This window comes from Pseudomonas floridensis, from assembly GCF_002087235.1.
In the GTDB taxonomy this organism is placed as follows: Bacteria; Pseudomonadota; Gammaproteobacteria; order Pseudomonadales; family Pseudomonadaceae; genus Aquipseudomonas; species Aquipseudomonas floridensis.
In genome coordinates this window covers 1-57,193 of sequence record NZ_MUIO01000130.1, presented here as the reverse complement: position 1 = coordinate 57,193, position 57,193 = coordinate 1, and the positions used below count along the sequence as shown (strand labels likewise).

Here is a 57,193-nt window from a genome sequence, read left to right as displayed (position 1 = left end):
AAGAAACCGGCTTCGGCCATACCGGTCAGGAATCGCAGCACGTAGAACTCGACGGGCGTAGTGACGAATAGCAGGCAGGTGGAGAACGTCCCCCAGGTGATCATCATCAGACCGATCCAGCGCCGCGGGCCAAAGCGGTTGAGCGCCAGGTTGCTGGGCAGTCCGCACAGCACGTAGCCGATGAAGAAGATACCGGCACCCAGGCCGTAGACCGTCTCGCTGAAGCTCAACGCGTCGAGCATTTGCAGCTTGGCAAAACCGACGTTGACGCGGTCCAGGTAGTTGAACAGGTAGCAGATGAAAATGAACGGGATAAGGCGCAGGGTGATGCGACGATAGACATGATTGCCGTCAGCGTCGCCGGCCTCGCGAGCAGGAGCGTTGGACATGCGTCAGTTCCTCAGAGCTTGTTATTTTTATGCAGCTTGCCGGGGGCACTCCCGATCATAGGGGGCAGGCATGCAAAACGCTTTGGGGCTTTGCACGGCTACGAGAGAGGCGCGTTGTGTCATTGCACAAAAATATTCCGGTGCTGCATCCGTGACGGCAGCACCGGCCCTTCGTGAGCAGACTCACGCCCGCTGTGTGATGCGTACATAAGCTGTAAAGCGGCCCATACATACGGCCAGTCGTCACCTCACTCGATGGCCTCGTAAGGCAGGCCGACGTAGTTTTCGGCAATGGTTTTGCGTCCTGCCTCGGAGCCGACGTAGTAGTCCAGTTCGGTCTGCTGGATGCGCTGGCTGAAGGCGTCGGTGTCGGGAAAGTTGTGCAAAATAGAGGTCATCCACCAGGAAAATCGCTCGGCTTTCCAGACTCTGCGTAAACAGATCTGCGAGTATTTTTCCAGCAGTTCGGTGCGGCCTTCCTGATAGACCTTCAGCAGGATGCGATACAGCGTGCTGACGTCGCTGGCAGCCAGGTTCAGGCCCTTGGCACCCGTGGGCGGGACGATGTGCGCGGCGTCGCCGAGCAGGAGCAGGCGCCCGTATTGCATCGGTTCAACCACAAAGCTGCGCAGTGGCGCGATACTTTTCTCGATGGAAGGCCCCGTGACCAGGCGTTCAGCCAGATGCGTCGGCAGGCGCGACTTGAGTTCATCCCAGAAGCGCTCGTCTGACCAGTTTTCGACACGCTCGTCAGAGCTGACCTGTACGTAATAGCGGGTCCGGATGGCCGAGCGCATGCTGCACAGGGCAAAGCCTCGTGGGTGATTGGCGTAGACCAGTTCCTCGTTGACCGGCGGGGTATCGGCCAGCACGCCCAGCCAGCCGAACGGATAGGCGCGTTCGAAAACCTTCAACGCCTCGGCCGGGATTGCCTGGCGGGAAACACCATGAAAGCCGTCGCACCCGGCAATGTAGTCACAGTCCAGACGCACGGTTTCGCCGTTCTTCACAAACGTCAGGTACGGACTGTCGGTCTTGAGGTCATGAGGCTGGACGTCATCGGCGTCGTAGACCGTCATCGCGCCGCAGGCCGCACGGGCGTTCATCAGGTCGCGAGTCACTTCGGTCTGGCCGTACACCATCACCGTCCGGCCGTCGGTCAGGGTCTTCAGATCGATGCGTTCACAGCGCCCGTCAAAGGCCAGTTCGAAGCCATCATGGATCAAGCCTTCGGCATCCATGCGCTCGCTGACCCCGGCCTCGCGCAGCAGATCGACCATGCCTTGCTCCAGCACGCCCGCGCGGATGCGTGAAAGGATGTAGTCAGGGTCTTTGCGCTCGATGATGACGTTATCGATACCGGCACGTTGCAGCAATTGACCCAGCAACAGCCCGGATGGGCCTGAGCCGATGATTGCGACTTGGGTTTTCATGAGAATGGTCCTTTCTGTGATCCCGGCAGGTCGAAACCCGGAGATGCCTTTGTTTTTGTCTCCTGCATTTTTAATGGATGCCATCGGGATAAGAAGGCACTATCCAGCACATTATCTGGACTTTTCGTGGGTTGGACGAGGAGAGAGCGATGCCCAGAACAGCGCCTGTTTCCATCCCGGTCTTCAAGCTTTATGGCGAAACCACCGCCTGGCCGACGCCGGACCTGATCCACTGCGAGTCGATTCCCGAGCGCAGCAAAGTGCATGAGTGGGAGATCAAGCCGCACCGCCACGCTGATCTGGTCCAGCTGCTGTACGTGCAGTCAGGCCGAGCGGTCCTGAAAGTCGAGGACAGGGTCAACGAGGTCGAAACTCCATCGCTGCAGGTGGTTCCGGCGTTGAGTGTGCACACCTTCAAGTTTGCCGAAGATATTCAGGGGCACATCCTCAGCCTGGCGCGGCCGCTGGTGGAGCAACTGGAAGCGGCGCTGGGTATTTCGGCCATTGGCACGGCGCGTTGCCATGCGTTGGGCGACGACAGTCTCTACGTGGACACCCTGTTCGGCGCGATTGCCAGTGAGTATCGCCAACGCAAGCCGGGTCGTGATCTGATGTTGCAGTCGTTGATCAATGTGCTGATGGTCTGGCTCAGCCGACAGGGCGGCGAGCGGCCGGGCGAAGATGCTCACGTGCAGGATCGCGGGCGCGAGCATTTACACGAGTTCATGCATCAACTGGAAGCCGGTTTCCGTGAACACTGGTCCATCGAACAGCATGCGCAGCGCATGGGCCTCAGTGCCGCGCACTTGAATGCGCTGTGTCGGCGGTTGTGCAACCAGTCGGCGTTGCAGATCATCAATCAGCGGCTGCTGTTGGAAGCAAAGCGCAATCTTGTCTACACGACCATGACCGTGAATCAGGTGTCCGACAGCCTGGGGTTTTCCGAGCCTGCGTATTTTTCACGTTTCTTCAAACGCGCCACCGGACAGTCGCCCAGCCAGTTTCGCCAGCAGAAATGAAAACGGGGCGCTGTCTGGCGCCCCGTTCGGTCGGCTTCTAATCTGTCAGGTCACGACTTGATAGCACGGCACATACGCCGCGCCGCCTGGCAGTTTCATACGGTGCTGATCGACGAACGCCTGCAACAGCTTGTCCAGCGGCTGCATGATCGACGGGTCGCCGTGGATTTGATACGGGCCGTGTTCTTCGATCAGGCGGATACCCTTGTCCTTGACGTTGCCCGCCACAATGCCGGAGAACGCCCGACGCAGGTTGGCTGCCAGTTCGTGAGACGGTATGTCATGGTTGAGCTGCAGCTTGGCCATGTTTTCGTGGGTCGGATCGAACGGGTGCTGGAAGCTTTCTTCGATCTTCAGCAGCCAGTTGAAGTGGAATGCGTCGTTGCGCTCGCGGCGGAACTGCTTCACCTCCTTCAGGCCCTTGCTCATCTGCCGCGCGACTTCCGCCGGGTTGTCGATGATGATCTGATAATGGCGCTGGGCCTCTTCACCCAGCGTGGCGCCGACGAACGCATGCAACTGTTGCAGATACGGTTCGGTGTTTTTCGGGCCGGTCAGGACCACCGGGAACGGTACATCTTTGTTGTCCGGGTGCATCAGGATGCCCAGCAGGTACAGGAACTCTTCAGCCGTGCCCGCGCCACCCGGAAAGATGATGATGCCGTGGCCCACGCGCACGAAGGCTTCCAGACGTTTCTCGATGTCGGGCAGGATCACCAGTTCGTTGACGATCGGGTTTGGCGCTTCGGCAGCAATGATGCCCGGTTCGGTCAGGCCCAGGTAGCGACCTCCGACGATGCGCTGCTTGGCGTGAGCAATAGTCGCGCCTTTCATCGGGCCTTTCATGACGCCTGGGCCGCAACCGGTGCAGATGTCCAGGCTGCGCAGGCCCAGTTCATGGCCGACCTTCTTGGTGTACTTGTATTCCTCGGTGTTGATCGAGTGGCCACCCCAGCACACCACCATCTTCGGTTCGACACCGGCGCGCAGGGTGCGGGCGTTGCGCAGCAGGTGAAACACGTAGTCGGTGATGCCCTGTGAGTTGCTCAGGTCGATGCGCTGGCTGTCCAGCTCGCTTTCGGTGTAGACGATATCGCGCAGAGCGCTGAACAGCATTTCGCGGGTGCTGGCGATCATTTCGCCATCGACGAAAGCATCCGCCGGAGCGTTGAGCAGCTCCAGACGCACGCCACGGTCCTGCTGATGAATGCGGACTTCGAAATTCTCGTAAGCCTCAAGAATGGTCTTGGCGTTATCGACATGGGCGCCGGTGTTGAGAATGGCCAGGGCGCACTGGCGGAAAAGGGTATAGGTGCTGCCTGAGCCGGCAGCGCTGAGCTGCTGGACTTCACGTTGGGACAGGGTTTCAAGGCTGCCTTTTGGGCTTACCGTGGCGTTAATCACTTGTCTTGGGATCATTCTATTTTCCATTAGAGCGATGCAGTCGAGCCGGCAGGGCCTGCGCATCAGGATGGTGAGCATCGAAGACGTTCACGCCTGGCGGGTATTTTCTACAGCACTTGGGCGTGATTGCAAACGTCAGGCCTCATCGGGTGCGGGTGTGGAGTCGCGGGATCGACCGACCGGCTGAAAGTCATGTAAAGCAGGCACTTGCCGGAAGGTGCCATGCGGCTGAATTTTGACGCGCGCGCAGGCCAATAATGAACCTGACCCATTTCACAGGGTCTGTTAGCTGATGGACTCTCTGGACGGCCTGCAGATGTCTCTCAGGCACCTGATGCGTCAGGCGTTTTTTCAACTCGCCTGATAGGCAGACAGCCCGTCCGGGCAGGAGTTGCAAAACCTTTGCCGCCTGCCATTGCCATCGTTAGCCGGCCCGCACACCGGGGCTTTATTCTCATTCCAGACAAAGATAATCATTGCCATGTCTCGTCATCTTTCAGCACTGCTTTCTCGTGCCCCTGGCCTGTTCTCCGTTTCGCGTCACCTGATTGGCACCGGTCTGCTGGGCGCGGTGCTTGCGGTCATCACCCCTCTCAATGCTCAGGCTGCGGACAACGACCGCTGGGTGAGTGACAGCCTGACGACGTACGTACGCAGCGGCCCGACTGACGGGCACCGCATCGTCGGCACACTGAAATCCGGACAGAAAGTCGAGTTGCTCACCACCTCCGGCAATTTCAGCCAGGTGCGCGGTGAAGGTGGCAGCACCGTGTGGATTCCCTCCAGCGACCTGCAGGAAGTCCCGGGCCAGGCCGAGCGTGTGCCGCAACTGACTCAACAGGTCGCCGAACTGACCGAGCAACTGGCCGGTATCGACAACACCTGGAAAACCCGTGTGCAAGGCATGCAGGAAACGCTGGACGCGCGCAAGAAGCTGGTCGACGAACTGGAAGCACGCACCAAGACCCTGAACGACCAACTGGCGGACTCTCAGGCCGAACTGCGCTCCACCCAGGCGCGGTTGGGCGACGAGAACAAGCAGGTGATGATGCGTTACATGGTCTACGGCGGCAGCATTGCCGGTGCCGGCCTGCTGGTTGGCCTGATCCTTCCGGCCCTGACCCGTGGACGCAAGAAGAACGACGGCTGGGTATAAACCCGACTGAACGCTGCAGCGCCAGGGACAGGGCGCTACAGCGTGCAGCCCGCACCGCTGATACGCCTTCCATGTCCGTCAACCGCTTCCTTGGCGGTTCGATTCAGCTCTCGAAATTCCTTGAAAATCCGCACACCGATGGCGCGTGATCACTCGCGAAGTTGATCTTCGCTCTATAGTTTCTGCCTGTGTGGTCGAAAAACTGACTGCTGCCCTGAATTTACCGGCGTCACAGAGCGCTCGGGGTCGGCAAAACAGTTTTATGGCATGTTGCCATTAGTTACCATGAGCGTCCTGAAATAGGGGCTGCAGTGCTGGACCTGAAAAGTCGTTCAGGCCATCGGTCTCATGTTTTCACCCTCTCCTGTGTAGGAATCCGGATGCTGGCGTACAACCAAAAAAGCTTTCTTATCGTTGATGACTTCTCCGACTTCCGCAGTTCGGTGCGGTCGATGCTGCGTGAGCTGGGCGTCAAGGAAGTGGACACCGCCGACACCGGCGAGCAGGCCCTGCGCATGTGCTCGCAAAAACGTTACGACTTCGTGCTGCATGATTTCAATCTGGGCGATGGCCGCAAGAACGGCCAGCAAGTGTTGGAAGACCTGATGGTCGAGCGCCTGCTGAGTCATGAAAGCGTGTTCATCATGGTCACCGCCGAGAACAGTCAGGCCATGGTCATGAGTGCGCTGGAGTGGGAGCCCGACGGCTACCTGACCAAGCCGTTCAACCGTGCCGGTCTGGCCCAGCGTCTGGAAAAGCTGGTGCAGCGCAAAAACCTGCTCAAGCCGATCCTGCAGGCGCTGGACCGTCGCAAGCCGGCCGAGGTGCTGGCGGCCTGCAACAAGCTGATCGAGCAGGATCCGCGCTTCGCCCCGTTGTGCCTGCGCTACAAGGCTGACGCGTTGCGTGATCTGAAGCAGAACGAGCCTCTGGAGGCATTCCTCAAGACCCTTCTGGCCGACCGCGCCACGCCTTGGGCTTACGCCGCCCTGGGCAGCCTGCTGCTCAAGCGCGGCAAGGTGACTGAAGCAGAGGTTGTGTACGAACAGGCGATCAAAGCCTTTCCCACCATGCCGGCGTTGTTCGATGGCCTTGCCGATGTGCTGGTAGCCCGCGGCGATGCCAAGCGTGCGCAGCATGCGCTGGAAAACGCCGTGCGGCTGTCGCCTCTGGCGGTGCGCCGACAGAAATTGCTGGGCAAGCTGGCAATGGATAACGAAGACTACGAAAGCGCCTCCAAAGCCTATCGCCAGGCGGTCTCGCAAGGCGCGCATTCGCGTTTCAAGGACCCTGAAACCAACCTTGGCCTGGCCCATGCTCTGATCAGCAAAGGTGGCGATCAGGGGCTGGATGCCCGCACGCGCGTCGAAATCAACAACGCGCTGGGCGATGTGGCCAAAGAGCACACCAACGATGAAGGGCTGCAGGTGCGCACGCGGCTGATGAAGGCCGCCAGCCTGCAGCACTCGGATCCGGAAACCGCCGCCAAGCTCACCGAGCAGGCCATGGCCCGGCTGGAAGGCATGGAACAGTTTCTCAGCGCCGACGCCGCCTTGATGGTGGCCTCGCAGCTCAAGCAACTGGGCCAGGAAGAAGCCGGCGCGGGCGTGCTGAAAAACTGTGCCGAAGTGTATGGCGACGACCCGGTGGTCATGAAGAGCGTGGCCAGCATGACCGACGATCCGGCGATTCTCGGCGCCAACAAGATTGCCATCGATTTCAACCTGCAGGGTGTACGCAGCTACAAGGCGGGCAACCTGCCCGAGGCGCAGGAACATTTCCGTCGTGCGCTGGCATTGCAACCCAAGAACATCAGTATCGCGCTGAACATGGCGCAGTCGTTGCTGCATCCAGGGCAGAACCTGGGGCAGGCCGGTCTTGAAGAGTGCCGCGCCAGCCTGAAGATGGTCGGTATGATTCCGGACAGCGATCCGCGTTACGAGCGTTATCAGAAACTCAGGGAAAGGGCGTTTGGCGCATGAGCGAAGAGCAACAGGGACTCGATTTCTCCATGGTGATCGCGTCTACCGTGCACGACATGAAAAACTCGCTGGCGACGCTGACCCAGGCGCACAGCGAATGGCTGGCCAGATTGCCCTCGCAGCAGCGCGAAACCCCGGAACATGGGGTGATCGAGTACGAATTTGCCAACCTCAACGGCATGCTCGTGCAGTTGCTGGGGCTGTACAAGCTCGGCGTCAACCAGATGCCCTTGCGGCCGGACTACCACGAACTGGACGATTTCATCGAAGCGCAACTGGCCCATCATCAGGAAGTGCTGGCCAGTCGCAGCATTACTGCGCGTGTGGATATCAACGATGTGAACCCGCTGGGCTTTTTTGATCGGGAGCTGGTCGGATCGGTGGTGGGCAACATCATTGTCAACGCCATCGGTTTTGCCCGCGAGCAATTGGTGATCAGTATCGGTGAGGACGACGGGCAGTTGAAGATCACCATCAACGACGACGGGCCCGGTTACCCGGATTACCTGATCGAGCGCCAGACCGAGTACGTGCAGGGTATCAATCAAGGCAGCGGCAGTACCGGCCTGGGCTTGTACTTTGCCGCGCACATAGCCCGGCTGCATGTGCGCAACGGCATTCAGGGGCGAATCGAAATCGCCAACGGCGGCGTGCTGGGCGGAGCGATGTTCAGCATCTATTTGCCGTAAAGAATGACTGATACCCGGGCAGTATATTGACGCGACGCGTCGCCGCGCTGCCGGGTTGTACGTCGATGGAACGTCAGGTTTTTGGCTTTCGCACCTTCGATCAGTTTCCGTTTTCCTTATCCGGCCCCGTATCTGCGGGGTCTGCGTCTGTTCAATGGCTTGGTTCGATTATTGCTAACTGGCTATCAGATGCAGGCGATCGTCTGCGCGCAATCAAATCCAAAAAGCGGGCTGTCCGGGAGCATAGAGATGGAAGACAAAGTACTCAGGCTGATCGAAGAAGCGATGGAAGCGGATGAAGGCAGTCTGAGCAGGGGGCAGCCTCTTGACTGGGATTCCATCGCGGTCCTGACATTCATGTCGCTTGCGGACGAACATCTGGGCAAAAACCTGCCGGCCAACCGCCTCAACGCGTGCAAGAGCGTCGACGACGTCATCAGTCTCGCCACTGAAAACTAATCAGTCAGGGGCGTTCAAGGCCCCAGGCATCAGCCCTCAAGAGAGGAACGTTGGGTGGTGAGTAGTCCTTTTTCATTGAGCGGCAAAGTAGTCATGGTCACCGGGGCCTCTTCGGGTATCGGCAGCCAGGTCGCAATCTGGTTGAGTCAGCAGGGTGCCCGGGTGGTGCTTGTGGCCAGGAACACCGAGCGGCTCGAAGCGACGAGGCGTCAGCTCAAGGGGGAGGAGCACGGCGTCGAGCCTTTCGATTTACTCGATGGCCGGGCTGTTCCGGGCTGGATGCGTAACCTTGTCCAGACTTACGGACCTTTTGATGGGCTGGTGCATGCCGCCGGCGTGCAGATGCCGTTGCCGATCCGGGCGCTGGGGGTCGAGCAATGGGAAACCGTGTTTGCCACGAACGTGACCTCTGGCTTTTCGTTGATCAAGGCCTTTCGACAGAAGGGCGTGTTCGCTCAGGGTGCCAGCATCGTGATGCTTTCATCGGTGATGGCCCAGGCGGCCCAGCCATCGCTGATGGCCTACTGCGCCAGCAAAGGTGCGGTTGAGTCGATGGTTCGCGCCGCAGCGCTCGAGCTGGCCAGAGACGGCATACGGGTCAACGCCATTGCGCCGGGTGTGGTGAGAACCGAGATGACCCGCACGCTTGAAGAGCGGGTGGGCGGTGACGCCATGAAGGACGTCGAGCAGAAGCACCCGCTGGGGTTCGGTGAACCGATGGACATCGCCTATGCGGTCAATTATCTGCTGTCCCCGGCTGCGCGCTGGGTGACCGGCACGTCGATGGTCATTGACGGAGGTTACCTGGCGCAATGAATACCCGCAGCTTGCTGATTGTCGGCGCTGGCGCTTTCGGGCGTGAAGTGCATGCCTGGCTGACAGACTGGGTGCAGCAGAACCCGGGCTGGGTCATCGCTGGATTCATCAACGACGGTCCCGGTTCGACCGAGCGCTTCGAACACTATCCGCCGGTGGTTTCGACGGTGGACGGCTACGAGCCCAAGCCCGAAGACTATCTGGTGTGCGCCATCGGCCAGCCGGAAGGCAAACGGCTGGTCGTGGAAAAACTGCTGGCCAGGGGCTCCAGGTTTTTCACCCTGATCCACCCCTCGGTGATCATGGGCGAAAACGTCGTCATCGGGCAGGGCACGGTGATCTGCCCATCGACGGTGCTCACGGTCGATCTGCGCGTAGGTGCCTTCGTGACCCTCAACATCGGTTGTCTGATCGGTCACGACGCTGACATCGGTGACTTCACGACCCTGAGCGGACATTGCGACATCACCGGCGGCGTCGTGCTGGAGGAGGGCGTGTTCATGGGCACGCATGCCAGCGTCCTGCCAAAAGTCAGAGTCGGCAAACACGCTGTAGTCGGAGCCGGCAGCGTTGCGATACGCAATGTGGCCGCAGGCACTACAGTATTCGGCGTACCTGCCAAACGCATATCGGGGTAATGCTCATGAAGTCTTATGCCAGGATCGTGGACATAGAATATGAACTGCCAGCTCATTCGCTGGACAACGAAACGCTGGCGCGGGAATTTCCCGAGTGGGATGTCGAGAAAATCTTTTCCAAGACCGGCATCGGCGAGCGGCACATCATCGACCAGGATGAAACGGCGTCCGACCTGGCCTACCGGGCCTGCGAGAAATTGTTTCTCAAAGGCGACATTCAGCGCAGCGATATCGATGCGCTGATCTATTGCACGCAAAGCCCTGACTACGTGCTGCCTGCCACTGCCTGCATTCTGCAGCATCGCTTGCAATTGCCCACCGCGTGCGCCGCCTTCGATTTCAATCAGGGCTGCTCAGGTTTCATCTATGGACTGGGCATCGCCAAAGGGCTGATCGAGTCCGGGCAATGCCGCAACGTGTTGCTGGTCACGGCGGAAACCTACAGCCGCTACATCCATCCGCAGGACAAGAGCGTGCGCACCCTGTTCGGCGATGCAGCGGCGGTGACGCTGCTCAGTGCCACCGAGGACGGGCCGTTTCTGGAGCGCTTCCGCTATGGCAGTGACGGTTCCGGGGCCGAGAATCTGATTGTGCCGATCGGCGGTGCACGCAGGCCTTCGGCACAGAATCCTCAGCCTGAAACGCGCGAGGATGACAACGGTAACGTACGTACCGACGCCAACCTGTACATGAATGGCCCAGCCATCTTCGAGTTCTCCATGACGCGCGTACCGCCATTATTCGCTTCGCTGTTCGATGAGGAACTGGCCATCGCCGACATGGATCTGTTCGTGTTTCATCAAGCCAACCACTTCATGCTGGACGCCTTGCGCCGACGCTTGAAGCTGCCCGCCGAGAAGTTCGTTTCCGCCTTCCAGCACTGCGGCAACACCGTGTCCTGCACCATTCCCATTGCCTTGAAAGAATCCATGGACAAGGGCGCACTCAAGCGCGGCGACCGGCTTGCGGCGGTCGGGTTCGGGGTGGGTTATTCGTGGGCTGCGTGCGTCATTCGCTGGTAACCGGATAACTTCATTGCTCTGCGTCGTTGTCCGACGCAGAGCGTGTGCTGATTGAGTCTGCTCCCGGTCAGCTTTCCAGCCAGGCATTGCGCCAGGTCTGCAGGTGATCGCTGTCGAGCATCCAGCGCTCGACGACGGCCTGTCTCAAGGCATCGCCTCTGCGCGCACAGGTATCCGGCTGCGCTATGTGCTCTTCGATGGCACGGATCCAGGCATTGGTTTCGTTGCTCACACGCGTCACCGGCAGGTCTTGCGGCACACTCAGCACGTCACTGCAAATTACCGCGAAGCCACAGGCACCGAATTCCAGCAGGGCCACCGGGCTTTTGCTGCGGTTGACGAGGTTCGACTCCGCAGGCACCAGCACCAGATCCAGATCCATCTCGGCCAGCAATTTCGGGAACAAAGGTCCTTCCATCGGCGCACGCAGCTCATGAATGTAAGGCCGCAGCCAGCGTGTGCAGGGCCCCATGATCACCCACTCGACCCGGTCTGCCAGTGCCTTGATGACTTCCGACAGCGTCAGCAGGTCACCCAGATCGCTCGGCATGCCCACCCAGCCTACGCGAGGCTTTGCCCGCAGTTGGCGCGGAGCGTTCAGATTCGCCCAGACATTCGCTGCCAGTCGTGTTTCGACGACCTGAACGTTGGGGTGTGAATCGCCAAGCAGCTCGGCCAGTGCCTGGGTCGCAACGGTGATCAGGTCTGCTCGGGCCAGATCGTGTTGCAACGACGCCTGCACCGCCGCGAGCGGGGCGGCGGTCTGGTCGATTTCCGCGTAAGCCGGGTAGCGCGGCAGGTCGTAGATCACTCGCGCATTGGTGTGGTCCTTGATCGCATCGATGCGCGCCACCAGGTTTTGGTCCGCCAGACCTTGAATGACAACGGCATCGGGACTGAGCCGTGCGATCTCTATCAACGACAGCGGTGCATGGCTGAGAATGCCGTCTATATCGCGCTCGTCACGCAGGCTTTGCAGCGCGGTCGTGATGCGATTGCCGGCAGCGCCGTGATCACAGGGTTGAGCGAGGACAACAGGCAGCGGCCGGTGGGTCAATGGCCGCCAGCTCAATTCCGGGTCGCTCTGAGGGACGAAGCTGGCGCTCAGCGCCAGATTGATGTTGTAAGCCGGGTCCCAGGCCATGTAATGCAGCCAGCGGTGGGACAGTGCGCGTGTGGCGAAGTCCAGCGCATCGGCGTCGTCCCGTGCGGCGGTTTCGCGCAGCGCGACAATGGCATGGGGTGTCCACACAACCAGATGGCCGGCGTTACGGGCCCTCAGACAGAGGTCCACATCATTGAAATACACCGGGAACAGGTGCTCGTCCAGACCTTGTATTTCGTCATGCACCGACTTGCGAATCATCAGGCAGGTACCGCTGACGGCACTGTAATTCTGATCGGTTTCCAGGCGTTGCGTGTAGCAGGGTGAGGCAGCGATGTCATTGGCGGTCACGGCGGCAGCGGTGCCGTTGAGACCCACGATGATTCCGGCGCTCACGACATGGCCTTGCGGTGAAATGATTTTTGCGCCGACGACACCTACTTCAGGCCGCAATGCGTGGTTGAGCAGGTGCTGAAGCCAGTCCTGCTGAACGATCAACGCATTGCCGTCCAGCATCAACAGGTAATCACCCTGCGCATGGTGTGCAGCGGAGTTGAGCAGGGCTGACGGGACCAGCGTTTGTTCGTGGCGAACCACGCGGATCCGCTCCGACTGCATTGACTCGATGTTGCTCAGCCATTCGGTGGTCTGCGCCGACTGACTGTTGTTGTCGCAGATCAGGATTTCATAGCGCGGATACGTCGTGTTCTCCAGAATGCTTTCGACGCAGGGCAGCACTGTCGAAAGCTGGTCTTCGCAGGCGACGATAATCGAGACCATCGGCTGATCGGCGTGGCCATACTCGATCCGGTAATCCCCCGAGTCCAGTGCATGGACCTGGCTGTCGGGGTAGCCACGCGTGTACAGATGCCGTTGCACGGTACGGGCCTGATCGTAATTGTCGTGCGCCTTCCATAATGGCGAGATGACCAGCGGTTCAGGCGCATGCACAAATTCGGTAAAGCTTGAATCTTCGATCATGCGCAGAATCAGGTCGAGTTCGATAGCGTGCGCATGGCCGGGATCGAAACCACCCACCGCCAGGGTTTTTTCACGATTGAACAGCCAGTTGCGGCTGGTCGCCGATGGGCAGGCCAGCAGATAGTCCAGGCTGAAGCCCGGGCGAAAGGCCAGTGTGGCTCCGGCCTGCGCATGCAGGGTCACCTCGTCACCGAAGACTGCGCAGGCCTGTGGCGCCTCAATCATTCTCATCGCGGCGCACAGCAGGCCGCTGCGAGTGAAGGTCACGCCGGCATCGATCAGTATCCACCAGTCATGATCGTGTTCCTGCATCAGGTCATTGATGACGGTCGCACGGGTTTCCACGCTGGCATCCCGCCACGGCAACTGGGCTTGCAGGGGCGTCTGCTCTTCTCGGTCGTAATCGGCGAGGACGAATACCTTGAGTTTATCCAGTAGAGGGGCATCGGACGCCAGGCTTTGTAAAGTGCTCAGCACGCTCTCGGGCTGCTGAGTGAAATCCGAAATCACAATACCGACCGAGGGTCCACCGCTGTATTGCTGCAGATGCGCTTGAAGCAAGGCGTGTTGCGGCGGCGTCGGTCTGCGGTGGCTTAGCCAGGCGGCTACACGGGTATTGCGGCCCGTAGCTTCGGACCTCCGGTCGAAAAAGGCCCGCAGGTCAAGCTCCTGAACAGTGTCGCGCTGGTTCAGAGGCGCGATCCTGACGGTGCCATTGAGCGCGTCGGGCCGCACCCAGCCCAGTTCGCCGGGAATGCGGTTGAAGTTCGCGTGGCCCTCAATAGGCAGGGAGGGGTTCTTCCTGAAGGTCTCACTGCTTTGCTGATCGGACACGCGGAAACAGGACAACGGACGGGCCAGCATCGCCAGATTGCCGTGACGCAGGACCTTGGCGTAAATCGCCAGGTCGCCCAGGCCCCAGATCAGTTGCTGTTGCAGCGACATGATGTCCTGCCCGAAGACCAGCAGGTCTTCGCGACGGCACATGACCGCGCTCGGCTCGCCGACGAAGTTGATCGGGTGCTGAGCGAGGAAGGACACCAGCTCCGGGCCATTGATTACCACGTTCTTGCCGAACGGGTAGGCGGTGTAGATCGTATCGCCCAGTTGAGCGCCGCTGGCATCGATTCGCCTGCGGGCCGCCGAGACTATCCTGATGTCGGGGCTGTCGTGCATCACATCGAACATCAGCCGCACGCAGTCCGGAAGCAGGAGGTCATCGTCGTAGAGAAACTTGATGTAATCGCCGCGCGCAAGGGATATGCCCAGCGCGATGTTGTGCGGCTCGCCCAGCGGCGTTGCATTGTGGCTGTAGTGAATGGGCCAGCGGCTGCCCGGCCTGAGTTTTTCGACGATATCCTTGATGCCGTCATCCCGGCAGTCATCGGTGATGATGATTTCAATGTCGTCATGGTTCTGACGCAAGGCACTGGCAAGCGCCGCCTCGAAGAACGTCGGTTTGTAAGCAGGGATGACAATACTGACCAGGCGTGAAGAACTCATCGCAATACCACATGTGAAGAAGTGTTGAGAGCCAACCGAACAACCCGGCCGGCATCCTTGATCGGCAGCTGCAGTCAGGCCTTGCGGCCCACGTACAACACCGACTGCTCAGTAATGCCGTGCTGCTTGAAAACGCCTTCCCCGAACGACTGCGACCCGAGGGCATCGACCTTGAAGCCGGACGCTTGCAGGCGTGACAGGTAATCTTCGCGGGCATACATGCGCACATGATCGTCCTGGCCGAAGCGGGCCCAGCGCTCGTCGACGCTGGCTTCGTCGGGATCTTCTTCGGTTTCGCTGGCGGTCAACAGAATCGGGACCATCAGAATCGCCGAGCCGCCTTTGGCCAGAACCCGAAACAGCTCCGACATGGCCTTGCGGTCATCGGGGACGTGCTCCAGTACGTGAGAACATACGATGAAGTCGAACGATTCGTCGGCGTACAGGTGCATGTCCATGATGTCGACCACGTCATCGGCCAGCGGCGAGAACAGGTCGGCGGATCGATAGCGGGCGTCGGGCAGGCTGCGCAGGAACCTCGACAGCACCACAGCTGGTGCGATATCGAGAATGCGCAACGGTTTGCCTGGCGGGTTGTTGAGCAGATGCATCGCAAACAGCGCGTAAAGCCGGTCGCGATCCGACGCCATGCATTCGGGACAGCTGTATTGGCCGACGTTCAGGGTTTCAAAGTCCTCGATGCCATAGAACACATTCAGGCGATGGAAAATCTCCAGATGGCCTTTGTCCATCGGGTAAAAGTTCGGGAATCGGCAGGAGCAGACCGGGCACGTACGCATTAGCAGTTCTCGTTACTGGCGGTGGCGATGACCTTGATGATGCTGTCGAAAGCCTCATCGGTCAGGCTGTCGTAAATAGGCAGGCACAGGATCTGATTCGACAGGCCGGTGGCGATGGGTAAACGTTCCGGCCTGGCTGAGTCCAGGCCCCGGTACATCGGGAAAGTCGAGATCAATGGATAGAAGTAGCGGCGGGCCAGAATGTTCTGATCGCGCATGCGCTGGTAAAGCGCGTCGCGTGACAGTGCAAAGCCTTCGCGTACCAGTACCGGGAAGTATGAGTAGTTATGTTTTTCGCTGGACTGCCAGACGATGTCGATACCGGGAATTGTCGCCAGCGCAGCACGATAACGCTCGTCGATGCGTTGCCGCCTGATCAGCGCCTGGTCAATATGCTTGAGCTGCAACAGGCCGAATGCGGCATTGATCTCGCTCATCTTGCCGTTGATGCCCGGCGCGACCACGGTGACCTCATCGGCAAAACCGAAATTTTTCAGGTAGTCGATGCGCTGTTTGGTCTTGAGGTCGGGGCTGACAATGGCGCCGCCTTCGAAGGTATTGAAGACTTTGGTGGCGTGGAAACTCAGGATCGAAAGATCGCCATGTCTGAGCAGACTTTCGCCACCGTGCTGTACACCGAAGGCGTGCGCAGCGTCGTAGATGACCTTCAGGCCATAACGGTCGGCAATCTGCTGGATGCGGTCCACGTCGCACGGGATGCCATAACAATGCACCGGCATTATGGCGGTGGTCGCCGGTGTGATGGCTTCTTCGATGCGGTCCGGATCCAGGTTGTAGGTGCCCGGCTGGATATCAACGAAGACCGGCGTCAGGCTGTTCCACAGCAGTGAATGCGCGGTGGCGACGAACGAGTAGGGCGTGGTGATGACTTCACCTTTGATACGCAGTGCCTGAATGGCGGTCATCAGTGCCAGCGTACCGTTGGAAAACAGCGACAGATGCTGCACGCCCAGATACTTCGCCAGCTCATGCTCGAGCTGCTGGTGAAAGGGGCCGGCATTGGTGAGCTGATGGCTTTCCCAGATTTTCTCAAGATAAGGAATGAATTCCTCGAGGGGTGGCAACAGAGGACGAGTGACGGGAATCGGTGCGCTCATGGAAAGCTCTCAACACGTGTCGCAGAAGATTGCCATTCGACAGGTCATTTTCAAGGCGCTTTACGCCTGGCAAGCAGGCGTTCGACATAAAAATGGCAGCCAAACTGTTTTGCCAAGGGTAACAGCAAAAAACCAGCCAAGAGTGCGGTTTGCATTTTTTGAAGGTGTGCGGTCTGTGAACGGTCTCACGATGTGTTTCATCGCTTGATATCCGGAGCGGCCGTTGCGTATTTTGTAGTCACTGCCGCAGGACGGCCTGAACTCACCAAGGATTGAGCGATGACCCGCAATGACCCCCGTTCGTTTGCACATCAACTAACGGGCATTGACGAAGTGGAATGCGTGACGCCGGATCTGAACGGCGTACCGCGAGGCAAGGTCATGACCGCCGAGGGGTTTCTGGAGGGGCGGCGGCTGCAGATGGCGCGTGGTGTGCTGCTGCAATGCATCATGGGCGGCTATCCACCGGCGCGTTTCTACGGCAGCGACGACGGTGACCTGGCGCTGGTGCCCGATACCGCGCAGGTGCACCGTCTGCCGTGGAGCGATCAGCCACGCGCTCTGGCCATCTGTGATGCTGAAGAACTGACCGGCACCCGATGTGCGTTATCCACGCGTGGACAGCTCAAGTCGGTGCTGGCCCGCTACGCCGAATACGGCCTGACGCCGGTGGTAGCGACCGAGCTGGAATTCTTTGTCTTTGCGCCCAACCCCGATCCGCATCAGGCGTTCGTGCCGCCGGTGGGGCTGGACGGGCGACGTGAGTCGGGCCACTCGGCCTTCAGTGTCGGTTCCAATAACGGGTTGCGGCCGTTCCTCAACGAGGTGTACGCCTGCATGGCGGCGCTGGGGCTGCCACGCGATACGTTCATGCACGAAATGGGCGTCAGTCAGTTCGAGATCAACCTGCTGCACGGCGATCCGTTGCTGCTGGCCGACCAGACCTTTCTGTTCAAGCACCTGCTCAAGGAAGTGGCGCTCAAGCATGGGGTGATCGTGGTCTGCATGGCCAAGCCCCTGGCAAACACGCCCGGCAGTTCGATGCACCTGCACCAGAGCGTGGTGGATGCGGTGTCCGGGCGCAATGTGTTCAGTACGGAGGACGGGCAGTCGACTTCCGCTTTTCGTCATTTCATCGGCGGTCTGCAGGCTTGCATGGCAGACTTCACGGCGTTGTTCGCGCCGAACGTGAATTCTTATCAGCGTCTGTTCCATCCATTCGCTTCGCCCAACAACGCCTGCTGGTCCTACGACAACCGGGCCGCCGGTCTGCGAATTCCGGCCAGTGCGCCTGTAGCGCGCCGCGTGGAAAATCGTCTGCCGGGCGCTGATGCCAATCCATATCTGGTCATTGCCGCCAGTCTTGCTGCAGGGTTGTACGGTATCGAGCAGGGCATCGAGCCGACGGCTGCGGTGCAGGGTGAAATTGAAGTGCCGCAAGAATTGACGCTGCCGTGTACCTTGCAGGCCGCTCTGGAGCGTCTGAAATGCAGTCGTCTGGCCAAGGAACTGTTTGGTCGTGAATTCATCGAAGGCTACATTGCATCGAAGACCCTGGAGCTGACCAGTTTTCTCGATGAGATAACCCCCTGGGAACGCCGCGTGCTGGCTGCCCAGATTTAAAGAAACGCTGTTTCGGGCTCGTCCGTTCGGGCGGCTCCGTATTTTTGGAATGTCGATGCGCCAAATCTGGAAGTCCTTTCGAGCGCTGTATTTTGCCTCGTTGATGATGTTGATCGGCTCGGGTCTGCTGAGTACCTATCTGGCCCTGCGCCTGGCCGCCGATCAGGTGGACAGTCTGTGGGTCGGTGCGCTGATGGCTGCAAACTATTTCGGTCTGGTGCTGGGCGGCAAGATCGGTCACCGGCTGATCGGTCGTGTCGGGCACATTCGCGCCTATGCAACCTGCGCGGGCATCGTCGGCGCTGCGGTGCTGGGGCACGGATTGATCAGTTGGCTGCCTGCCTGGCTGATTCTGCGGGTCATCGTCGGTCTGGGGATGATGTGTCAGTACATGGTCATCGAAAGCTGGTTGAACGAACAGGCAGCGGCCAAGCAGCGCGGGATGGTGTTCAGCGGCTACATGATCGCGTCCTACCTCGGGCTGGTGCTGGGGCAACTGGTGCTGGTGGTTCATCCACAGCTCGGCCCTGAACTGTTGATGCTGGTGGCGTTGTGTTTTGCCCTGTGTCTGGTGCCGGTTGCCATGACCCGAGCAATTCACCCTGCGCCGCTGCACCCTGCGCCACTGGAGCCGCGTTTCTTCATGAAACGGGTGCCGCAGTCGCTCACGGCTGTGCTGGGCGCGGGACTGATCATCGGCTCCTTCTACGGTCTGGCGCCGGTCTACGCCGCAGAGCAGGGGCTGACGACCGAGCAGGTCGGTCTGTTCATGGGCTGCTGCATTCTCGCGGGCTTTCTGGTGCAGTGGCCGCTGGGTTTGCTGTCCGATCGCTTTGATCGCTCGGTGTTGATGCGCGTATTCGCCGCGGCACTGGTCGTCGCTTCATTGCCGCTGGCGGTGTTTCCCAGCGTGCCGGTGGAAGTGCTGTTCGGCGTCGGCTTTCTCGCGTCGCTGATGCAGTTCTGTCTCTATCCACTGGCGGTGGCATTCGCCAATGACCACGTCGAGGCCGAACGGCGTGTGTCCCTCACGGCCATGCTGCTGATGACCTATGGGATCGGCGCCAGCATCGGTCCATTGGCGGCGGGCGTGGTCATGAAGATGTTCGGCGGCCACATGCTGTATGTGTTCGTCTGCGGTGCCGGTGCCGTGCTGGTCCTGCTGATTCGTCCCAAGGCTGTCACACACCTGCACCAGGTCGAGAATGCTCCGCTGCACCACGTCGCGATGCCGGACAGCATGTCCAGCTCACCGCTGGTAGTTGCCCTTGACCCGCGTGTGGATGAACAGGTGGTTCAGGAGCAAATGCAGGCCACTGCCGAGCCCGAAGCTGAATCGGTTGCCGAAGATGAGCATATGCCTGAATCCCACGGTGAGCAGATCGCCGAAACCGAGCCGGTAGACGGTGAGCGTGAGCGAGAGGAAGAGACCTGGAAAGCCTGATGCTGCGTGCAGGTGAAGCTAACGCGAGAGGGTGATGCAAGAGGATGTGACGTGATTGCGGTAGCGATACCGCAATCACTGCCGCAGCGGACGTCTGTCAGAAGTCGTCGTCTTTGTCGAAGCGTCGGGCTTCACGTTGCAGTTGGTACACGAAGCGTTCGACCTGGCGCTGTACCAGTCCGCTCATGTTGTGAAAGCGAACCCCGGCGAACGTGGTGTTGACCCTTTCTTCGAAGTGCAGATAACGCAGTTCGACCGGCGCGGTCATTGCGCCGAACGGCAATCTGGCGATGAAGCGTTCGTACACCTGACCCAACTGCATACGCTGGGAGAAATCGCCCTCGAAGCGCAGCTTGCATCCGGTTGCGGAAATGTCCAGCAGCTTGCCAACCAGTGGCGACTTGAGCCTGTCGCCACCGATCTCGATATCGACCAGTTGTGCAAGCTTGAGCGCGGCGCGGAATGCGTTGCGACGCTGGTGATAGATGACTTCCTCAGGCATGGCGCCGCGGTAGAAGCGCTGACCATCGTTATCGATGATCTCCATCTGCGCCGAGCTTTCCCAGGCGATACGCACGCCGTCGTGAAAACCTTCAACCCGAAAGGACTCGCCATTGCTCAGGAATCGTTCACCATCGCGGGGGATCATTTCGTCGAGCGCCATGACGTTACTGTCACGATCGACCTCGAGAACGTAGCTCTGAAAGCGCTGGGCGCGCTCGTGGAAAGTGATGATCAAAGGATCATGACTTTCGAGGAGTAGCCGCAGGTTGGCGGCGATTTCCAAAGGTGTGTTCAAAACCTTCGGGGGCTGCGGAGCATCATCCGCGCTTGAGCCATTCACGTCTTTACATCTCCAGGCAAAATACTACGGCAACGCAACAGCGGGCATTCTGCCACTACGCACGAAACCTTTATACAGGAAGTTACGCCTGACTGAGGGGGCGTGGTCTTGCTCTTCCAGCAGTCGAACCGCGACTGTCGTACAGGGTCGGCGTGTCGCCGCCATTCAGAATGCGAAGCTGGTGGGCCGTGCTCACCTGCTGCAGTTGAATGAGGCTGCCATTGCGCTCGTTGAGCGCCTGGCATTCAGCGATCAGCGCGTTCAGCGCGTCGGCGGTCGTGAGCAGTTGCTCACCGATGTCCGAATGGCTGGCCAGTTGCTCCAGACCCTGCCGGTTGGCGGGTAATCCAAGCCCTGTCAGCACCTGACTGCGGCGGCGCCCATGCTGTTCGAGCAGAATCACCAGCGCCTGTTTCTGCGCCAGTACGTGTTCCATCTCGCCCATGTCGCGGCCGTGGAGGATCAGTGACTCCGCTTGCAACAGCTCACGCAGCTGCGTGGCCGGAACCATGTCGTCATTGATCATCTGAAGCAAAATAGTGTCTTGCATCGCATGCTCTGGTTTTTAAGCGTCCAGAATATCCAGCGCGAGCCGGCGGCTAGCGTTGGGTTTCGAGTTGGAGCATCTTTTTGGCTACACTGTTGCTGTCCACTGTGTAAGTGCCGTCGGCGATAGCCTGTTTGAGTTCGGCAACGCGTGCGCTGTTGACGACCGGCAGGTCGGCAAGCTTGTCAGTGATTTTCTGCAACTGTTGAGCCTCACTGCTCAATGAAACGGTTTCCCCGGTGCTTTTGACGCCTGCGGTGCTGCTGGCAGGGGCCGAAGCTTCGGTCTTGCTGGTGTCTTTGACGCCGTTGGTACGTGCGGCAGGTTGGGGGCTATTGATACGATTGAAGTCTATGACCATGATAAAAAACCTCTGGGTGTTTGGACGCTTGCCTTGTTTTCGGCCATCCCCGACAAAACTTTAGGCACGTCGTGATAAAGCTTCTCAATAGAGGCTTACACCGCCGGATAGTCACCGCAGTCTAGAAAAAACGTCCGTCCTACGCCAGCATCATTATGTTCACATGGCCACTTCCACCTGTCCGGGCCCGGTCACGTTTGCCTTGATGACCCGGTTGGAATTGAGGTTCTTCACCCGTATCTGCTCGTTGAAACTGCCATCGGACATCGCCTCGCCAGGCATGCGCACCGCGAGCGAACCGCTGCGGGCGATGATGATCACCTGGTCGCCCTTGTGAATCATCTGCGGCTGTTCCAGTGCCACCGGCGTCACGACCTGGTCGATGACCATTGGTCGGACAACCTTCTGCCCAACGGCCTGATCCAGCGAAGCGAGAAATCCAAGGCCTACGCTGCTCACATCGCGCTCGCGCATGGCCACATCGTCTTCAGTGACGATGGCGTCGCGTTTGAGTGGACGCATCACCGTCACGACGTTACGAAACAACTGCACCTGAGCCGGTACGAAGACGGTCCAGGGCGACGACCCCTCACAGCGAACCCGCACGGTTACCCGGCCGACAGGGCGCGGACTCTCCAGTGCGGCTGTCAAATCCTTGTCACAGGAACCCATGCGCAGGCGAGGGTCCAGCTGCTTGACCTGGATGTCATGGCGACCTTCGATCTGGTTGGTTGCCAAATAGTCTTCTACTGTGAACTCAAGAAACCCTTGGGTAACGCCGATAAGCTGTTCAGGCAGTGTGAAATTCTCTGCGCGACAGAGGTTTGTCACGCTGAAAAGGCACAGCATGCCGATTGCGCACAGAAGCCTGCGGGTTTCTAATGCGAGGTGTCGAAAAATTGTCGTCTTTGCGTTCATGACGTATAAAAAGCAAAGCCCGTGCCGCTTGCCAGCCTGGTGTGTGGAAAACGGTCGCTTTGGTAGGAGGGGGTCGGCATGGCAGGTGTAATGGATTCGGTGAACCAGCGCACGCAGCTGGTGGGTCAGAATCGCCTGGAGTTGCTTTTGTTCCGTCTCGACGGCAAGCAGCTCTACGGGATCAATGTGTTCAAGGTAAAAGAAGTACTGCAATGCCCGAAACTTACCATCATGCCCAAATCGAGTCCGATCGTGCGGGGTGTGGCGAATATTCGCGGCGGCACTATTCCGATCATGGACCTGGCGATGGCGACAGGTTCGGCAGGCATGATTTCGCTGGTCAATTCCTTCGTGATCATTACTGAGTACAACACCAAGGTTCAGGGTTTTCTGGTGCATTCGGTCGAACGCATCGTCAACATGAACTGGGAAGAGATCCATCCGCCGCCCAAGGGCACCGGCCGCGATCACTACCTTACGGCGGTTACGCGGGTCGACAATCAGTTGGTCGAAATTATCGACGTCGAGAAAATTCTCGCCGAGGTTGCGCCGATCTCCGAAGAGGTGTCGGTGGGCGTTATCAATGAAGAGGTTCATCACAAGGCTGTCTCGCTGCGCGTGCTGACGGTCGATGACTCGTCGGTGGCACGCAAACAGGTCAGCCGCTGCCTGGAAACGGTTGGCGTGGAAGTGGTTGCGCTGAACGACGGGCGTCAGGCGCTGGATTACCTGCGCAAGATGGTCGAAGAAGGCAAGAAACCTCATGAAGAGTTTCTGATGATGATCTCCGACATTGAAATGCCGGAGATGGATGGCTATACCCTAACCGCTGCGATACGCAATGACCCGCGCATGCAGAAGATGCACATCACCCTGCACACCTCGTTGTCCGGTGTTTTCAACCAGGCGATGGTCAAGAAGGTCGGTGCCGACGATTTCCTCGCGAAATTCCGGCCTGACGATCTGGCAGCCAGGGTAGTGGCGCGCATCAACGCGTCAGAGTAAACAGCTTAAATAGCCGGGGGCGTCGCTCTCGGTGATTCACATGATTTGAGAGGCTGCACCTTGTCTACGGGTAATTTGGATTTTGATCAGTTCCGGGTTTTTCTGGAAAAAGCCTGTGGCATCCTGCTTGGGGAAAACAAGCAGTACCTGGTGTCCAGCCGTCTCAACAAGCTGATGGAGCAGCAGAGCATCAAGTCGCTTGGCGAGTTGGTCCAGCGCATCCAGACCCAGCCCCGCAGCGGCCTCAAGGAGCAGGTGGTCGATGCAATGACGACCAACGAAACCCTGTGGTTTCGCGATACCTATCCCTTTGAAGTCCTGAAGAACAAGGTGTTGCCGGAGCAGATCAAGGCCAGTCCCGGTCAGCGTCTGCGTATCTGGTCGGCAGCGTGTTCGTCGGGTCAGGAACCGTACTCGTTGTCGATGTCGATCGATGAGTTCGAGCGTGCGAATCCAGGTCAACTCAAGTCGGGTGCGCAGATTGTCGCCACCGATCTGTCGGGTGCGATGCTCAATAACTGCAAGACCGGCGAGTACGACAGCCTGGCCATTGGTCGCGGCCTGTCGCCGGATCGGCTGCAACGTTTCTTCGACGTCAAGAGCCCGGGTCGCTGGGTGGTCAAGGCGCCGATCAAGAATCGTGTGGAATTTCGCTCGTTCAACCTGCTCGACAGTTACGCTGCGCTGGGTAAGTTCGACATCGTGTTCTGCCGCAACGTGCTGATCTACTTTTCGGCCGATGTGAAGAAAGACATCCTGCTGCGCATCCATGGCACGCTCAAGCCGGGTGGCTACTTGTTCCTGGGCGCTTCCGAAGCCCTCAATGGTTTGCCGGATCATTATCAGATGGTTCAGTGCAGTCCCGGAATCATCTACAAGGCCAAGTGATTGGCAAGTGTTCAAAAGAGAGGCCTTCGGGTCTCTTTTTTTTGGCTCGCGTTCCGGCTGGCGGCAAACGTGGTGCTGTCAGGATGTCAGGATGTCAGGCTGCCGCCGAATACTGGCAAAAAAACGGCACCTGGCTTGCCGCTTTACCTCTCTATAGCGGAAATGCCTTGCCGCTTTTCTGGCATTGTCGCCTCGCCACTGCCTCCAGGCCCCGTAATCATTGGGTTTTGAGAAGTGGCACGCCGATTGCTTTGTCAGTGACAACAGAATCAGGTCAACCGGCAAAGGTTTCCCGACATGAGCATCAGCTTCGATAAAGCGCTAGGCATTCACGAAAAGGCCCTCAACTTCCGGGCTCAGCGTGCAGAGGTGTTGGCCAACAACATTTCCAACGCCGACACCCCGAACTTCAAGGCTCGCGATCTGGAGTTCTCTTCGGTGCTGGCCGCCGAAAACGACAAGGTCCAGAACGGCCGTTTCGCGCTGAACAAGACCAACAGTCGTCATATCGAAGCCGAGGGCATGGGCAACCAGGACGGTACGCTGATGTACCGCACGCCGTCGCAGCCTTCGCTGGACCAGAACACCGTCGATTCTCAGGTCGAGCAGGCCAGTTACACCGAGAACGCCATGGGCTTCCAGGCCAGCTTCACCTTGCTCAACAGCAAATTCAAGGGGCTGGTTGCAGCCCTTCGCGGAGAGTAATTCATGTCACTAGCCAATGTGTTCAACATTGCCGGTAGCGCCATGAGTGCCCAGACCACGCGTCTGAACACCACGGCCAGTAACATTGCCAACGCCGAGACCGTGTCCTCGAGCATGGACCAGACCTACCGCGCCCGTCATCCGGTGTTCGCCACCGTGATGCAGGGTCAGCAGTCCACTGGCGGCTCGCTGTTCCAGGATCAGGGCGAGGCCGGGCAGGGTGTCCAGGTCAACGGCATCATCGAAGACAGCTCCAACCTCGAGGCGCGCTACGAGCCCAATCATCCATCGGCTGACAAGAACGGGTACGTCTACTACCCCAACGTCAACGTCGTGGAAGAAATGGCCGACATGATTTCCGCCAGTCGTTCGTTCCAGACCAACGCCGAAATCATGAACACCGCAAAATCCATGATGCAGAAGGTTCTGACCCTCGGTCAGTGATAGAAGGCGAAAGATATGGCCGTTGAAAACAATGTATCGACGACGAGTTTCATAAACTCGCTTCAGAACCCGACGCAGACGAAGACCGATTCGACAGGCGCGCTGGGCAAGGATGCGTTTCTGCAGTTGCTCGTCACGCAGATGAAAAACCAGAACCCGCTGGACCCTCAGGACAACACCGAGTTCGTGGGCCAGTTGGCACAGTTCAGCAGCGTCGAAAGCCTGCAGAACCTGACCAAGACGGTCGATTCGATCGCCGGTAGCTATCAGTCGTCCCAGGCCCTGCAGGCCTCGTCGCTGGTCGGTCGTTCAGTGATCATCGATGCGAGCTCCACGACGGTCGACACGGCCAAAGGCATGATCGGCTCCGTGGTCGTGCCCAATACCAGTTCCGCGACAAGCGTCAAGGTCTACGATCCTCAGGGCAATCTGGTCGATACCGTCGACCTCGGCACTCAGCCGGCCGGTACGGTCAGCTTTGCCTGGGATGGTACCGACAGTGACGGAACCGCGCTTGCTTCCGGCAACTACACCTTCACGGCGGCAGGCTCGATCGAAGGCAAGAATACCCAGTTCACCACCTACCTGCCTGCGACCGTCAACAGCGTCACGCTGGGCGTCAATGGTGCGGAAACAAAGCTCAACCTGGCCAGCGGCAGTGTTGCCCTGTCCAAAGTTCAAACGATCGGAATATAGAGCCGACTAGACGGCGCAGGAGTGGAATATGTCTTTCAATATCGGTCTTAGTGGGCTCTATGCTGCAAACAAGAGTCTTGACGTTACCGGCAACAACATTGCCAACGTAGCGACCACTGGCTTCAAATCGTCCCGTGCGGAATTCGCGGATCAGTACGCGCAATCCATTCGCGGAACGTCCGGCCAGACCAACGTCGGCAGCGGCGTCAGCACTGCTGCGGTGGCGCAACAGTTTTCTCAGGGCAACCTGACCACCGGCACCGCCAACAGCCTGGACCTTGCCATCAACGGCAACGGTTTCTTCCAGCTCAGCAATAACGGCGAGAAGCTGTACACCCGTGCCGGTGCGTTTCACACCGACAAGGAAGGTTTTGTCGTCAACAGCGCCGGCATGAAGCTGCAGGGTTACAACGTCGACGCCAACGGCAGCATCGTGACCGGTGCGCTGAGCGACCTGCGTGTCGATTCCTCGAACCTGCAGCCGAAGGCGACCACGGCGATCACCAACGTCGCCAACCTGAACTCGACCACTGCGTTGCCGAGCCTCAACACCTTCGACGCCACCGACACCAAAAGCTACAACATGAAGTACAGCACGCCGACGTTTGACTCACAGGGTAACGCGCACACCCTGGATCAGTACTTCGTCAAGACTGGCACCAATACCTGGTCCATGTACTCGCTGATGGATGGTCGCAGCATCTCGAACCCGACCACCACCACGCCTGACAAGAATGACCTGACCTTCGATTCGGCGGGCAACCTGGTCGTAGCTGCGCCCGGTGCTGTGCCGACCAACAGCGCGAACATTACCTTCAACACTGACGGTACGTTCACTGTCGATAACTGGGTGCCAGGCGTGCAGACCGGATCCGGCACGACAACGACCTGGGTGGCCAATGGTGCCAGCGGTGCAGACACCATCAAGCTGAACATGTCCGGCATCACTCAGACCGCCTCGGTGTCGGGTCTTATCTCTCAGGATCAGGACGGCTACGCTACTGGCCAGCTCAGCGCGATGAGCGTTGACGCAACCGGTAACCTGTTCGCCACCTACACCAACGGTAAGTCGCAGGTGATCGGCCAGACGTCGCTGACCAACTTTGCCAACGTACAGGGTCTGGCGCAGGCTGGCGGTACCAACTGGCGTGAAACCTTCGCGTCCGGTGTGCCGGTCAGCGGCACGCCACAGTCCGGCACGCTGGGTTACATCACGGGCCAGGCGCTGGAAGAGTCTAACGTCGACCTGACCATGGAGCTGGTCAATCTGATCAAGGCGCAGAGCAACTATCAGGCGAACGCCAAGACCATCTCGACGCAAAGCACTATCATGCAGACCACCATTCAGATGACCTGATGACGTCGGTTCGCAACTGAAGAAGCCCCTGTCAAAAGGGGCTTTTTTTATGTCTGTGAGCAGTTGCCGAATGACGCGGTTCGTACTGCGATTGGTCGGGTTGCAAACGGGCAAGGCTCTCATGAGGTGAGGCCGAGCGTCAGACTGTTTATACGAGCGTGATGCCGACACACATTCCGAGTCAGTCCACCTGACCGGGTATGCGGTCAGATCGAGCAGTCGGATTTGACGAAGTGACCTTTCAGTCGGGTCCAGCCCGGTCCGGGGCTGGTCTGTGCGCACACAATGCGGCTGTCGCCCTGCCATCTGTAGTAATAGGCGGGGGCGGCCTGGGCGAGCAGGGCGAGGGTCATCGCGCTGGCGGTGACCACGCCGATAAAGCAGGTGCGAGCAGGCATGTGGATTCCCGTGGCGAGGGGTTGATGGTCGCCAGATTATCACTGCGCGCCCCGCATCATTCGGTATCAATGAAGTTTTTTTGGCGGTGCCTTACGCGTGATGGCAGGTGAGCGGCAGTCCACCGCCGCTATCGGCTCACTCGTTGCCAGCGCGTCTGGGGCATTCGCCTGTTTTTGCTGATAAATCAGATAGTTGTGTTGGTCGTGAGAAGTTGGTTCAAAAATTGCTTTCTCCCTCTCAGAACAGCTACAGGCGGCAAGCGTCTGTCGGAGGAGGAAGACTGTGGACAAGTTGCTTTACGTCGCAATGAGCGGTGCATCGGAAAACGCGATCGCGCAGAAGGCCCACGCCAACAACCTGGCGAACGTGTCGACCAACGGTTTCATGCGCGACCTGGAACAGGCCCGCTCAATGCCCGTGTTTGGCGAGGTCAACCCGTCGCGTGCCTACGCCATGAGCGAACGTCCCGGGACTGATTTTTCCGGCGGAGCCATGGTCGAGACCGGCCGTGCACTGGACATCGCCATCAAGGGCAATGGCTGGATCGCGGTTCAGACGCCTGACGGCGGCGAGGCTTATACCCGCAGTTCCGGCATGAATATCGATGCGTTGGGCGTGCTGCGCGACGGCAGTGGTTTGCCGGTAATGGGCAATGGCGGTCCTATCGCCGTGCCGCCGCAGCAGCAGATCGAGATCGGCGCCGACGGCACCATCAGCGTTCGTTCTCTGGGCGAAAGCCCTCAGGTGATGGCGCAGGTTGACCGTATCAAGCTGGTCAACCCTGATCTGAAAACGATGGAGAAGGGCCCTGATGGCCTTATTCACACCAAGAGCGGTCGCCCTGCCGACGTAGACGCCAACGTCCAGGTCGAGTCCGGTTTTCTGCAGGCGAGCAACGTGAACGCCGTCGAGGAAATGACCTCGGTGCTGGCCTTGTCCCGTCAGTTCGAACTGCACGTCAAGATGATGAAGACCGCCGAAGAAGACGACCAGTCGATGGCTCGCGTCTTGCAACTTGGCTAACTATTGACAGCTTGCGCCGATAATCCGGCGCTCGAGGAGAATCCACATGCTTCCTGCACTATACGTCGCCAAAACCGGCCTTGCCGCTCAGGACACCAACCTGACCACGATCTCCAACAACCTGGCGAACGTGTCGACCACAGGTTTCAAGAGCGATCGCGCCGAGTTCCAGGACCTGCTCTATCAGATCAAGCGTCAGCCAGGCGCGCAGTCCACTCAGGACAGCGAACTGCCTTCCGGCCTGCAACTGGGTACCGGTGTGCGCATCGTCGGCACGCAGAAAAACTTCACCGCCGGTAGCCTGCAGACCACCAACAACCCGCTGGACCTGGCTGTCAACGGTCGTGGTTTCTTCCAGGTGACCCAGCCGGACGGCACCATTGCCTACAGCCGTGACGGTACGTTCCACCTGGACGCCAACGGCCAGATCGTGACCGCCAACGGTTACGCCCTGGAGCCTGCGATCGTCGTTCCACAGAACGCCCAGACCTTCACGGTCGGCCAGGACGGTACCGTTTCGGTGACGCTGGCGGGCGCGACTGCCACGCCGCAGATCATCGGCAACATCCAGACCGCCGACTTCATCAACCCGGCCGGCCTGCAGGCCATCGGTGGCAACCTGTACCTGGAAACCGGTTCGAGCGGCGCGCCGCAGATCGGCACGCCAGGCCTGAACGGTCTCGGCCCGACCCTGCAGAACACGCTGGAAAACTCCAACGTGAGCACGGTTGAGGAACTGGTGAACATGATCACCACGCAGCGCGCCTACGAGATGAACTCCAAAGTGATCTCGACCGCCGACCAGATGCTGCAGAACCTGACTCAGAACCTGTAACACCCTGACGTACCTGTTGCTGTGCAAGCTCAATCCGATGCGGCGCCTGATAAGCGTCTGTTACACCGCGAGGTTTCAAGTGTCATGAAACACCTTAGTGTTGTTCCGCGTTTTTCAGTGTTGATCGCTTCATTGTGCGGGATCGCTTTGCTGTCGGGCTGTGTGGCGCCGTCCGCCAAGCCCAATGACCCTTATTACGCGCCGGTGCTACCGCGCACGCCCATGTCGGCTGCTGCCAACAATGGTGCGATCTATCAGGCCGGTTTCGAGCAGAACCTGTACGGCGACCGCAAGGCATTCCGGGTTGGCGACATCATCACCATCACCCTGTCCGAGCGGATGGCGGCGAGCAAGGCTGCAAGCTCGGACATGAACAAGAACAGCACCAACAGTATCGGCCTGACCTCGCTGTTCGGTTCGGGCCTGACCACCAACAACCCGATTGGCGGCAATGACCTGAGCCTGAACGCCGGTTACACCGGCGCACGCACCACCAAGGGCGATGGCAAGGCTGCGCAGAGCAACAGCCTGACCGGCTCGGTCACCGTGACGGTTGCCGATGTGCTGCCTAACGGCATTCTGGCGGTGCGTGGCGAGAAGTGGATGACGCTCAACACCGGAGACGAGCTGGTGCGTATTGCCGGCCTGGTACGCGCAGACGATATCGCGACCGACAACACCGTTTCCTCAACCCGTATCGCTGACGCCCGCATTACCTATTCGGGGACCGGAGCCTTCGCCGATACCAGCCAGCCAGGCTGGTTCGACCGGTTCTTCCTCAGCCCGTTGTTCCCTTTCTGATAGCGGGATAGACATGATCAAGCTCAAGCAACTGATAGCGGCGACTCTGTTGTTGACCACAGCGTTCGGTGTACACGCCGAACGTCTGAAGGACATCGCCAGCATCTCCGGCGTGCGTGCCAACCAGCTGATCGGTTACGGTCTGGTGGTGGGTCTGAACGGAACGGGCGACCAGACCACCCAGACGCCGTTCACGCTGCAGACCTTCAATAACATGCTCTCGCAGTTCGGCATCAAGGTGCCTGCGGGTTCCGGCACCGTGCAGCTGAAAAACGTCGCGGCGGTTGCGGTTTACGCGGATCTGCCTGCGTTCGCCAAGCCGGGGCAGACCGTGGATATCACTGTCTCTTCGATCGGTAACTCCAAAAGCCTGCGTGGCGGCGCGCTGTTGATGACGCCGCTCAAGGGTGTCGACGGCAACGTTTACGCAATCGCGCAGGGCAACCTGGTGGTCGGCGGTTTTGATGCGGAAGGCCGTGACGGTTCCAAGATCACCGTCAACGTACCGTCGTCGGGTCGTATTCCCGGCGGTGCTTCGGTCGAGCGTTCGGTGCCGAGCGGCTTCAACCAGGGCAACACCCTGACCCTGAACCTCAACCGCTCCGACTTCACTACGGCCAAACGCGTCGTGGACAAGATCAATGAACTGCTCGGCCCTGGCGTTGCGCAGGCGCTGGACGGTGGTTCGGTGCGCGTCACCGCGCCTCTGGATCCGGGCCAGCGTGTCGATTACCTGTCGATTCTGGAGAACCTCGAAGTCGATCCGGGCCAGACCGCCGCCAAAGTCATCATCAACTCGCGGACCGGCACTATCGTGATCGGCCAGAACGTGAAGGTGTCGCCTGCCGCCGTGACGCACGGCAGCCTGACCGTGACCATCACCGAAGACCCGATTGTCAGCCAGCCAGGCGCGTTGTCCGGTGGCCAGACTGCGGTAGTGCCTCGCTCGCGGGTCAATGCCCAGCAGGAACTGCACCCGATGTTCAAGTTCGGCCCGGGCACCACGCTCGACGAAATCGTGCGCGCGGTCAATCAGGTGGGCGCTGCGCCCGGTGACCTGATGGCCATCCTCGAAGCCTTGAAGCAGGCCGGCGCGTTGCAAGCCGACCTGATCGTCATCTGAGGACGCGTCCATGGACATGCTCAAGAGCGGAATCTCCGCGCCGGTCGACTCGGGTGCCTACACCGACGTCAACCGTCTGGCGGCGCTGAAACATGGCGACAAGGACAGTGTGGCCAACCAGAAGAAGGTGGCTCAGGAATTCGAATCGCTGTTCGTCAGCCAGATGCTCAAGGCCATGCGCTCGGCCAACGAGGTGCTGGCCAAGGATAACCCGATGAACACCGCCGCGACGCGGCAGTATCAGGACATGTATGACCAGCAGTTGGCGGTGACGCTGTCGACCCGTGGCAATGGCATCGGTCTGCAGGACGTGCTGATGCGCCAATTGTCGAAGGACAAAGGCATTCAGCACGCTCCCGTGACCGATGCTGCTGCACCGGCCGCCGATGCGGCGCCTGCCAAGACCGGTCTGGCGACCAGCGTCTATCAGCGTCCACTGTGGGCCACACGTTCGGTGGCTGCGGATCAGGCGGCGGCTGCCGCCTCGGCGTCCGGTGAAGGGCGCAACGACATGGCGCTGCTCAACGCGCGTCGCCTGTCGCTGCCGGCCAAACTCACCGACCGGCTGCTGGCGGGCATTGTGCCGTCTGCGACCGCCGCTGCAAACGTGGCCAACAGCCCGATGCCGTCGCGCGCTGTCGCAGGCGCTGCCGGTCACAACGGCGACTGGACCATGGACCCGAACCTGGCGCCTGCACCGGAATACGTGCGCACCATGGCGCAACCACCGCTGGCGCCTGCCAAGCGCGCATTCAGCAACGCCGACCAGTTCGTCGAAACCATGCTGCCGCTCGCCAAGGACGCGGCTGCGCGTATCGGCGTCGATCCTGTCATGCTGGTGGCGCAGGCCGCACTCGAGACCGGCTGGGGCAAATCCATCATGCGTCAGCAGGATGGCAGCAGCAGTCACAACCTGTTCGGCATCAAGGCGGCTGGCAGCTGGAAGGGGCCGGAAGCACGTGCGATCACCAGCGAGTTCCGTGACGGCAAGATGGTCAAGGAAACCGCGGATTTCCGTTCCTACGATTCCTACGCCGACAGCTTCCACGACCTTGTCAGTCTGCTGCAGAACAACAATCGATATAAAGAAGTGGTCAATTCGGCCGATAAACCGGAACAGTTTGTAAAAGAGTTGCAGAAGGCCGGCTACGCAACAGACCCGGACTATGCCAGCAAGATTTCGCAGATTGCGAAGCAGATGAAGAGTTACCAGACGTACGCCGCCGCATCGGGCTCTTCCACGACTTTATAAGGTTTTAATCATGTCGCTGATTTCAATTGGGCTCTCAGGTATCAATGCCAGCAGTGCCGCGATCAACACCATCGGTAACAACACGGCCAACGTGGATACCGCCGGTTACTCGCGTCAGCAGGTAATGACCACGGCGTCGGCACAGGTCAATATTGGTCTGGGGGTCGGCTATATCGGCACCGGCACCACGCTGTCCGACGTGCGCCGTATTTACAACGGTTTCCTTGATAGCCAATTGCAAAAAAGCACAGCGCTCAGTGCTGAAGCCAACGCGTACGCCGGTCAGGCTGGCAAGACCGATAAACTTCTGTCCGACAGCACGACGGGCGTTGCCGCTCAACTGGCAGACTTCTTCACCAAGATGCAAGCCATTGCCACCAGCTCTACGCAGTCGGCTGAGCGTTCGTCGTTCCTGACCCAGGCAACAGCACTCAGTGCACGATTCAACTCGGTAGCCTCGCAGTTGTCAGCGCAGAATGACAACGTCAACGCTCAGTTGAATACCTACGCCACGCAAGTCAATGACTTGACGAGCACTATTGCCAGTCTGAACAAGCAGATCACCCAGGCATCGGCCGGCAACACCACACCCAACTCGTTGCTGGACACACGCAATGAGACCGTGCGCAAGCTCAACGAACTGGTGGGTGTCAACGTCGTCGAGAACAACGGCAACTACGACATTTACACCGGTTCCGGGCAATCACTGGTAAGTAACGCAACCTCCTACAAAATGTCCGCGATTCCAGGCAGCGCCGACCCGTTGCAATACAGCTTGCAGATCACCTACGGCCAGACCCCCACCGATGTGACGTCTGTGCTCAAGCACGGTGCAATCGGCGGTCTGCTGGACTATCGGTCCGAGGTGCTGATTCCATCTGCCAACGAACTGGGCCGTGTCGCCATGGTGCTGGCCGATCAGGTCAACAGCCAACTGAGCCAAGGTGTCGACAGCAAAGGTAATTTTGGGACCAGTCTTTACGCCAATATCAACAGCGCTGAAAATATCTCGCAGCGCAGCACCGGCAAGACGACCAACTCTGCGAACTCCGGTAACCTGGATGTCACGATTTCCAATACCAGCAAGCTAACGGCTGACGACTACGAGGTCACCTTCAACGACGCCACCAATTTCACGGTGCGTCGTCTGCCCAACGGTGAAAGCGTGGGCACAGGTGTACTCGGCAAGACGCCGCCGGATCAGTTCGAAGGCTTCAGTATGAGCCTGAACGGTAACGCCGTAGCGGCTGGTGACGTTTTCAAAGTCTCACCAACCCGTAACGGTGCCAGCGGTATTGCCGTATCACTGACCGACCCCAAGGACATCGCGGCAGCAGCCCCTCTGACCGCAGCCGCTGGCGCGAGCAATGCCGGCACTGGCGGCTTCACCCAGCCAGTGCTCAACACCAAAGCCGACATCTATAACAGCACTCAGACCGCTGATTTGCGTAACGCGATCAAAGAGTCGACACCGATGAAACTGGTCATGGGCGCGGCCACCACAGCAGGCGTTCAGAGCTATTCGCTGGTAGACGCAACTGGCGCTGCCGTACTGGATCAGAATGGCAATGCGGTGGGTGGCACCATTATTCAGGGGCAAAACAATACGCTCAAACTGAGTATTGGTTACAGCACGTCGACTACGCCCAGTACCAAGGCTGCATTTGAAGTCCAGATGACGCTGTCCGGTTCGCCGGTCGTCAATGACACGTTCAGCATCAGCCTGACCGGTGCGGGCTCTTCTGATAACCGCAACGCACTTGCGGTGGTTGGCCTGCAGACCGCCAAGACTGTCGACGTCACCAACGGTAATGTTGGTACCAGCCTGTCCGGTTCTTATGCCGATCTGGTGTCCACCGTGGGCGCACGTTCGGCTCAGGCGAAAAGTTCGGTCACGGCAGCCACCGCAGCCGTAGAAACCAGCAAGGCGGCCCGAGATGCAGTGTCGGGTGTGTCGCTGGATGAAGAAGCGGCCAACCTGATCAAGTACCAGCAGTACTACACCGCCTCATCGCAGATCATCAAGGCGGCACAAACCATGTTCAGCACACTGATCAACAGTCTTTAAGGAGTCGTGAACCATGCGTATCTCAACTACCCAGTTCTACGAATCCACAGCGGCCAATTATCAGCGCAACTATTCAAACGTATTGAAGACCAGCGAAGAGGTGTCCAGCGGTGTCAAGCTCAACACCGCCAGTGATGACCCCGTGGGGGCCGCTCGTGTCCTGCAGTTGGCTCAACAGAACTCCATTCTGACCCAGTATTCGGCAAATATCGGCACGATCAATACCAATGTGGTCAATACCGAGACGGCATTGAGCAGTATCATCGATACCATGCAGGCTGCTCGTGAAGAGCTGATATCAGCGGCAAACGGTGCCAATACCGACTCTGAGCGTCTCGCCAAGGCTTCGGTGCTCAAACAGTATCAGAGCCAGATTCTGGGACTTATGAACAGTCAGGACCCGAATGGGCAATACATATTTGCCGGTTCCAAGTCCTCGACGCCGCCCTTTTCGATGAACGCTGATGGTTTTTACAGCTACAAGGGCGATCAGACGAGTGTCAACCTGGCGGTAGGCGATGGTCTGGTGTTGGCCAGCAACACGACTGGCTATGAAGCATTCGAGCAATCGGTTAACGCCACGCGCACGTCTTCGACACTCATTTCCCCTGCAACCGATGATGGCAAGATCGGTCTTAGTTCTGGCCTGGTGACGTCGACTCCTGCCTACAACTCGAGTTATCAGGCTGGCGAACCCTATACACTGACTTTTCTAAGCGGTACGCAATTCAGGATCACCGATGCCGCCGGCACCGATGTGAGCACTGATGCGTCGTCTGCGGGCAAGTTCAGCAACAGCTCTTTCGACGCGCAGACGTTTACCTTCCGCGGCGTCGAGCTGACCCTCAACGTCAACCTGCCTGCGGCTGACAAAGTGTCGCAAGCCGCGGCTGACGCTGCACTGACCAATCGCACCTATCAATTGGCCTCCACGCCAGATAGCGTATCTACGTCGCGAAGTGCCGGTAACACCTCTAGCGCCAATGTCAGCAGTTCGACGGTGGGTGATACGGCGGCTGACCGAACTGCGTTTAACAATGCCTTTCCTACAGGCGGCGCAATTCTCAAGTTCACCAGTCCTACCGCTTACGATTTGTATGCGTCACCCTTGACCAGCAGCAGCAAGCCGGTGTCCAGCGGTACGATGACCGGTTCGATCGCCAATGCCGCAGGGGTCAACTTCAACCTCAGCGGTACGCCTGCTGCCGGTGATCAGTTTGTTGTGGAGTCTGGCACGCACCAGACCGAGAACATTCTGAATACGCTGACGGCGGCGATCAAAGCCTTGTCGACCCCCGCCGATGGAAATCTGGTGGCGTCGCAGAAGATCAAGGCAGCGCTGGAATCTGCGTTGGGCAACACAGCCAGCAGCCTCGCTCAGGCTTCCACCGCACGCGCCAACGGCGGCGCACGTCAGCTTGCTGCAACGGCCCAAGGGACAACCAACGAGCTGCTCAAGGCCAATAATACGGTTGAGCAGGGCACGTACGTAAATGCTGACATCGTCGAGGCGACCACCCGGCTGACGTTGCAGAAGACCATGCTGGATTCATCTCAGCAGGTGTTTACCATGCTGTCCAAGTTGAACCTGTTCAGTCAGCTTTGAAGCCTGACGTTGAGCATCCGCCGTCTTTTTTCAGCGGTGAGGGGAGCCATTCGGCTGGCAGGTTCCCCGCCGCTCGCGAGTCTGTAAAGTGAATTCAGTCCCCCTCGTCAGTATCGTCATCCCCGCTTTCAACCCACGCTTTTTCCGTGCTGCGTTGCAGAGTGCTCTGGACCAGGTCTACGACAACCTCGAAATCATCGTCTGCGACGATTGTCGCACCGACGAGATTAAAACGATTTTTGATGAGCTGATTCCTTCGGACTGCGACCGTGCGCGTTATGTAGGCAACCCCAGGCGCCTGGGTTTCCAGGGAAACCTGCTCAAATGCCTCGAAGAAGCTGGCGGCGAGTACATCAAGTTTCTCTGCGATGACGACCGCCTCTACACCTACTGCATCGCGCACCAGGCGCACACCCTTGCTACCTATCCGGAAGTGCAGCTGGTTGTCAGCAAGCGCCATTTGGTGGATGTCGATGGGTATGTATTGCCGGTGCGCATGGAAAACGTCGGTCTGGTGCCCTACGACGCCGTGTTCAAGGGCGAGGACATGCTGGCGATTTTCGAGCGCACGCCACGCAACTATCTGGGCGGTTTCAGCGGTGCGTTGATGCGTCGTGTCGACGTTCTGGAATACCTGCCGTCCCTTGCAGTGCCGGGGCAGGGCTTTGTTGCATTGCTGGATTTCACGCTGTTTATCTGTCTACTGCGTCGAGGCAACCTGGTCGTGCTCAACGCGGTGGAGAGCCTCGAGCGACTGTATCCTGAACGCTTCAGTAGTCAGGCGGACATGTATAAAAAAGCCACCACGGAATGGGGCTGGCTGAACGAAATGCTCAAGGCTCGCAGCGGCGAAGAGGCGCCCGCCCAGGGCTGGGTGCGTTTTCTGCCTCTGCACAAGGCTTTGGAAGAACCGCGCGAATGGGACGAAGTCGGTCTTTATGGGGTAATGGCTGCCCGTCAGGGCATCATGATGAGTCGGGTAGGCGCCTACAGTAACAGCTATGCCGAGTTGTACGCCGAGTGGCTGTCATGCCGCCGGTTTCCAGCGGCGCAGAAGAAGTTGTTCGAGCAACGTATCGCAAGTTGGAGCTGGCAGCCTCGTATTGTCCCGGTGATTATCGATACCGATGGCGACGTCGCGGGTCTCGATATGACGTTACGCAGTATTGTCGAGCAGGATTATGCTGCCGACTCGGTGGTGGTGCTCACCAACGCCAATGTCAGTGACCCGCAGGTATTGCGTTTTTCCCTGCAGCCGGACTGGTCGCGGCAATTGAACGAAGTATTGCCATTGCTGGACAGTGCCGACTGGGTTTATCTGTTGCGCGCCGGCGACCGGCTGACACAACCTTCACTGATGGTAATGGCCGAGCGCATCGCCCAGACACCCGGATTGTTGTGTATCTACAGCGATGAAGGGGCATTGGTCGAAGAGGAGTCCAGAGAGCCGATTTTCAAACCCGGCTTCAATCTGGACCTGCTACGTGCCTATCCCTACGTCGGGCGTGCGCTGGCGTTCGAGCGGCGTAATCTGTTGGAAATGGGCGGCTTCGACCCGGTTCACGACGAATTGGCTCCGCACGATTTCATCTGGCGTCTGGTCGAGGGGCCAGGGGCGCAGACTATCGAGCACATCGCCGAAGTACAGGTCGAATCCACACTGGCATTTGCCGACTGGCTTTCACTACCTTCTGTGATCGATCACAACGCCCCGTTGGTTGCGGCTCACCTGACGCGTATCGGCATGGAGCATGTAATTCATCATGACCAACTGCCGTTGCTCAATCGCATCGAGTATGTGCACCCGTCGCTGCCGCTGGTGTCGATCATTATCACGACCAAGGACCAGTTGGGTGCCATAGAGCGCTGTCTGGACAGCCTTTTCAGTAACACGACTTACCCGCATTACGAAGTGCTGATCGTCAATAACGCCAGCGAAAGCGCCGATGCACAAGCCTGGTTTGCCGCAATGGGCGAGCTGGGCAGCGACAAACTGCAGATTTTCTCGCTGTCTGAAGCTTGCAGCGAAGCCTCGGCTCAGAACCATGCTGCCCGGCAAGCCCGCGGTGACTACCTGTTGATGCTCAGCCCGCACGTCATCATTCATCAGGCCGATTGGCTGCAGGGGCTGGTCAACCATGCCCAGCGTCCGGAAGTCGGCATTGTCGGCCCGCATATTCTCAATCCGCAGGGCACGATCCTGTATGCAGGCATGGTAATGGGCATGGACGGTCTGGCTGGCCGGCCGTTTATCAACTGTCCTGCGCAGACGCGCGGGTATATGCAGCGTCTGCAACTGACGCAGAACTGGAGTGCGGTCAGCGGCAACTGTCTGATGATACGCAAAGAGGTGTTCGAAAACACCGGTGAGATGGAGGCCGCTACCTTTACCCAGGGTTTGCAGGATCTGGACCTGTGCATGCGCGTCGGACGCGAGGGCTATCTGATCGTCGGCACGCCGGATTCCTCGTTGGTGCTGGCCGAGCCTGCTGCCATTGTGCGTGACGAATCCTCACGTCAGGCATTGAATAACGAGCAGAAATCGTTCTTCCAGAAATGGCTCCCCAAGATGGCCAGGGATCAGGCGTACAACCCCAATCTGCATCTCAATGAAAGCCTTTCATTCGCCTTGGACCCAGGTCTGCTGGTGGGCTGGGATCCTTTCTGCTCCCGGCACTTGCCTTCCATTCTGGGCATGGCAGTCAACTCCTCGGCGGTCGGTCATTACCGTGTAAGCCAGCCGTTGTTGGAATTGATAGACGCCGGTCGGGTGGTTGGCCGGATGACTTACGAAAGCGCCTCGGCCGTAGAGATAGAGCGCCAGTCGCCAGACGTCATCGTTTTCCAGGGCCGTTACACAGAGGCCAAAGTCCCGGACATTGAGCAGGCCAGGCATTACTCCAGCGCCATGCGCATTTTTGAACTGGACGATTACATCGCTGATGTCCCTGAGCTGAACGAGCACAGGCGCAACATGCCCGACAACATCGGTGCCATGCTGCGCAAGGGCATAGGCCTGTGCGATCGTGTAGTCGTATCGACTCACCCGCTGGCCGAAGCGCTCTCGAGCATGCACAGCGACATACGTGTGGTGCCGAATATGCTGGCGACCCATTTGTGGAGCGATCTCAGAAGTCAGCGCCGCAGTTCCGGCAAGCCTCGTATCGGCTGGGGCGGCGGCACCAGCCATCGGGGCGATCTGGAACTGATCGTCGATGTGGTAAGAGAGTTGGCCGATGAAGTTGAATGGGTGTTCTTCGGCATGTGCCCGGACTTGCTCAGGCCGTACATCCATGAATTTCATTCGGGGGTCAGCCTGAGGACCTATCCGGCCAAGCTGGCAAGCCTGAACCTTGATCTGGCGCTCGCGCCGCTGGAATTCCATATCTTCAATGACTGTAAAAGTAATCTCAGGCTGTTGGAATACGGCGCGTGCGGCTATCCGGTCATCTGTTCCGATACAGAGGCGTATCGCGGCCATTTACCGGCCACCCGGGTGTACACCAACAGTTCTGAAGAATGGTTGCAGGCGATCCGAATGCACCTCTCCGATCCCAATGCAAGTTACCGCATGGGCGACGAACTGCGCGAGACGGTCTTGCGCGACTTCATGTTGCGTGGCGAGAACCTGCAATATTGGGCCAACGGCTGGCTGCCGGATTGATCTGATCGTTTGTCCACAGGCCAGCGTCTCGCTCGCTGGCGCTGCCACGTTACGTTCTTGCTTCAACGCCTGCTGCGAGTTGAAGACGCAATTGATTCGTTATAGGGAAACATCATGCAACGCCACTCTGGAAATGAACACGCCGCTCTGAATCAGCGTCTGACTCTGGTGTTGATGGCCAAGGACCAGCCTGATTTCCTTCGCCGTGCCTTGAAGTATTACAGCGGCTTTGCGTGCAGCATCGTGGTGGTTGATGCGTCGGCTCAGCCTGATGCCGATATCGCCAACACTTGCGGTGTGCATTATGTACAGAACGCGGCACTGGCCGAGGCCGGCCTCGATTACAGGATTGCCGAAGGACTCAAGCATGTCAGCACGCCGTTCGTGGTGCAGGCTGCGGTCGACAGTTTCCTGCTGCCGGATGCGCTGACCACTGCCTTGAGCTTTCTTGAAAGCAACCCGACCTACGGCGCTTGTCAGGGTTATAGCCTGGGCTATCAGGCGCAGGTCAATCACGTGGACTATTTTCGTCGAGACCGAAAAACCTGCGAAGACTATGCGTCAGACAGTCCTGGTGAGCGGGTTCTGAGTTTCATGGGCGAGGCCTTGTCGCTGCTCAGTGCGGTTACGCGGTCTGAGCTGGCGAAGCGGTGGTTCACGTCGCTTGCCGAAGAAACCGAGCCGCACTGGCAGGAAATCGGCTACATGAATTACTTGGTTGCAGCTGCTCGCGTGCGCATTCTGCCGATTGCTTATGCGCTGCACCTAATGCCAGGCAAGGAGACGGGGCTGCGCTATGGCGCGTCGATAGCTGCAGCGGTCAAGCACATCGATCCCAAAGCCAAAGGGGCTCGTGAGACCTTCGCCAGGGGACTGGTTGCGCTGCTTGGCGAAGGCTCGGGCCTGGAAGGCCCTCAGGGCGTTCAGAAGATCCTGGACGGGCTTGCTGCTATGGCCGAACGTCTCAGCACTCAAGGTTTTCAAGCCGACGAAAAAATCATCAGCGCGGTCTGGAACGTTGCTCTGGAGAAGTCAGATGCGCTATTTGAACCTCGCCAGTTCGTAGAGCTGCCGTTTTACAATCAGCCGTTGTTCGATGAGCTGGCCAGAATCGAGTTTCTGATTCACCTGATGCCGTCGGGTCGCATGCAGATGGAGGGGCTTGAAGCTGCTCTACTTAAACAGGCCGAGTTGTTGCGTACGCAAAGCAACCCGGATGCCGAAACAAGACTTAGTCGCCTGTGGCATGCCTACGAAACCTACGCCTTCAATCTTGGTGTCGTACAGAGCTTGACTGACGAGCTGAGCCGCAGTAAAGACAAAGACAGTGTAAAGCCTCTCGAGCTTGTTTCGGCCTGGGGCAAGCGTCTTGAAACGGCCTCGGGTATTGATAACGGCCAATTGCTCAACCGGATGGCTTCCGGCCAGTTGCTGAACTGGCTCGATTCGCGTGATCCGACGCCTGAATCTCTCGAACAGATCACCAAAAAGCTTGCAGGCCAACCGGCCGGGTCGCAGATCGGCATTTTGGTACTGGACCTGGACGCCGACGTATTCAAGCTGCAGGCAACGTTCGACAGCCTGATCAACAGCCATTACAAGGCCTTCAAAGTGGTGGTGTTTACGACCGGAGAATTACCGGCAGTGACCACAATGAACAATACCCTGCATTTCGTTAAGGTCACCGACAGCAATTGGGTCGACAAGATCAACCAGATCGCCAGGCAGTCATCCAGCGACTGGCTGATGCTCGCGCGGGCGGGCGAGGAGTTCACCCGTAGTGGCTTGCTGCTGGCCAGTGCTGAGCTGATCGATGCGGCGCAATGTCGGGCGGTTGCGGTAGACGAGATTCAACGTCAATCCAATGGCACCCTGACCACCGTGTTCCGGCCGGGTTTTAACCTGGACCTGCTGCAAAGCCTGCCAACCCTGATGGCTTCCCATTGGTTGATCCGTCGTGATGTCTTGGTCGAGGCGGGCGGCTATTCACGTGAACTTCCCAGGGCGCTTGAATTCGATCTGTTGCTGCGCCTGATCGAGCTGGGCGGCATGAGCGGTCTGGCTCATCTGAGCGAACCCATGCTGATCTGCGATGCGCCGGCGCTGAAAGACAATCCGGACGAACAAAAGGCGCTCAAGCGGCACCTTGGAAAGCGGGGTTATCAAGCGGAGGTCAGTTCGCTGCAGCCCGGCACCTATAAAGTCGACTACCGCCACGCCCACCGGCCGATGGTCTCCATTGTGCTGATCGGTCAGGACAACCTGCCTGAGTTGCAACGCTGTCTGCAAAGCATCCTGCAACGGACCCGCTATCCGCGCTACGAAGTACTGATCGGTGATAACGCCAGTACATCTGCCGACCTGTCGACCTGGCTCGACAAGCAGGAACAATCGTCCGCCCGTGTGCGTGTTTTTCGTGCCGGGCAGCGCATGAGCACCTCCTCCTTGCGCAATCTGCTGGGGCAGGAGGCTGGTGGCGAATACCTGATCCTGCTGGATGCGCAAAGCCAGATCGTCAATGTCGGCTGGATCGAGTCACTGCTCAATCATGCACAGCGTCCGGAAGTAGGCGTTGTGGGGGCCAAGCTGGTGGACCGTGAAGGCGCGGTAACCCAGGCAGGCCTGATTCTGGGCTTCAATGGTGGCGTTGGGTCGGGCTTTGTTGGCGAGTCGAAGATGTCTACCGGTTACATGCATCGTCTGGTAGTCGAGCAAAACTACTCTGCCGTGTCGTCGGCGTGCCTGATGATTGCCAAGGCGTTGTATGACGCACTCGGCGGACTTGATGAACAAGCATTCCCTGAAACGCTGAGTGACGTTGATCTGTGTCTCAAGGCTGGCCAGACAGGCTATCTCACAGTGTGGACCCCGCATGTTCAGGTGGTGCATGGCGGAGTTGTGCATGCGTCGAATCAGGAGCTCACTGCGCTGATGGACAAATGGTCAGTGCAGTTCGCGCAGGACGAAGCCTATAACGCCAATCTTGCCCTCCAAGGGCAGGGGTTCACCTTGGCTGTTTGAGCCTTATGCCAGTGGAACCCGGCGCTGCGCAACGGTTTTGGTGTGTTTGACCCTCTTCGCTGGAGCTGCCCGCCAGGCTCCAGCGCGCTTTTCCCCCGACGTAAATTATCGCAAAGCCTGCGCGCCCAAGTGACCTGCAGGTCATAAAGTGCATCTCCTCTGTAATGTTTTACCGCGAGTGACAAGCGCCTGACTTGCCTTAATGTGTCATGCGCCCTGAAAATGTCCGCAATTCGCCTCTATTCGGTAGCGCCCTGATTTTTTTTGGGACGAACATTTACCTGTTTACTAATCGGGAAGCCATGATGATTGGCATAAAAAGCATAGCGAGTTACGTGCCCGCTGAAGGCGTCGATAACTACGCTCAAGGTGCCAGATTCGACAAGGATGAAGAATTCATTCTGGGGAAGATCGGCTCCACGTTCCTGCCGCGCAAGGCTGACGGTCAGGAAACCTCGGATCTGTGTGTAGAAGCGGCCAATACACTGTTTGCCAACAATCCGCAGCTCAAGCGCGAAGACATCGATGTGCTGATCGTCGTCACCCAGAACGGTGACGAAGAAGGGCTGCCTCACACCGCCGCCATCGTGCAGGACAAACTGGGCCTGTCGACCAATGTCGCTGCATTCGATATTTCTCTCGGCTGTTCCGGCTATGTCTATGGCATCTATGCGATCAAGGGCTTCATGGAGGCCGCAGGCCTCAAGAACGGTTTGCTGATCACTGCCGACCCTTACTCGAAGATTGTCGACCCCGAAGATCGCAATACCACCATGTTGTTCGGCGACGCAGCCACGGCCACCTGGATGGGCGAGGGTGCTGCCTGGCAGTTGGGCAAGGCAAAGTTCGGCACTGACGGTTCCGGTGCGCCGCACCTGAAAGTCAGTAATGGCGTGTTTTTCATGAACGGCCGGCAGGTGTTCAACTTCGCCCTGCTCAAAGTGCCTGCTCACCTGCACGAGCTGCTGGGCGAGTCCGGTCTTCAGCCCGATGACATCGATGCGTTCTGCATTCACCAGGGCAGCGCCGCCATAGTGGACGCCGTGGCGCGTCGTTTCGAAGACAAGCCCGAAAAGTTTCTCAAGGACATGGTCGAGACTGGCAATACGGTGTCCTCCAGCATTCCCCTGCTGATCGAGAAGCACGTGTTGGGCTCGTCCTGGAATCGCGTGGCATTGAGTGGTTTTGGTGTCGGCTTGTCATGGGGCTCGGCAATCATTTATCGCGGCTGAACAAGCGTTACGTGAAATAAAAACGCCTGCGGTTAAAATCGCAGGCGTTTTTTTTGAATAATAGGTTGCATAAAGACGACTTCAGTGCAGCACCCCACTTAAAAAGCGCCATTCAGGCCGGTGAACCTCCTCGTTTTTTTGCATGGTTGTGCTTCAAGCCCTTGTTTTATAAGGGGTGGCAGACTGCTAGCAAAATATTAAAAAAAAACCCTCAAGCAACCTGCCATCGCGACGATAACTATTACGAAGGTTCTCTAGGCACACCCGGCGCTTGCAGGGGCCGGAAGCCACGTAATACACAACCCACGAGGAATTCATCATGGCTTTAACAGTAAACACCAACGTAACATCGTTGAACGTCCAGAAGAACCTGGGCCGAGCTTCCGACGCGCTGTCCAAATCGATGGAGCGCCTGTCCACCGGTAAGAAAATCAACACTGCTGCAGATGATGCTGGCGGTAGTATCACTCAGACCAAGATCACTTCGCAGATCCGTGGCCAGAACATGGCGATCAAAAACGCCAGCGACGGTATCTCGATCGTGCAGACCACTGAAGGCGCTCTGCAAGAGTCCACCAGCATTCTGCAGCGTATGCGTGAACTGGCCGTTCAGTCGCGAAACGACAGTAACAGCCCTGAAGGTCGTGATGCGCTGAACAAAGAATTCGCTCAGATGAGTTCGGAACTGACCCGTATCGCCAACAGTACCAACCTGAACGGCAAGAGCCTGCTTAACGGTTCTGCCAGCACCATGACTTTCCAGGTGGGTTCCGATTCCGGCTCTGCGAACCAGATCTCCGTAACTCTGAGCGCCAGCTTTGACGCAAACACCATGGGTGTGGGTTCGGCAATCACCATCGTCGGTTCCGACAGCGCCGCCGCAGAGACCAACTTCTCCGCAGCCATCGCCGCAATCGACTCGGCTCTGTCGACTATCAACAACACCCGTTCCGATCTGGGTGCTGTACAAAACCGTCTGACCAGCACCATCTCCAACCTGCAAAACATCAACGCAAACGCCAGCCAGGCACTGAGCCGTATCGAAGATACCGACTTTGCTGCTGAAACTGCAAACCTGACCAAGCAACAGACTCTGCAACAGGCTTCCACCTCTGTTCTGGCCCAGGCTAACCAGCTGCCATCCGCTGTACTGAAACTGCTTCAGTAATATCGGGATGAGTTTTGGCGGGGGAGTACTTAACGGTGCTCTCTCGCTTTTTTACTTTCAGAGGTGATGGTCATGGATATGAGTGTGAAGCTGAACTTGTCTTATCCGGCCGTTCAGCCGGCGAGTCAGGCCCCCATGGCTGCTCCGTCAGTTGATAAGCCTGCCGATGCAAAGCCAATGGAGCGCGTTACCGCCATGGCTGAGAGTAAAAGCTCTGACCTGCCCAAGGACGACGCCGAGGACGATGCCAAAGTCAAGGCGGCCGCCGAGGACATCCAGAAGTTCTTTCACACGGTGAAGCGCAATCTTGAGTTTTCGATCGATGAAGAGTCTGGCAAGGTGATCGTCAAGGTGATTGCAAGCGACTCCGGTGAGGTAGTAAGGCAGATTCCCAATGCAGAAATCCTGAAACTGGCCGATAGCCTCAGTGATGCGAACAGTTTGCTGTTTCGCGCCAGGGCCTGATCGCCGTTACGGTATTTGTTGCCGGATTACGAGCTATTTGAAAGGGCAGTAAATCCCGCGACATTCTTGAAGGGAGAAGCACCATGGCAAGTCCAATCGTACCTACCACGGGCCTGGGTTCAGGTCTGCAAATCACTGCAATCGTCGAGGGTCTGGTCGCTGCTGAAAAAGCGCCCAAGCAGACCCAGATCAACAAGCAGACCGCTACCACCCAGGCCTCGCTCTCGGGCGTCAGTCAGTTGACGTCTGCGTTGGCTGCGTTTCAGAAGACCCTGGATACGCTCAGTAGCTCGACGCCTGCGTTTCAAGGCTTTGCGGCGACCTCATCCAACGAGGCAATGATTAAGGCGACGGCAAGTAATACGGCCGTCAATGGCACCTATGCCATTAACGTCACGAATCTGGCTACCGCTTCAAAGGTCTCGACGGCTGCGCTTGATTCAACGAAATCGAGTGCCATTCCGAGTGGTACTCTGGAAATCACTCAGAATGGCACTACTGAAAAGGTTGTCATCGACAAGACGTCCACGCTCGAAGAGGTGCGCGACAAAATCAACTCGACGCTTCAGGGCAAGGGTATCAGCGCCAACATCATCAATGACAACAACGGCTCAAGGCTAGTATTCAGTTCGACCACCACAGGTGCGGGCAGTGATATATCGGTCAAGGGTGGGGCGGGTCAGGAAGCGTTGAACATCGACGGTACCAAGTTGATGAGCGCCACCAGTACGGCTACCGATGCAAATGGCAAGCCGATTCCTGGCGCGGGAGCGATTACTGAAGTTGCCAAAGACGCTGTGTTCTCTGTTGATGGTCTGAGTCTGACCAGCAAGACGAACACGGTAAGTAAAGCCATTTCCGGTCTTTCATTCGAGCTGGTAGCCCCCAGTACAACGGCTTCGTCAACGACGACTATCACGGTAGCCACCAATACCGAAGGTTTGAAAACGTCGCTGCAGTCTTTCGTTGACTCCTACAATACGCTGGTCACCCTGGTCGGTGCTCTGACCAAGGGATCGATCGATGACAAGGGTAAATTCACCGCTGCGGCCCTGACCGGTGATGCGACTCCGCGTGCCTTGCTCGCAGCGGTTCGTGACCAGATCGCTACTGCCACGTCGACTTCCGGCTTGGGGTCGCTCTCTCAATTGGGCATCAAAACCCAGCAAGCTGACGGTAAGCTGTCTCTGGATACGGCGCAGTTTACAGCTGCGTTGGTCGACAAAAAGCTGGGCGGACAGGTTCAGGCGCTGTTTAACGGTACCGGTGCCAAAAAACCTGACGGTACGCTTGTAGATGGGGGTCTGGTTGCGCGTCTGACGAAAGCGCTCAAACCTTATACTGACTCCGACGGCATTCTGTCCACCAAGACGGCCAGCCTTAACAAGGTGCAGAAGAGGCTGGCTAGCGATCAGGAAGCGCTGGATTTGCGCATATCGTCATTGACCGAAGTATTGAAGACCAAGTACAACAAAATGGACCTGCTTGTCGGGCAGCTCAGACAGTCGAGCAGCAACATCACATCGATCTTCGAGGCGATGAACGCTCAGAAAAACGCGTCGTAAGCGTTTTTTCCCTGGAACATCAAGAACCCGACCCTGCGTCGGGTTCTTGCTTTAGCGCTAAAGTTTACGCGCTGCGCGTCGATAGCTTGAGTATCAATATTTCGAACGCGTTACGAGGCCCATTATGAATCCGATGTTAGCTTTGCGGCAGTATCAGAAAATCGGCGCCCAGGCCCAGACCTCTGAAGCCAGTCCTCACCGTCTTGTGCAGATGTTGATGGAGGGTGGTCTTGACCGCATCGCTCAGGCAAAGGGTGCCATGGCACGCAAGGATGTCGCGAGCAAGGGCGTGTTCATCAGTAAGGCCATCGGTATCGTAGGAGGGCTGCGCGAAGGTCTTGATCTTGAAAACGAGCCGCCTGAGGCGCTGGTCAGGCAGGACAGCCTGTACCGCTACATGATGAAACGTCTTGCTGAAGCGGGTGCGCGTAACGATGAAAAGATGCTTGATGAAGTCGCAGGGCTCCTGACTACGGTCAAGGAAGGCTGGGATGCAATCGGCGCGATGCAATAAAATTTTGCGGTCCTGAGGAGGACATCATCATGAGTGCTGCACTCAAGCGTATCGAAGAAACCCGTGAAGCCTTGGTCGGGGCACTGGCCGAGCGCGATTGGGAGGCTATCGGCAAACTTGACCTGGCATGTCGTGACTGTGTCGAGGCTGTCGTCAGCGAAGCGCCGGCCGATGAAGAGGGGCTGCGCAGCAATCTGGAGGAGCTGTTGGGGGTCTATCGGCAATTGATTGACGTTGCAACCGGGGAGCGTCAAGCAATCGTCGATGAAATGACACAAATCCAGAATGCCAAAAACGCAACGAAGGTCTATCATCTCTTCGGCTAGCTTTTTATTTGTCGGTTTATTTATCCGACAGGAAGTTCGCCATAAATTTGACTGTGTACGTTTTTTTGACTTAACTAGTGATGTTTACTATTTTCTGGCGTCTCAACGTTTATAACGGCTGAGCAGCCAAGCTGCCCCCCAATCATGGGCATTGAGTTGACTAGGGAAGTTGCTATTGCATGTGGCGTGAAATCAAGATTCTGCTAATCGATGACGATAGCCAGCGCCGCCGGGATCTGGCGGTCATCCTGAACTTCCTTGGCGAAGAAAACCTCTCCTGCTCCAGTCAGGACTGGCAACAGGTCGTAGGCGCTCTCGGGTCTACCCGGGAAGTGCTTTGCGTGCTGATCGGCAACGTCAACGGCCCCGGCAGCCTTCAAGGACTGCTTAAGACCATCGCCGCATGGGATGAGTTCCTTCCCGTTCTGCTTTTGGGCGAAAGTTCTTCCATCGAGCTGCCGGAAGACATGCGTCGGCGCGTTCTGTCCGCGCTGGAAATGCCGCCCAGCTACAGCAAACTGCTGGATTCGCTGCACCGCGCCCAGGTCTATCGTGAAATGTACGATCAGGCCCGTGAGCGCGGTCGTCATCGCGAGCCCAACCTGTTCCGCAGCCTGGTTGGCACCAGTCGCGCCATCCAGCACGTACGGCAGATGATGCAGCAGGTCGCCGACACCGACGCCAGCGTGCTGATTCTGGGTGAGTCGGGGACCGGCAAGGAAGTGGTCGCCCGCAACCTGCATTACCATTCCAAGCGTCGTGACGCGCCATTCGTTCCGGTCAATTGCGGCGCAATTCCGGCTGAGTTGCTGGAAAGCGAATTGTTCGGTCACGAGAAGGGCGCCTTTACCGGGGCGATCACCAGCCGTGCCGGCCGTTTTGAACTGGCCAACGGTGGCACACTGTTTCTTGATGAAATCGGCGACATGCCGCTGCCGATGCAGGTGAAATTGTTACGGGTTCTGCAGGAGCGTACGTTTGAGCGCGTTGGCAGTAACAAAACCCAGAGCATCGATGTTCGCATTATTGCCGCCACACACAAAAATCTCGAAAACATGATCGAGATCGGCAGCTTCCGCGAAGACCTTTACTACCGTCTGAACGTATTCCCGATCGAGATGGCGCCGCTGCGTGAGCGTGTAGAAGACATCCCATTGCTGATGAACGAACTGATCTCGCGCATGGAGCATGAAAAGCGCGGTTCGATCCGTTTCAACTCCGCAGCGATCATGTCGCTCTGCCGTCATGCCTGGCCGGGCAACGTTCGTGAACTGGCCAACCTGGTGGAGCGCATGGCGATCATGCACCCGTACGGTGTGATCGGCGTGGCCGAGCTGCCGAAGAAATTTCGCTATGTCGATGATGAAGACGAGCAGATGGTTGACAGCCTGCGCAGCGACATCGAAGAGCGCGTGGCCATCAATGGCCACACGCCCAATTTCGCATCCGGTGCCTTGTTGCCGCCTGAAGGGCTTGATCTGAAGGACTACCTGGGTGGGCTGGAGCAGGGTCTGATTCAGCAAGCGCTGGACGATGCCAACGGTATCGTCGCGCGTGCCGCCGAGCGTCTGCGCATCCGTCGCACGACGCTGGTCGAGAAGATGCGCAAGTACGGCATGAGCCGTCGTGAAGGTGACGATCAGGCGGAGGATTGACGCCTGTCCGACACGCCAAAAATCAAACCTCTGAATTTTCAGGGGTTTTTTTTCGGCACGAGGATTGCTAAGTCTCTCTCGACACACCGTTTAATGACGGTCCGCCACGCGAGAGATGATTTATGTCCAACGCCGCTCACATGACTCCCGAACTGTCTGCCCCGACGCGTCCCCCTCTGGAGCTGGAAAGCCGCCAGGGGCTGGAGCAGGCTTTTTCGCTGTTCAACCAGATGTCGGCACAACTGACCGATTCCTACGGATTGCTGGAAGCGCGCGTGACCGAACTCAAGGGTGAGCTGGCGCAGGCCGGTATTCAGCGTCTCGAGGAACTGGCGGAGAAAGAGCGTCTGGCCAATCGTCTGCAGAACCTGCTCGATCTGTTGCCGGGTGGTGTGATCGTCATCGATGGTATGGGTGTGGTTCGCGAGGCCAACCCGGCCGCTGTCGACCTGCTGGGTCAGCCTCTGATCGGCATGCTGTGGCGGCATGTGATCAGTCGCTGTTTCGCGCCGCGTGAAGATGACGGTCACGAGATCTCGTTGAAGGATGGGCGTCGTCTGTCGATTTCCACCCGTTCACTGGATGCCGAGCCCGGCCAACTGGTATTGCTCAATGACCTGACTGAAACCCGTCGTCTGCAAGAGCAATTGGCGCGTCACGAGCGTCTCTCGTCTCTGGGCCGTATGGTCGCTTCTCTGGCGCATCAGATCCGTACGCCATTGTCGGCAGCGATGATCTACGCCAGCCATTTGACCGAGCAGGAACTGCCGGTGGAAACCCAGCAGCGTTTTGCAGCCCGGCTCAAGGAGCGACTGCATGAGCTTGAGCATCAGGTGCGCGACATGCTGGTGTTCGCCCGTGGCGAACTGCCGTTGACCGATCGACTGGCGCCGGGCGCGTTGTTTCAGGCCTTGCAGAGCGCTGCGGCGACTCATGTGCAAGGCGTGGCGGTGCGTTGGCAGTGCGACAGCGTTGAAGGCGAGCTGCTGTGCAATCGCGACACGCTGGTCGGTGCGCTGCTCAATCTGGTTGAAAACGCCGTTCAGGCCAGTGCCGGCCGGACGCGTTTGAAAATTCACCTCTACAGTCGCGGCAATACATTGCGGCTGTGCTTCAGCGACAACGGCAGCGGCATGGACAACGTCGCACTGGCACGCATCGGCGAGCCGTTCTTCACCACCAAAACCACCGGCACCGGCCTGGGTCTTGCGGTGGTCACGGCGGTGACGCGTGCTCACCAGGGCGGCGTTCAGTATCGCTCGCGTGTGGGGCGTGGTACCTGCGCGATTGTCAGCCTGCCGTTGATTCCTGCTTCCAGTTCAGTGAGTGATAGCTGATGTCGATCAAGGTGCTGTTGGTCGAAGACGACCGGTCGTTACGCGAAGCGCTGGGCGAAACGCTGGAGCTGGGTGGCTACGCCTTTCGCGCTGTCGGGTCTGCCGAGGACGCATTGCTGGCGGTCGAGTCCGAGCCTTTCAGCCTGGTGATCAGTGATGTGAACATGCCGGGCATGGACGGTCACCAGTTGCTGGCCTTGCTGCGCAGCCGTCATCCCGAGTTGCCGGTTCTGCTGATGACCGCGCACGGCGCTGTCGAGCGCGCCGTCGACGCCATGCGTCAGGGCGCGGCGGATTATCTGGTCAAACCATTCGAGCCCAAGGCCTTGCTGGCGTTGGTGGCGCGGCACGCCCTGGGTCGTCTGGGTCCGGCCGAGGGTGAAGGTCCGATTGCCGTGGAGCCTGCCAGCATTCAGTTGCTGAATCTGGCCAGCCGGGTGGCGAAAAGCGACTCCACCGTATTGATTTCCGGCGAGTCAGGCACCGGCAAGGAAGTGCTCGCACGATTCATTCATCAAAACTCACCGCGTGCCGATAAGCCTTTCATTGCGATCAACTGCGCGGCGATCCCGGACAACATGCTGGAAGCGACCCTGTTCGGCCATGAAAAAGGCTCGTTCACGGGTGCCATTGCGGCGCAGGCAGGGAAATTCGAACAGGCTGATGGCGGCACCATTCTGCTCGACGAGATTTCCGAGATGCCCATGGGCCTGCAGGCCAAGTTGCTGCGCGTGCTGCAGGAGCGTGAGGTCGAACGAGTGGGGGCGCGCAAGCCGATCATCCTCGACATCCGCGTACTGGCGACCACCAACCGTGATCTGGCCGGGGAAGTGGCGGCGGGGCGTTTCCGTGAAGATTTGTTTTACCGGCTGTCGGTGTTTCCGCTGGCCTGGCAGGCATTGCGTCAAAGGACTGCCGATATTTTGCCCTTGGCTGAGCGACTGCTGGCCAAGCACGTCAATAAAATGAAGCACGCGCCGGTTCGGCTTTCCGCCGAAGCTCAGGCGTGTCTGGTCAGTTACCCATGGCCGGGCAACGTGCGTGAGCTGGATAACGCCGTGCAGCGGGCCTTGATTCTGCAGCAGGGCGGAGTGATTCAGGCACAGGATTTCTGTCTGGCAGGACCGGTTGCAAGTGGTCCTGGCGCAGTTGTCCAGGCCACTGCGCCACTCACGCCTGTTACGTCGGTGACGGATAATGCGCCCGCTACGGGCGGTGTCGAGTCGGCCGGCGCGCTGGGGGATGACCTCAGGCGTCGCGAGTTTCAAATGATCATCGACACCTTGCGCGCCGAACGCGGTCGTCGCAAGGAAGCGGCGGAGCGACTGGGCATCAGTCCGCGCACGTTGCGTTACAAGCTGGCGCAGATGCGTGACGCCGGCATGGATGTGGAAGCTTATCTATTTGCCACCTGAGCCGGTACGGCGACCGGTGGTCAGGATCTGTTGCGTCTGATTCCACGTATGACCAGAACCCCATGTTCGGGCTGACAGCCCCGGCACGTGGAGGCTCTGTCGGTGGGTGCCATGTTGAGTAACATGACATTGCGTGTGGTGTGGCATATTGCCGCCATATAGCTGGCACCGTTGTTGCTATGTCATCTGTATCCGCTGAATCAGTGTCAAAAATTTGCGGGCCTTACGAGAGAAAATGTCCATGAGCCAAGGTGTTGAATTTAATCGCTTGATGTTGGATATGCGGGCCATGCAGATGGATGCCATGGCTGCACCCAAACCTGTGTCCGCTCCCCAGGAAGCTGGCGCCAGCAGTTTTGCCGACATGCTTGGCCAGGCCGTCAACAAGGTTGCGTCCGTTCAGCAGGCGTCCAGCCAGTTGGCCAGCGCATTCGAAATGGGCAAGAGCGGCGTGGATCTGACGGATGTCATGATTTCCTCGCAGAAAGCCAGCGTGTCGTTTCAGGCCTTGACCCAGGTCCGCAACAAGCTGGTCCAGGCGTATCAAGACATCATGCAGATGCCGGTTTAAGGGGCGTACTGAGTCATGGCCGAAGCAACAGCCGATCCTGTTCCAGCAAGAGCGGGCGCCGCCGACAAGAAGCCTTTGTTCGGGCTCTCTTTTCTGGAAAATCTTTCCGAGATGACCATGCTGCGTCAGATCGGCCTTATGGTCGGTCTGGCGGCAAGCGTGGCCATCGGCTTCGCCGTGGTGCTGTGGTCGCAGCAGCCTGACTATCGTCCGCTGTATGGCAGTCTGGCGGGCATGGACAGCAAGCAGATCATGGACACCCTGACAGCGGCGAACATCAACTACACCGTCGAGCCCAATTCCGGCGCTCTGCTGGTGAAGGCTGATGACGTGCAGCGCGCACGCATTCAACTGGCCCAGGCCGGGGTGGTGCAGAACGACGCCAACATCGGTTTCGAGATCCTCGACAAGGATCAGGGCCTGGGCACCAGTCAGTTCATGGAAGCCACGCGCTACCGTCGCGGTCTGGAAGGCGAACTGGCGCGGACCATTTCCGCCCTGAACAACGTCAAGGGTGCTCGTGTGCACCTGGCGATTCCGAAAAGCTCGGTATTCGTACGTGACGACCGCAAGCCAAGCGCTTCGGTGCTGGTCGAGCTGTACGCCGGTCGTTCGCTCGAGCCGAGCCAGGTCATGGCGATTATCAATCTGGTGGCCACCAGCGTTCCCGAACTGAGTAAATCGCAGATCACCGTCGTGGACCAGAAGGGCGCCTTGCTCTCCGACCAGTCGGAAAACTCCGAACTGACCATGGCTGGCAAGCAGTTCGATTACAGCCGTCGCATGGAAGGCATGCTGACACAGCGCGTGCAGAACATTCTGCAACCGATTCTCGGTTCCGATCGTTACAAGGCCGAGGTGTCGGCAGTGGTTGATTTCAGCGCCGTCGAGTCGACCGCCGAAAGCTTCAACCCTGACCAGCCTGCGCTGCGCAGTGAGCAGTCGGTCAACGAACAACGCTCCAGCAGCTCGGGTCCGCAAGGCGTTCCTGGTGCGCTGAGCAACCAGCCGCCAGGCCCGGCGACCGCACCACAGAACGCGGCCGGCGGCGCTGCGGCGGCTGCGGCCATCGCTCCTGGCCAGCCGCTGCTTGATGCCAATGGTCAGCAGATCATGGATCCGGCGACCGGTCAGCCTGCACTGGCACCGTATCCGGCTGACAAGCGTGTGCAGTCGACCAAGAACTTCGAGCTGGACCGTTCCATCAGTCACACCAAGCAGCAGCAGGGTCGTCTGACGCGCCTGTCGGTGGCCGTGGTGGTCGACGACATGGTCAAGACCAATGCCGCCAACGGTGAAGTAACCCGTGCGCCGTGGAGTGCCGCGGACCTTGCGCGCTTCACGCGTCTGGTTCAGGACGCGGTCGGCTTCGATGCCAGTCGCGGCGACAGTGTCAGTGTGATCAACGTACCGTTCTCCAGCGAGCGCGCAGAAGTGCTGCCCGAGGCGTCGTTCTACTCGCAACCCTGGTTCTGGGACATCGTCAAACAGGCCGTGGGTGTGATCTTCATCCTGATTCTGGTGTTCGGCGTACTGCGTCCGGTGTTGAACAACATCACCACCGGCAAGAGCCGCGAGCTGGCCGGTTTCGGTGGCGACGCAGAGCTGGGTGGCATGGGCGGTCTGGATGGCGAACTGTCCAACGACCGTGTCAGCCTGGGCGGTCCGCAGAGCATTCTGTTGCCTAGCCCGACCGAGGGTTACGATGCACAGCTGAACGCAATCAAGAGTTTGGTGGCCGAAGATCCGGGTCGTGTGGCCCAGGTCGTGAAAGAGTGGATTAACACTGATGAATGATCGAGCCCTCGTAGCCAAACTGAGCAAGGTCGAGAAAGCTGCCGTGCTGCTGCTTTCTCTGGGTGAAACCGATGCGGCGCAGGTTCTGCGCCACATGGGCCCCAAGGAAGTGCAGAAAGTGGGCGTGGCCATGGCTCAGATGCGCAACGTGCATCGCGAGCAGGTCGAAGAAGTGATGAGCGAGTTCGTGGACATTGTCGGCGACCAGACCAGTCTGGGCGTCGGTTCCGATGGCTACATCCGCAAAATGCTGACCCAGGCGCTGGGCGAAGACAAGGCCAACGGTCTGATCGACCGCATCCTGCTGGGTGGCAACACCAGCGGTCTGGACAGCCTGAAGTGGATGGAGCCGCGCGCCGTCGCTGACGTGATCCGTTTCGAGCACCCTCAGATCCAGGCCATTGTGGTCGCGTATCTGGATGCCGATCAGGCGGGTGAAGTGCTCGGGCATTTCGACCACAAGGTGCGGCTGGACATCATCCTGCGCGTGTCGTCGCTCAACACCGTACAACCGGCCGCGCTCAAGGAACTCAACCAGATTCTCGAGAAGCAGTTCTCCGGTAACGCCAACACGTCGCGTACCACCCTGGGTGGTATCAAGCGTGCAGCCGATATCATGAACTTCCTCGACAGCTCCATCGAAGGCGCCCTCATGGACTCGATCCGCGAGGTCGACGAAGACCTTTCCGTGCAGATCGAAGACCTCATGTTCGTCTTCAACAATCTCTCCGACGTGGACGACCGCGGCATTCAGGCGCTGTTGCGCGAAGTGTCTTCGGACGTGCTGGTGCTCGCGCTCAAGGGGTCGGACGAGGCGATCAAGGAAAAAATCTTCAAGAACATGTCCAAGCGAGCCGCAGAACTGTTGCGCGACGACCTGGAGGCCAAGGGGCCGGTGCGCGTCAGCGATGTGGAAACTGCCCAGAAAGAAATCCTCACCATTGCGCGTCGTATGGCCGAAGCCGGCGAGATCGTGCTCGGTGGCAAGGGTGGCGAGGAAATGATCTAAGGATTCAGCCGACTCATGTCCAGTTCCAATAAAGAATCGGCCAGCGACCTTATTCGTGCCAAGGACGTCAGCGGCCTCGATCTCTGGGCGTTGCCCAGTTTCGACCCGCATGTAGAGCCTGAACCGGAGCCTGAGCCCGAGCCGGTCGACGAACCGGCCGAGATGGAAGAGGTGCCGCTGGATGAAGTCCAGCCGCTGACCCTGGAAGAGCTGGAAAGCATTCGTCAGGAAGCCTGGAACGAGGGCTTTGCCACGGGTGAGAAAGAGGGTTTTCACAGCACTCAGCTCAAGGTTCGCCAGGAAGCGGAAGTGGTGCTGGCGGCCAAGGTCGCCAGTCTGGAAGCGTTGATGACCAGCCTGCTGGAGCCAATCGCCGAGCAGGACACGCAGATCGAGAAATCGGTTATCCATCTGGTCGAGCACATTGCCCGGCAGGTGATTCAGCGCGAGCTGTCCACTGATTCCGGGCAGATCGCCCACGTGTTGCGGGACGCCTTGAAGCTGTTGCCGATGGGCGCCAATAACCTGCGTATTTTCATCAATCCTCAGGACTTTACGCTGGTCAAGGCCATGCGCGAGCGTCATGAAGAGTCGTGGAAAATTCTCGAGGACGACAGTTTATTGCCTGGCGGCTGCCGGATTGAAACCGAGCACAGCCGTATCGATGCCAGCATCGAAACGCGGATTGCGCTGGCCATCTCGAAAATGCACGATCAGTTGCATGAGCAAGTGACCCATCCTGCGCCGGCCGATGTCAGCGTCGAACTGGATGTTGCGCCTGCGTCAAAAACCGTTACGCCCGACATGGACCCGCTCGATGCGCCTTGATCGAACCAGTTTCGGCAAGCGTCTGGGGACCTACTCCAGCGCAATCAGTCTGCCTGCGCAACCGGTGGTCGAAGGGCGACTGCTGCGCATGGTCGGCCTGACGCTGGAAGCCGAAGGTCTGCGCGCTGCCATGGGCAGCCGCTGCGTGGTGATCAACGGCGACAGCCATCATC

Annotated in this window: 50 protein-coding genes and 1 pseudogene; 40 read left to right on the top strand and 11 right to left on the bottom strand. The window is 58.6% G+C overall.

What is annotated here, in order from left to right; genetic code table 11:
- Positions 1-389, bottom strand: a 389-nt coding sequence (locus BZK31_RS25785; RefSeq protein WP_157900797.1) for an MFS transporter, incomplete at its 3' end; no start/stop codon positions are given.
- A 248-nt stretch (positions 390-637) separates the two neighbouring features.
- Complete coding sequence (gene pobA, locus BZK31_RS25780) at positions 638-1,822, bottom strand: 4-hydroxybenzoate 3-monooxygenase (protein ID WP_083186066.1); 1,185 nt, start codon at positions 1,820-1,822, stop codon at positions 638-640.
- Between the two features lie 149 nt (positions 1,823-1,971).
- Between pobA and BZK31_RS25775 the strand changes: the two genes are divergently transcribed.
- The gene (locus tag BZK31_RS25775; protein WP_083186065.1) at positions 1,972-2,841 is read left to right on the top strand and encodes a helix-turn-helix domain-containing protein; all 870 of its coding nucleotides are present in this window, start codon (positions 1,972-1,974) and stop codon (positions 2,839-2,841) included.
- Positions 2,842-2,886: 45 nt separating this feature from the next.
- On the opposite strand, the gene ppnN is transcribed toward BZK31_RS25775, so the two are convergent.
- Positions 2,887-4,260, bottom strand: a complete 1,374-nt coding sequence (gene ppnN, locus BZK31_RS25770) for a nucleotide 5'-monophosphate nucleosidase PpnN (RefSeq protein ID WP_083186064.1) — start codon at positions 4,258-4,260, stop codon at positions 2,887-2,889.
- Positions 4,261-4,726: 466 nt separating this feature from the next.
- On the opposite strand from ppnN, the gene BZK31_RS25765 reads away from it, so the two are divergent.
- The 7 genes from BZK31_RS25765 to BZK31_RS25735 all read left to right on the top strand — a co-directional run bounded on the left by BZK31_RS25765 (position 4,727) and on the right by BZK31_RS25735 (position 11,007).
- Complete coding sequence (locus BZK31_RS25765) at positions 4,727-5,401, top strand: TIGR04211 family SH3 domain-containing protein (protein ID WP_083186063.1); 675 nt, start codon at positions 4,727-4,729, stop codon at positions 5,399-5,401.
- A gap of 380 nt (positions 5,402-5,781) precedes the next feature.
- Positions 5,782-7,383, top strand: a complete 1,602-nt coding sequence (locus BZK31_RS25760) for a tetratricopeptide repeat-containing response regulator (protein WP_083186062.1) — start codon at positions 5,782-5,784, stop codon at positions 7,381-7,383.
- A complete protein-coding gene (locus BZK31_RS25755; protein WP_083186061.1) occupies positions 7,380-8,072 on the top strand; it encodes a sensor histidine kinase in 693 nt (230 codons plus the stop codon). Before BZK31_RS25760 ends, BZK31_RS25755 begins: the two co-directional genes overlap by 4 nt.
- Before the next feature lie 249 nt (positions 8,073-8,321).
- Positions 8,322-8,531, top strand: a complete 210-nt coding sequence (locus BZK31_RS25750) for an acyl carrier protein (protein WP_167378112.1) — start codon at positions 8,322-8,324, stop codon at positions 8,529-8,531.
- Positions 8,532-8,585: 54 nt separating this feature from the next.
- Positions 8,586-9,347: an SDR family NAD(P)-dependent oxidoreductase gene (locus BZK31_RS25745; protein ID WP_167378109.1), complete on the top strand. Its 762-nt coding sequence runs from the start codon at positions 8,586-8,588 to the stop codon at positions 9,345-9,347.
- On the top strand, positions 9,344-9,985 hold the full coding sequence (vioB, locus tag BZK31_RS25740) for a dTDP-4-amino-4,6-dideoxy-D-glucose acetyltransferase VioB (protein ID WP_083186059.1): 642 nt from the start codon (positions 9,344-9,346) through the stop codon (positions 9,983-9,985). Before BZK31_RS25745 ends, vioB begins: the two co-directional genes overlap by 4 nt.
- Positions 9,985-11,007, top strand: a complete 1,023-nt coding sequence (locus BZK31_RS25735; protein WP_167378108.1) for a ketoacyl-ACP synthase III — start codon at positions 9,985-9,987, stop codon at positions 11,005-11,007. The genes vioB and BZK31_RS25735 overlap by 1 nt, the downstream gene beginning before the upstream one ends.
- Before the next feature lie 67 nt (positions 11,008-11,074).
- Here BZK31_RS25735 and BZK31_RS25730 read toward each other — a convergent pair whose 3' ends face one another.
- The 3 genes from BZK31_RS25730 to vioA all read right to left on the bottom strand — a co-directional run bounded on the left by BZK31_RS25730 (position 11,075) and on the right by vioA (position 16,514).
- Complete coding sequence (locus BZK31_RS25730) at positions 11,075-14,596, bottom strand: glycosyltransferase (protein ID WP_083186058.1); 3,522 nt, start codon at positions 14,594-14,596, stop codon at positions 11,075-11,077.
- Positions 14,597-14,670: 74 nt separating this feature from the next.
- Positions 14,671-15,396, bottom strand: coding sequence for a methyltransferase domain-containing protein (locus tag BZK31_RS25725; protein WP_083186057.1), 726 nt, complete (start codon positions 15,394-15,396; stop codon positions 14,671-14,673).
- Positions 15,396-16,514: a dTDP-4-amino-4,6-dideoxy-D-glucose aminotransferase VioA gene (vioA, locus tag BZK31_RS25720; protein ID WP_083186056.1), complete on the bottom strand. Its 1,119-nt coding sequence runs from the start codon at positions 16,512-16,514 to the stop codon at positions 15,396-15,398. Before vioA ends, BZK31_RS25725 begins: the two co-directional genes overlap by 1 nt.
- On the opposite strand from vioA, the gene BZK31_RS29575 reads away from it, so the two are divergent.
- The 3 genes from BZK31_RS29575 to BZK31_RS25710 all read left to right on the top strand — a co-directional run bounded on the left by BZK31_RS29575 (position 16,513) and on the right by BZK31_RS25710 (position 19,581).
- Positions 16,513-16,722: a hypothetical protein gene (locus tag BZK31_RS29575; RefSeq protein ID WP_157900796.1), complete on the top strand. Its 210-nt coding sequence runs from the start codon at positions 16,513-16,515 to the stop codon at positions 16,720-16,722. The genes vioA and BZK31_RS29575 overlap by 2 nt on opposite strands.
- Positions 16,723-16,895: 173 nt before the next feature.
- Positions 16,896-18,137 (top strand): glutamine synthetase family protein, encoded by a 1,242-nt coding sequence (locus tag BZK31_RS25715; protein WP_167378111.1) that lies wholly within the window; start codon positions 16,896-16,898, stop codon positions 18,135-18,137.
- A gap of 55 nt (positions 18,138-18,192) precedes the next feature.
- Positions 18,193-19,581 carry an MFS transporter gene (locus BZK31_RS25710; RefSeq protein ID WP_083186054.1) on the top strand — a complete coding sequence of 463 codons (1,389 nt, stop codon included), beginning with the start codon at positions 18,193-18,195 and terminating at the stop codon, positions 19,579-19,581.
- 97 nt (positions 19,582-19,678) lie between these two features.
- Here BZK31_RS25710 and BZK31_RS25705 read toward each other — a convergent pair whose 3' ends face one another.
- The 4 genes from BZK31_RS25705 to flgA form a co-directional block, all read right to left on the bottom strand.
- On the bottom strand, positions 19,679-20,425 hold the full coding sequence (locus tag BZK31_RS25705; protein WP_083186053.1) for a flagellar brake protein: 747 nt from the start codon (positions 20,423-20,425) through the stop codon (positions 19,679-19,681).
- A gap of 82 nt (positions 20,426-20,507) precedes the next feature.
- Complete coding sequence (locus BZK31_RS25700; RefSeq protein ID WP_083186052.1) at positions 20,508-20,975, bottom strand: flagella synthesis protein FlgN; 468 nt, start codon at positions 20,973-20,975, stop codon at positions 20,508-20,510.
- 49 nt (positions 20,976-21,024) lie between these two features.
- A complete protein-coding gene (gene flgM, locus BZK31_RS25695) occupies positions 21,025-21,333 on the bottom strand; it encodes a flagellar biosynthesis anti-sigma factor FlgM (RefSeq protein ID WP_083186051.1) in 309 nt (102 codons plus the stop codon).
- 159 nt (positions 21,334-21,492) lie between these two features.
- Positions 21,493-22,251, bottom strand: a complete 759-nt coding sequence (gene flgA / locus BZK31_RS25690; RefSeq protein ID WP_083186050.1) for a flagellar basal body P-ring formation chaperone FlgA — start codon at positions 22,249-22,251, stop codon at positions 21,493-21,495.
- Between the two features lie 78 nt (positions 22,252-22,329).
- Here flgA and BZK31_RS25685 point away from each other — a divergent pair, with 78 nt between their 5' ends.
- The 6 genes from BZK31_RS25685 (at position 22,330) to flgE (ending at position 27,346) form a co-directional block, all read left to right on the top strand.
- Positions 22,330-23,256 (top strand): chemotaxis protein CheV, encoded by a 927-nt coding sequence (locus BZK31_RS25685; protein WP_083186049.1) that lies wholly within the window; start codon positions 22,330-22,332, stop codon positions 23,254-23,256.
- Positions 23,257-23,316: 60 nt separating this feature from the next.
- Positions 23,317-24,144, top strand: coding sequence for a protein-glutamate O-methyltransferase CheR (cheR, locus tag BZK31_RS25680; RefSeq protein WP_167378107.1), 828 nt, complete (start codon positions 23,317-23,319; stop codon positions 24,142-24,144).
- Positions 24,145-24,441: 297 nt separating this feature from the next.
- The gene (gene flgB / locus BZK31_RS25675) at positions 24,442-24,849 is read left to right on the top strand and encodes a flagellar basal body rod protein FlgB (RefSeq protein ID WP_083186047.1); all 408 of its coding nucleotides are present in this window, start codon (positions 24,442-24,444) and stop codon (positions 24,847-24,849) included.
- 3 nt (positions 24,850-24,852) lie between these two features.
- Positions 24,853-25,293 (top strand): flagellar basal body rod protein FlgC, encoded by a 441-nt coding sequence (gene flgC, locus BZK31_RS25670; RefSeq protein WP_083186046.1) that lies wholly within the window; start codon positions 24,853-24,855, stop codon positions 25,291-25,293.
- 15 nt (positions 25,294-25,308) lie between these two features.
- A complete protein-coding gene (flgD, locus tag BZK31_RS25665) occupies positions 25,309-25,989 on the top strand; it encodes a flagellar hook assembly protein FlgD (protein WP_083186045.1) in 681 nt (226 codons plus the stop codon).
- 28 nt (positions 25,990-26,017) lie between these two features.
- On the top strand, positions 26,018-27,346 hold the full coding sequence (flgE, locus tag BZK31_RS25660; protein ID WP_083186044.1) for a flagellar hook protein FlgE: 1,329 nt from the start codon (positions 26,018-26,020) through the stop codon (positions 27,344-27,346).
- 206 nt (positions 27,347-27,552) lie between these two features.
- Here flgE and BZK31_RS25655 read toward each other — a convergent pair whose 3' ends face one another.
- Complete coding sequence (locus BZK31_RS25655) at positions 27,553-27,744, bottom strand: hypothetical protein (protein ID WP_083186043.1); 192 nt, start codon at positions 27,742-27,744, stop codon at positions 27,553-27,555.
- Between the two features lie 283 nt (positions 27,745-28,027).
- Between BZK31_RS25655 and BZK31_RS25650 the strand changes: the two genes are divergently transcribed.
- The 23 genes and pseudogenes from BZK31_RS25650 to fliI all read left to right on the top strand — a co-directional run.
- Positions 28,028-28,768: a flagellar basal body rod protein FlgF gene (locus BZK31_RS25650; RefSeq protein WP_083186042.1), complete on the top strand. Its 741-nt coding sequence runs from the start codon at positions 28,028-28,030 to the stop codon at positions 28,766-28,768.
- 46 nt (positions 28,769-28,814) lie between these two features.
- Positions 28,815-29,603, top strand: coding sequence for a flagellar basal-body rod protein FlgG (gene flgG, locus BZK31_RS25645; protein WP_003412455.1), 789 nt, complete (start codon positions 28,815-28,817; stop codon positions 29,601-29,603).
- An 84-nt stretch (positions 29,604-29,687) separates the two neighbouring features.
- On the top strand, positions 29,688-30,404 hold the full coding sequence (gene flgH, locus BZK31_RS25640; protein ID WP_083186041.1) for a flagellar basal body L-ring protein FlgH: 717 nt from the start codon (positions 29,688-29,690) through the stop codon (positions 30,402-30,404).
- A 13-nt stretch (positions 30,405-30,417) separates the two neighbouring features.
- A complete protein-coding gene (locus tag BZK31_RS25635) occupies positions 30,418-31,527 on the top strand; it encodes a flagellar basal body P-ring protein FlgI (protein ID WP_083186040.1) in 1,110 nt (369 codons plus the stop codon).
- A 10-nt stretch (positions 31,528-31,537) separates the two neighbouring features.
- Positions 31,538-32,779, top strand: a complete 1,242-nt coding sequence (gene flgJ, locus BZK31_RS25630; RefSeq protein ID WP_083186039.1) for a flagellar assembly peptidoglycan hydrolase FlgJ — start codon at positions 31,538-31,540, stop codon at positions 32,777-32,779.
- A gap of 10 nt (positions 32,780-32,789) precedes the next feature.
- Positions 32,790-34,847: a flagellar hook-associated protein FlgK gene (gene flgK / locus BZK31_RS25625; protein WP_083186038.1), complete on the top strand. Its 2,058-nt coding sequence runs from the start codon at positions 32,790-32,792 to the stop codon at positions 34,845-34,847.
- Between the two features lie 13 nt (positions 34,848-34,860).
- A complete protein-coding gene (locus BZK31_RS25620; RefSeq protein ID WP_083186037.1) occupies positions 34,861-36,453 on the top strand; it encodes a flagellar hook-associated protein 3 in 1,593 nt (530 codons plus the stop codon).
- Between the two features lie 88 nt (positions 36,454-36,541).
- A complete protein-coding gene (locus tag BZK31_RS25615) occupies positions 36,542-40,117 on the top strand; it encodes a glycosyltransferase (RefSeq protein ID WP_083186036.1) in 3,576 nt (1,191 codons plus the stop codon).
- A 114-nt stretch (positions 40,118-40,231) separates the two neighbouring features.
- Positions 40,232-43,138, top strand: a complete 2,907-nt coding sequence (locus tag BZK31_RS25610) for a TIGR00180 family glycosyltransferase (protein WP_083186035.1) — start codon at positions 40,232-40,234, stop codon at positions 43,136-43,138.
- A 305-nt stretch (positions 43,139-43,443) separates the two neighbouring features.
- The gene (locus BZK31_RS25605; protein ID WP_167378106.1) at positions 43,444-44,370 is read left to right on the top strand and encodes a ketoacyl-ACP synthase III; all 927 of its coding nucleotides are present in this window, start codon (positions 43,444-43,446) and stop codon (positions 44,368-44,370) included.
- A 319-nt stretch (positions 44,371-44,689) separates the two neighbouring features.
- Complete coding sequence (locus BZK31_RS25600; RefSeq protein WP_083186033.1) at positions 44,690-45,538, top strand: flagellin domain-containing protein; 849 nt, start codon at positions 44,690-44,692, stop codon at positions 45,536-45,538.
- Positions 45,539-45,610: 72 nt separating this feature from the next.
- Positions 45,611-46,003: a flagellar protein FlaG gene (locus tag BZK31_RS25595; RefSeq protein ID WP_083186032.1), complete on the top strand. Its 393-nt coding sequence runs from the start codon at positions 45,611-45,613 to the stop codon at positions 46,001-46,003.
- Positions 46,004-46,086: 83 nt separating this feature from the next.
- The gene (gene fliD, locus BZK31_RS25590; protein ID WP_083186031.1) at positions 46,087-47,568 is read left to right on the top strand and encodes a flagellar filament capping protein FliD; all 1,482 of its coding nucleotides are present in this window, start codon (positions 46,087-46,089) and stop codon (positions 47,566-47,568) included.
- A gap of 124 nt (positions 47,569-47,692) precedes the next feature.
- The gene (gene fliS / locus BZK31_RS25585) at positions 47,693-48,082 is read left to right on the top strand and encodes a flagellar export chaperone FliS (protein ID WP_083186030.1); all 390 of its coding nucleotides are present in this window, start codon (positions 47,693-47,695) and stop codon (positions 48,080-48,082) included.
- Between the two features lie 29 nt (positions 48,083-48,111).
- Entirely contained in the window at positions 48,112-48,408 is a 297-nt protein-coding gene (gene fliT / locus BZK31_RS25580) for a flagellar protein FliT (RefSeq protein ID WP_083186029.1), read from the top strand.
- Positions 48,409-48,587: 179 nt separating this feature from the next.
- Positions 48,588-50,063 carry a transcriptional regulator FleQ gene (gene fleQ, locus BZK31_RS25575; RefSeq protein ID WP_083186028.1) on the top strand — a complete coding sequence of 492 codons (1,476 nt, stop codon included), beginning with the start codon at positions 48,588-48,590 and terminating at the stop codon, positions 50,061-50,063.
- A 140-nt stretch (positions 50,064-50,203) separates the two neighbouring features.
- Entirely contained in the window at positions 50,204-51,400 is a 1,197-nt protein-coding gene (locus BZK31_RS25570; RefSeq protein WP_167378110.1) for a sensor histidine kinase, read from the top strand.
- Positions 51,400-52,815 (top strand): sigma-54-dependent transcriptional regulator, encoded by a 1,416-nt coding sequence (locus BZK31_RS25565; protein ID WP_083186026.1) that lies wholly within the window; start codon positions 51,400-51,402, stop codon positions 52,813-52,815. Before BZK31_RS25570 ends, BZK31_RS25565 begins: the two co-directional genes overlap by 1 nt.
- A 241-nt stretch (positions 52,816-53,056) precedes the next feature.
- On the top strand, positions 53,057-53,386 hold the full coding sequence (gene fliE, locus BZK31_RS25560; RefSeq protein WP_167378105.1) for a flagellar hook-basal body complex protein FliE: 330 nt from the start codon (positions 53,057-53,059) through the stop codon (positions 53,384-53,386).
- A 15-nt stretch (positions 53,387-53,401) separates the two neighbouring features.
- The gene (gene fliF / locus BZK31_RS25555) at positions 53,402-55,183 is read left to right on the top strand and encodes a flagellar basal-body MS-ring/collar protein FliF (RefSeq protein ID WP_083186024.1); all 1,782 of its coding nucleotides are present in this window, start codon (positions 53,402-53,404) and stop codon (positions 55,181-55,183) included.
- Positions 55,176-56,192: a flagellar motor switch protein FliG gene (gene fliG, locus BZK31_RS25550; RefSeq protein WP_004880752.1), complete on the top strand. Its 1,017-nt coding sequence runs from the start codon at positions 55,176-55,178 to the stop codon at positions 56,190-56,192. The genes fliF and fliG overlap by 8 nt, the downstream gene beginning before the upstream one ends.
- A gap of 15 nt (positions 56,193-56,207) precedes the next feature.
- Positions 56,208-57,020: a flagellar assembly protein FliH gene (gene fliH, locus BZK31_RS25545; RefSeq protein WP_083186023.1), complete on the top strand. Its 813-nt coding sequence runs from the start codon at positions 56,208-56,210 to the stop codon at positions 57,018-57,020.
- Positions 57,010-57,193 (top strand): annotated as a pseudogene (fliI, locus tag BZK31_RS25540) (flagellum-specific ATP synthase FliI); the annotation flags it as partial. The gene fliH and the pseudogene fliI, both read left to right, overlap by 11 nt.

Bases quoted from the DNA above. Each gene is read 5' to 3' on its own strand.
- fliT (WP_083186029.1), top strand. From the start codon at position 48,112: ATGAGTGCTGCACTCAAGCGTATCGAAGAAACCCGTGAAGCCTTGGTC.
- BZK31_RS29575 (WP_157900796.1), top strand. From the start codon at position 16,513: ATGGAAAGCTCTCAACACGTGTCGCAGAAGATTGCCATTCGACAGGTC.
- vioA (WP_083186056.1), bottom strand. From the start codon at position 16,514: ATGAGCGCACCGATTCCCGTCACTCGTCCTCTGTTGCCACCCCTCGAG.
- flgJ (WP_083186039.1), top strand. From the start codon at position 31,538: ATGGACATGCTCAAGAGCGGAATCTCCGCGCCGGTCGACTCGGGTGCC.
- fliG (WP_004880752.1), top strand. From the start codon at position 55,176: ATGAATGATCGAGCCCTCGTAGCCAAACTGAGCAAGGTCGAGAAAGCT.
- BZK31_RS25760 (WP_083186062.1), top strand. From the start codon at position 5,782: ATGCTGGCGTACAACCAAAAAAGCTTTCTTATCGTTGATGACTTCTCC.
- flgM (WP_083186051.1), bottom strand. From the start codon at position 21,333: ATGGTCATAGACTTCAATCGTATCAATAGCCCCCAACCTGCCGCACGT.
- flgC (WP_083186046.1), top strand. From the start codon at position 24,853: ATGTCACTAGCCAATGTGTTCAACATTGCCGGTAGCGCCATGAGTGCC.
- flgB (WP_083186047.1), top strand. From the start codon at position 24,442: ATGAGCATCAGCTTCGATAAAGCGCTAGGCATTCACGAAAAGGCCCTC.
- flgE (WP_083186044.1), top strand. From the start codon at position 26,018: ATGTCTTTCAATATCGGTCTTAGTGGGCTCTATGCTGCAAACAAGAGT.
- fliF (WP_083186024.1), top strand. From the start codon at position 53,402: ATGGCCGAAGCAACAGCCGATCCTGTTCCAGCAAGAGCGGGCGCCGCC.
- BZK31_RS25710 (WP_083186054.1), top strand. From the start codon at position 18,193: ATGCGCCAAATCTGGAAGTCCTTTCGAGCGCTGTATTTTGCCTCGTTG.
- ppnN (WP_083186064.1), bottom strand. From the start codon at position 4,260: ATGATCCCAAGACAAGTGATTAACGCCACGGTAAGCCCAAAAGGCAGC.
- BZK31_RS25565 (WP_083186026.1), top strand. From the start codon at position 51,400: ATGTCGATCAAGGTGCTGTTGGTCGAAGACGACCGGTCGTTACGCGAA.
- BZK31_RS25635 (WP_083186040.1), top strand. From the start codon at position 30,418: ATGATCAAGCTCAAGCAACTGATAGCGGCGACTCTGTTGTTGACCACA.
- BZK31_RS25620 (WP_083186037.1), top strand. From the start codon at position 34,861: ATGCGTATCTCAACTACCCAGTTCTACGAATCCACAGCGGCCAATTAT.
- flgK (WP_083186038.1), top strand. From the start codon at position 32,790: ATGTCGCTGATTTCAATTGGGCTCTCAGGTATCAATGCCAGCAGTGCC.
- BZK31_RS25765 (WP_083186063.1), top strand. From the start codon at position 4,727: ATGTCTCGTCATCTTTCAGCACTGCTTTCTCGTGCCCCTGGCCTGTTC.
- BZK31_RS25735 (WP_167378108.1), top strand. From the start codon at position 9,985: ATGCTCATGAAGTCTTATGCCAGGATCGTGGACATAGAATATGAACTG.
- BZK31_RS25730 (WP_083186058.1), bottom strand. From the start codon at position 14,596: ATGAGTTCTTCACGCCTGGTCAGTATTGTCATCCCTGCTTACAAACCG.
- fliS (WP_083186030.1), top strand. From the start codon at position 47,693: ATGAATCCGATGTTAGCTTTGCGGCAGTATCAGAAAATCGGCGCCCAG.
- BZK31_RS25595 (WP_083186032.1), top strand. From the start codon at position 45,611: ATGGATATGAGTGTGAAGCTGAACTTGTCTTATCCGGCCGTTCAGCCG.
- vioB (WP_083186059.1), top strand. From the start codon at position 9,344: ATGAATACCCGCAGCTTGCTGATTGTCGGCGCTGGCGCTTTCGGGCGT.
- fliH (WP_083186023.1), top strand. From the start codon at position 56,208: ATGTCCAGTTCCAATAAAGAATCGGCCAGCGACCTTATTCGTGCCAAG.
- fleQ (WP_083186028.1), top strand. From the start codon at position 48,588: ATGTGGCGTGAAATCAAGATTCTGCTAATCGATGACGATAGCCAGCGC.
- BZK31_RS25655 (WP_083186043.1), bottom strand. From the start codon at position 27,744: ATGCCTGCTCGCACCTGCTTTATCGGCGTGGTCACCGCCAGCGCGATG.
- fliE (WP_167378105.1), top strand. From the start codon at position 53,057: ATGAGCCAAGGTGTTGAATTTAATCGCTTGATGTTGGATATGCGGGCC.
- pobA (WP_083186066.1), bottom strand. From the start codon at position 1,822: ATGAAAACCCAAGTCGCAATCATCGGCTCAGGCCCATCCGGGCTGTTG.
- flgH (WP_083186041.1), top strand. From the start codon at position 29,688: ATGAAACACCTTAGTGTTGTTCCGCGTTTTTCAGTGTTGATCGCTTCA.
- BZK31_RS25600 (WP_083186033.1), top strand. From the start codon at position 44,690: ATGGCTTTAACAGTAAACACCAACGTAACATCGTTGAACGTCCAGAAG.
- fliD (WP_083186031.1), top strand. From the start codon at position 46,087: ATGGCAAGTCCAATCGTACCTACCACGGGCCTGGGTTCAGGTCTGCAA.
- flgA (WP_083186050.1), bottom strand. From the start codon at position 22,251: ATGAACGCAAAGACGACAATTTTTCGACACCTCGCATTAGAAACCCGC.
- BZK31_RS25775 (WP_083186065.1), top strand. From the start codon at position 1,972: ATGCCCAGAACAGCGCCTGTTTCCATCCCGGTCTTCAAGCTTTATGGC.
- BZK31_RS25700 (WP_083186052.1), bottom strand. From the start codon at position 20,975: ATGCAAGACACTATTTTGCTTCAGATGATCAATGACGACATGGTTCCG.
- BZK31_RS25685 (WP_083186049.1), top strand. From the start codon at position 22,330: ATGGCAGGTGTAATGGATTCGGTGAACCAGCGCACGCAGCTGGTGGGT.
- BZK31_RS25605 (WP_167378106.1), top strand. From the start codon at position 43,444: ATGATTGGCATAAAAAGCATAGCGAGTTACGTGCCCGCTGAAGGCGTC.
- flgD (WP_083186045.1), top strand. From the start codon at position 25,309: ATGGCCGTTGAAAACAATGTATCGACGACGAGTTTCATAAACTCGCTT.
- BZK31_RS25750 (WP_167378112.1), top strand. From the start codon at position 8,322: ATGGAAGACAAAGTACTCAGGCTGATCGAAGAAGCGATGGAAGCGGAT.
- BZK31_RS25570 (WP_167378110.1), top strand. From the start codon at position 50,204: ATGACTCCCGAACTGTCTGCCCCGACGCGTCCCCCTCTGGAGCTGGAA.
- flgG (WP_003412455.1), top strand. From the start codon at position 28,815: ATGCTTCCTGCACTATACGTCGCCAAAACCGGCCTTGCCGCTCAGGAC.
- BZK31_RS25755 (WP_083186061.1), top strand. From the start codon at position 7,380: ATGAGCGAAGAGCAACAGGGACTCGATTTCTCCATGGTGATCGCGTCT.
- BZK31_RS25610 (WP_083186035.1), top strand. From the start codon at position 40,232: ATGCAACGCCACTCTGGAAATGAACACGCCGCTCTGAATCAGCGTCTG.
- BZK31_RS25715 (WP_167378111.1), top strand. From the start codon at position 16,896: ATGACCGCCGAGGGGTTTCTGGAGGGGCGGCGGCTGCAGATGGCGCGT.
- BZK31_RS25725 (WP_083186057.1), bottom strand. From the start codon at position 15,396: ATGCGTACGTGCCCGGTCTGCTCCTGCCGATTCCCGAACTTTTACCCG.